Source organism: Arthrobacter sp. Bi83, from assembly GCF_918698095.1.
GTDB lineage: Bacteria > Actinomycetota > Actinomycetes > Actinomycetales > Micrococcaceae > Arthrobacter.
Window position 1 is genome coordinate 1 of sequence record NZ_CAKKLY010000016.1, and the last position, 57171, is coordinate 57171.

Consider the following 57171-nt stretch of genomic DNA (forward strand, 5'->3'; position numbering starts at 1 on the left):
TCCCAACCCGCTCCCCCATCCTTACCGTCAGGGCTGTCGAGGGATGACCGCCGAGAACGCACGGCCCGTTCGCCTCGCGGTCGTCCAACACGTCATGCCGGTCGGCGACCCCGAGCACAATCGCAAGCATCTCGCTGATATCGTCGCTGAGCACGGCAACGCCGACCTCATCGTCTTTCCCGAGATGTTTGTCCCTGGCTATGACCTGAACGTGGTCACCGCACGCAGCTCCGACCTGGCCGAGCACGCGAGGACCGGGCCGACCGCGAGGCTCGTCAAGGACCTGTCGAAGCGGCACGATGTGACCATCGTGGTCGGGTTCCTTGAGCGCGCCGAGGACGGCAAGTTGTGCAACTCGCTGCTCATCGCGGCTCCCGGTGGCAACCTTGCGACCTACCGCAAGTCCCACCTGTTCCCCGCCGAGCTACCGGTGTTCGAAGCCGGGCACGAGCTGCCGGTGATCGCGACTCCCGCGGGCATCCTTGGGCCGCAGATCTGCTTCGAGCACGCGTTCCCCGCCATTGCGACGACACAGGCCCTCGGGGGCGCCGAAATCCTCGTAATCCCCTCGGCTGTCGGCGCCGACCACGAGCACCTGATCGAGGTCCGGACACGGGCCCGGGCCCAGGACAATCAGATCTTCGCGATCGCAGCCAACTCCAACTCCCCGGGTTTCTGCGGGCACTCCTTGGTTGTGGACCCGCGGGGACGGGTCCTTGCGGCGGCCGGCCTCGAAGACGCCGTCCTCTGCACAACGCTCGATCTTTCGGAAATCCCCGCCGAACGCGGTCGCGAGCCCTCGCTCCGGATGGGACGCCCGAACCTTTATATCCTCGGACACAGGGAGGACCAAGCATGAGCAACCGCAAGCCGCGCGATGCCGGCAACGGCCTGCTCGCCGCGTCATTTACCGAGAACGCTATCCTGGCCGTCACGCGACCCCACCCCCAGGTCGGAATGATCGAAGTGACCGGTGCCCGGGAGTTCTCCGAGGACCATGACCGCGGTGTCGAGGCCCAGGTCAGGGCATACCGTGGTCATCTAGCCAGTGATGCCTCGGCCGCACTGCAGCTGTTCTCCGACACGCCCGTCACGCTCGAGGCAGATGCATATACGGCTGGCGCAGGGCTGGCCTGGACTGCCCGGTCCGCTGGAGTGCTCTCGGTCCGGTTTCGCGGTCGCCTACAACGACCGCCCTACGCCGAAATCACCGACATCGAGCCCCCGCAGCCGCTCCCGCAGGACACTGTCTTCGAAATCGACGGCCCCGTGCTGGCTCTGCATTCCGCCGCCCTCAGCGCGCGTGCGACCATCACGGCCTCTTCACCGGCCGGTTCGGTGGGCTGGGTGGAGGTAGCCGGCGGCTTCGAATGCCAAGCCCCTGGTGGGACCTCCACCGAGCTGTCACTGAGCCTTGAACTCCAGGTCGACGGGGGCCTTCGGGCACCCAGGGGAGGAACCCACGTAGTGCCCGTCACGACCGGAAATCTCGCTGACAGGGCCAGCCAGGCGGCGCGCGCCTACGCGCTCGGGTGCTGCGCGCTCGATATTACCGAAGACCAGACCTGCGTCGTCACCGACCACCGCCTCCTGCCGCTCTCCTGGACGCGCGACGCCTACTTCATCGTCCTGCCCCTTTTGCTCCACGGCAAACCAGGGTCGGTTGAGGAAGACGTCTTGCGGCGCCACTTGAACTGGCTCTTCGGGCCCGCCCGCTCCGGTGGATCCTGGATGCGCAGCCACTTAACCGGGGGGGAGGTCAAAGACCCTGGACTGCAGGCGGACCAACAGCTGTATCCAGTCCTCGAGCTCGTCGACTTCCGTCGTCGGTTCGGGCGCTGGCCTTCAACGGACCTCACGCATTGGCAGCGGGGCATCGGGGCTGCCTTCAACGACCTCGTCATCTCACCCGAAACAGGGCTCCTCGTGAGCCAGGAAACCCCGGCCGACGACCCAGCGGAGTACCCTCATAACTTCTCGACCCAGATCTTGTTCTCCGAGGTGCTCAGCCGGCTCGGCGAGGTCGCCGACGAATTAGGGCTCGACGGCGCCGACCTCACGCGCAAAGCGGGAGAGGTGCGCGAGCAGAGCAAGGCACTATTCCGGGTCGACACCGCCTCCGGTGAGGCGGCATACGCCTACGAAATCGACGGCAACGAAGGCTACCGCCTCTACGCCGATGCCAATGACCTCCCGACTGCCCTAGCAGCAGCATGGGGCTTCTGCTCGCCGGACGACCCTGCCTGGCGCACCACCATGGAAGCGTCCTTCGACCCCGCAGGGCCATACGCCTTGGCCGGCTCCTTCGGAGGACTCGGCTCAGTGCACACCGGAGGCGTGTGGGCGCTCGGCCTTGTCCAAGAGCTTATCTTCGCGCGAACCATAGTCGACGACGAACGCCAGACTCACGTCGCAAACGTTCTCGAGGATTTGCTGTCCGAGGATGGCATGTTGCCCGAAACTGCCGACCCGGAGACGGGAGAATGGCTGTCGCGTCACTGGTTCGGCTGGCCCGGCGCCGCGCTTGCATGCGTGCTCAGCTCCAACGATCTCCGCCCGCAGCTGCACTGACAAGTGCACAACGAAGAGGCTCCCTTGAACTCGAGACTTACAAACCCGCAGCGGAAAAGCGCCGGCGGGCATTTCCCTCGCGCCGGCCGTGGCCGCGGGACTGCCGTCTGCGGTCAGCCCACACTGGCCCGCACCCATGGCGCAGCATCGGAATCAGTACGGCCTACCCCCACACTGATATCGAATCCGACATCAACCAATGCACTTCCGACGTGGCAGCCCAGCTGGTGCAGCGGCAAGACTAATCTCTCAGGATCGGAGCAGCCATGAGGACCTCGTCAACCAGAGCCGGTGTCTGCACCGTGATCGGCCTGGACATCGGCGGATCCAAGACCCACGGCATTAAGCTGGTGAATGGAGCGGTCGTAGAAGACCGGATCGCTGGGAGCGCGAACACGCAGAACGTCAGCACAGCCACTGCTGCCCAGAACCTTGCAAACCTACTCAGGGCCCTCGGAGCGGATGAAGCCGAAGAGGTGTTCATCGGAGCCGGTGGCGTGGACACCGACGATGACAAGGATGCGCTTCAACGCCTCATCACCCCCCATGTGCAACGAGCAAGGGTGACCATCGTTCATGACACCCGACTGATCCTTGCGGCCGCGGGCGCCCCCACAGGCATTGCGGTAATCGCCGGCACCGGCTCCGCCGTCTGGGGCATCGCGCCCGACGGGGCAGAGGCACGAGCCGGAGGCTGGGGCTATCTCCTCGGCGACGAAGGAAGTGGCTACTGGCTGGCCGGTGAATCAGTACGCCACGCTCTCCACCGAGCCAACCTAGGGCTCCGCAGGGACGACCTCACTGCGGCGCTGCTGGACGAATGCGGTCTCGACTCCCCCGAGGAACTGATCAGACTCTTCCATGGCGAGTCTGACCGGACCTACTGGGCGGATAAGTCACGGCTTGTCTTTGACTGCGCCAGAACGGGCCACCCTGCCAGCGTTGCCCTCATCCAGCAGGCAGGAAAAAGCCTTGCCGATCAAACGGGCCAAGTCGCCGCACGGCTCAGAATCCCCGGCCCCGTGGTCCTTGGAGGAGGACTTGGCGTAAATCAAACCGCCCTCCAGGAATCTTTCACCACCCACCTGGCGGCGCGCGGACTTACAGAGGTGCGAGTGCTCACAACCGAGCCTGTGTTTGGCGTCTCCTTCCTTGCGGAAAGAAACACGGACCAAAGCTCCCTGAGCTGGGCTGAACGAACTGCCTGAATCAACCTGAACGTCAGCTCGAAAACACACATGATCGATCATGACGTCACCGAACCCGCTCAAGCCAACTTGACCACAATGGAGGACGTCGCAATCAGCCCCTCATTCGGAAGAATCACACCCACCCGACCACTGCACAGGCCGTCGATGGATGCTCAGACCGGCACGCCGTACTGGGAACATGCCGGGAACGGAGCCATCCGCCGCGGCGACTGGAAGCTCGTTCCTACTTTCCCCGTGCCTTGGGAGCCGTATAACCTGGCCAAAGATCCCAAGGAATTAAACGACATGGTCACTGAAAACCGTGATCTCGCGGAATCACTGCTCGGGGACTGGTCCCAGTGGGCAGACCGCGTCGGAGTCCTGCCCATTGTGCGGATCATTGAGCTCTATTCGCTCCGGGGCCGCCCGGCCATTGAAGCGTCCGGGTGATGCGATGAAACAGGTTGTTGCGCCCGTGATGGAAAGCCGGACCCGGCAGAGGATTGTGTCGCTCCTGTACTCGGCACCCCAGGGACCCTCCGAGATCGCAACCGCCCTCGGTCTATCCCAGCCCTACATCTCGAACCATCTGGCGGCCCTGAAAAGCCACCAACTGGTGACCTCGCGGCGCGTGGGGCGCAAGTCGGTGTATGAACTGGAAGGCACGCCACGGGCGGCGATAATGAATGCCCTTTCAAGCCTTGAACCCGCCCCTGTCCGGCGCTAAGGATAAGCCGTACACTGCAGCGGTAAGATCTGGGCCGATGGCTCGCCACGGAAGGCCGGTGCCAAGCCCGTTCCTCCTCCGCCGCGGGGGGATGGTTTGAAAAGTTCTCCAACCAGAGCAGAAACTCGGGAGGGCATCACGCGCCCGGTGGACTTCGATCCGCCGGGCCAGCCGTCCTCGACTCCGTCCTCGCGCCTTCGTCAGGTAAAGCACACCCCAACCTGGCATAGGGGGCCTTATTGGGCCCCAGAACTAAGGGACTTCAATCCGAGTCCACTGAGAGGCTGGGTTCCGCCCCCGCCCACACCCAGGGACAATTCTCATGGGTTACCCACCGCTACCGCTGCTCCGGGAGCTAATCCAGGGGCTCCCAAATATCCAGCCGTGGATAACCGGATTTGACCCCAACTGTGGACGGAACAGAGTCACTCAGCGCAGCTTGTCCGAGCCTTGCCAGGTTGACGGAGTATCCGTTATCGACTCTTCTATGGTTGTCAACGTAGCAATGGCTGGGGACTGTTGGCATTGAGTGTGCGGTAGATCCGTCGGGCGAGGTAGCGCTTCACGCACCGACGAATTTCTTTCTTGGTTCGCCCTTCTGCTTGCCGCTTCGCTACGTATTTGATGGTCGCTGGATCGAACGCCATCCTCGTAAGAGCAACCATGTGAAGGGCTTTGTTCAGGGTCCTGTCGCCGCCGCGGTTGAGCCTATGACGGACGGTATTTCCAGATGAAGCGGGAATGGGGTTGACCCCAGCCAGGGAGGCGAAAGCCGCCTCGGAACGTACCCGGCCCTGATGAGACCAAGCGGTAAGACAAATAGCTGCCGTGACTGGTCCGAAGCCGGATTCCTGCAGCAGCGGCGCCGCTTCGCTTACGTCAACCAGTTCGGTGATCCGGGAGCCGTTTGTTTTGATCTCAGCGTCAAGGTCGCCGATGCGCTTGGCCAGTCTGACCGCTTCAGAGCGGGCCACCGATACAGCAAGAGCTTCTTCACGGACCCGCCACCGGGACACCTCCAGTATCTGACTTCCGCTCAGCGACTTGCGCGCATCGAAACCCAAATCATTGATCCGGAGCAGCGCGGTCAACGCGTTCACGGTCCTGGTCCGGTCGGTTGTCATCGAATGACGCGCAGTGATTAAGACCCGCAACGCTGCGCGCACCCCTTCGTTCAACCGTGGCCGGCGCAACTTATCCTCTTCCAAGGAAAGGACGGCAGAAGCGATCCTGTGCGCGTCCAACGGATCCGACTTACCAACCCCACGACGCGGCAGGGCGTCCATGCGCGTGGCTTCAGCAACCTGGTAGCCGGCAGCTGCGACAGCACCGGCCAACACGGCACCATAAGAAGCCGCGCCCTCAATCACCCATAGAGTGGCCAGATCGGCCTCGGTGCGACGCGCAACCCAAGCAATGGCGCGGTTGATCCCCGCGCCCGTAGCTGGGAAATCCCGGTTTCCGATCCGTTCGCCGTTTGCCGCGGCAATGATGGCGAAAACGTGCTTCCGGGCGTGGGTGTCGACACCCACGACAAACGGGTGGGAATACGCAACGATAGTCATAGCGGTTCTGGCACCTTCCTCATTTCGCGGACATGGCCAGGCCCGTTACGAGCCGGTACCAGTCCGGGTAGAGGTCACTTCGGAACAGCACTGTGACGAGCCACGCCCCACGCGGGAGCGGACAATCTTCTGATCAAGTCACCGATGTGGGCCGGGCAGGTGCCGGCCGCCCACCCAACGGACGGACAAGTCGATAACAGGACACCCGGGCACGGGGCCAAGCGTTTAATGAGTCACGACCGAGGGGTGGAACGGCCTGCACCTACTCTGCCAGCCAATCCCAGACCAGCCACCCCAATCCTCACAGGCGTTTGAAAATAGGCGGGGGAGTTACTTAAGGGCGTTCCGTGAGCACGGCCATCTAATGAGAGAATCGTGCATCTGATCCGCGGTTCTGCGGCGCCCTTCACCGATGCGGTGGGGATTGGCGCAGTCAATGATGAGGCTACGGTGTGAAGTGACGCTCGCCGATTACCCAGTCTTCGAACGATCAGGCGACCCCTGCAGTTTAAACTCCACCGCGGCCACACTGTGATCAAGGGCGCGTCCCAGATGCCCGGCCTGGCAACGGAAAATCTAGTAGCTACTCCCCCTGCCGCTTGTCGTCTGGTTGGCGAAATCTTTACGGTTTGCTCAACCAGAGCGGCGGGCCAGGGAAGGTCTGGCCTTCCCTGGCCGGCTGGCTGACTAATCCTGACCGGAAATGGGTTAGCGGGTCAGTTTCTGAGCTTGAATGCCCTGGTTCTTAGGCCCTGCCGTGGGAGGTCCGGGACCGCCGTGCGACGGAGTCGAGCATGACGGCCAGGAGGAGCACGACGCCGGTGACCATGAAGCGGAAGGAGGAGTCCAGGTTCAGCAGCGTGAGTCCGCTGGAGATGGACTGGATGACGATGATGCCGAGGATGGCCGCGAACGCGCTTCCGCGTCCTCCGAAGAGGCTTGTTCCGCCGATGACGGCGGCTGCGATGGCGTTGAGGTTGACGTCGCCGGTTCCGCTTCCCTGGTTGGCTGCTGCGAGGCGGGCGGCTCCGAGGAGTCCGCCTACTGCTGCCAGGGTGGAGCAGGTGATGAACACGGAGGTGTAGATGGCTTTGACGTTGATGCCGGCGCGGCGGGCCGCTTCGGGGTTCCCGCCGACGGCGTAGACGGACCGGCCCCACCGGGTGCGCTTGAGGAGGTAGTTGAGGATGAGCGTCAGGGCGATGAATAGGACGAACATCCAGCCGACGCCGCGGCCCTGGTTGAGGTACAGGACGGTGACGCCGAGGGCGACCAGCAGGAGGACGGCCCGGAGCGTGATGTTCTGGAGCGACATCGCGGACAGTCCGGCGTTTTTGCGGGCGCGGGCGTGGACGTAGTCGGTGGCGAACAGGCTGGCGGCTGCGGCTGCCACGAGGAGGTATGACAGCCATGCCGGGACGAAGGCGAGCTGCGCGAAGTAGACCAGGGGTGAGTCGAAGGGCAGGTTGATGGAGCCTTTGGCGCCCAGGATGTAGAGCTGAAGTCCGAGGAAGCCGAGGAGGGCTGCGAGGGTGATCACGAAGCTGGGGACGCCGAAGCGGTTGAAGATTTGTCCGTAGATCCATCCGATGGCTGCGCCGAGTCCGATGGTGACCAGGACGACGAGCCAGGCGGGCCAGCCCATGTTCACGGACGTGACGGCGACGACGGCGGCGGAGAGTCCGCTGACGGAGCCGACGGAGAGGTCGATCTGGGCGACGAGGAGTACGGAGACGATGCCCAGGGCGATGATGCCGACCGCGGAGCTTTCCATGGCGAGGTTGACCAGGTTGGCGGGGGACAGAAAGATCGGGTTCAGGATCTGCAGGACGGCCCAGATGATGATCAGACCGCCGATGACGGGCAGGACGCCGAGGTCGCCGGAGCGGGTGCGGTCCAGGAAGGCTTTGTACTGTCCGCGCAGTCCGGTCCGGTCTTGGAGCCGTTCGTCCTGCAGGTCGAGCGCGAGGGCGCCGGGGGTGGGTTGGGTCTTGGTGTTCATGGTGTCGGGGTCTCCTGGCTGGTGCTGCTGGCGGCGGACCGGCGGGAGACGACGTTGTCGCTGGCTCCGGTGATCGCTGCGATGATCTCTTCGGTGGAGACCTCCCCTACCCGGAAGTCTCCGTTGTTGCGGCCAAGCCGCAGGACGACGATGCGGTCTGCGACGGCCTGGACGTCGGCCATGTTGTGGCTGATCATGATGACGCCGTGGCCGCGTTCGCGCAGCCGTTCGACGAGGTTGAGCACTTCGGCGGTCTGCGCTACGCCGAGGGCTGCGGTGGGTTCGTCGAGGATCACGATCTTCGGGTCCCCCAAGAGGGAGCGGGCGATCGCGACGGTCTGGCGCTGGCCTCCGGAGAGGGAGGCGATCTGGGTGCGGACGGAGGGGATCTTGGCCGAGAGTTGCTTGAGCAGTTCCCAGGAGCGGACCTCCATGTCCACTTCATTGAGCCGCAACGGTGAGAGTTCCTGTCCAAGGAACAGGTTGTCCACGACCGTGAGGTTGTCACAGAGCGCGAGATCCTGGAAGACGGTCGCGATTCCGAGGTGCTGGGCCGCGGCCGGGCTGGGGATGGAGACTTCCTGGCCTTCGAAGGTGATGGTGCCTGAGTCAGCGGAGTGGACTCCGGAGAGCACTTTGACGAGGGTGGATTTGCCGGCGCCGTTGTCGCCGACGATGGCGACGACTTCCCCTTCGGCGACGTCCAGTTCGATGTCCATGAGTGCGGCGACGGCACCGAAGGACTTATTGATGCCGCGCAGGCTCAGCAGCTGGGGCGTTCCTGCCGGGGTGGTGGGTTGTGGTGACATGTTTTTCCCTGTTGTTCCATGGGGCCTTGATGGGTGTGGGAGCCAGTCCCGGCGTCCTGAGAAAGGGGGCGCCGGGACTGGCCTTTGTGGTGCCGGGGGTTACTTGATGCCCGCCTTGGCGCAGGCTGCCGCATAGGTGGAGGTGCACAGCTCGGAGGCCTTCATGATTCCTGAATCGACCAGCGTCTCCTTGAGGTTCTTCGCCGTGACGACAGTGGGAACGAAGAGCTCGGAGGGGGTGTTGAACAGGGTGGTTTTGCCTGCCGGCTTCTCACCTTTCGCGAATGAGTAGGCGATCTGTGCCGCGGCTTCGGCGACCGTCTTGATGGGCTTGGAGATGGTGTTGTACTGGTCCCCGGCGATGATGCGCTGGGCTGCGGCGAGTTCGGCGTCGTTGCCCGTTACTGGCGGCACGGAGCCGCCGGCGGCTTTGAAGGCGGCGATCGCTCCGCCGGCGGTGCCGTCGTTGGCCGCGACAACGCCTGCGATTTTTCCGGGGAACTGGGTGATCTGTCCGCTGACCCAGTCCTGGGCCTTCGTGGGTTCCCAGCCGGGGGTGTCGAATTCGGCGAGGAGCTTAAGGCCGCTGGTGTCCACTGCCGAGTGGATGCCCTTCTTGATCAGGCCGGCGGCGGCGTCTGTCGGGGATCCGTTGACCTGCAGCAGCCCGCCCTGGGCGTTGGTCTCCTTGAGGTGATCCACCAGTGACTGGGCGATCATCGCGCCGATCTTTTCGTTGTCGAAGGAGACGTAGTGGTCGGCGGGCGCGTCCGGGACGGGCCGGTCGTAGGCGATGATCGGCACGTTCTGGGCCTTGGCTGAGTTGACGATCGTTGCCGCTGCTGCGGAGTCGACCGGGTCGATGACGATGGCCTTCACGCCCTGGGCCAGTGCGGAGTTCGCCTGCTCCTGCTGCTTTGCTGCACTGGCGGCGGCGTTGGAGTAGATGACGCTGCAGCCGCCGCACAACTCCTTGATCTTCGCCTCGAACAACGGCTTGTCGAACAGTTCGTAGCGGGTGGAGGCAATGTCGGGCATCAAAAACGCGATCTTTGCCGAGGATGCGTCACCGCCGGAGGCCCCGGGCGCGCTGCCCTGGGCGCAGCCGGTCAGGGCGGCGCCCGCAACGGCGGCCGCAGCAGCGACGGTCAGGATCCGCGTGTAGAAGTTCTTCATCGAATTCTCTTTCTGGAGTGGTCCTAGCAGTGCGGCCACCATTCGCCGCAACTTGTGTGATGAGAATAACAGGAAAAATGTGAAGTTGAACACCATTAGTGATAAATTGTTACAGAAGTAATGGGAGGCATATCCTAGGCGGAGGCGTGCAGCCGAGATTCCCGCAGGAGTGGATCAGGGCCCGGAGAGGAAAGCGAGCACCATGAACGACAGCGCAGGACTGAAGAAACCCCGGGTTAGCAGGCAACGCCGGATCATCGAGCATGTGGTCGAGGCGGGGTTTTCCAGCGCCGCGGACCTGGCGGCGCTCACCGGGGTGAGCCTGATGACGATCCACCGTGATATCGACGACCTGGCGACGCGGGGGATCCTGCGCAAGGTCCATGGCGGGGTCTCGGCGCTGCCCTCGACCGTGTTCGAGGCAAGCTCGGAAATCCGTATGCAGATTCAGCCCCAGGCCAAGGCGGCGCTGGCACGCAAGGCCCTGGAAATGGTGGAGCCGGGCATGTCGGTGATGCTGGACGATTCCACCACCGTCTTCGCCCTTGCCCGGTTGCTTAACGACGTCGGGCCGCTGACGGTCATCACGAATTATCGGCAGGCTATTGAGTTGTTCCGGGAGAACGACGACGTCCGCCTGATCGTGACCGGCGGCCAGTACTCCCGCACGCATGACTCGTTTATCGGGCTGCCCAACGACGGCTCGTTCAGCTCGTACGCGGTGGACGTCGTCTTCCAGTCCACCTCGACAATGGGCACGGAAATGACGTACCACCAGGAGCAGGACGTCGTGCACATGAAGCGTGCGATGCTGAAAGCCGGCACCCGGCGGGTACTCATGATGGACGGAGCCAAAGTGGGACGGACCTCCCTGCATCACTACGTCCCGGTCAGTGACTTCACGGATCTGATCCTCACCGACGACGTCTCCCAGGAGTTCCGGGATGCCGTATCCGAGCACACCCGGCTGCACATCGCACCGCTGCCCAAGGCGCAGAGCCAAACCGGCTAACAGCTTCATAACCCTCGGCCCTGAAACTCGTGGGCATCGCCTGCGGCTTCACGTATGGCTGCTGCGCCGGCCTCCCGCCACAGGGAAGGCCGGCACTTTCGCGATCCCGACCGTTGCTCAGGCTGCCGCGGCGAGGGCGGTTTCGACGTCGGCCAGCAGTTCCTTCCAGCTGGCAACGAACTTGTCGAGGCCTTCGGATTCCAGCAGGGCGACGACCTCGTTGTAGGAGACGCCGAGGGCCTCCAGCGCGTTGAGAGTGGCGTTTGCTTCCTCGTACGTGCCGGTCACCGTGTCGCCGGTGACTACGCCGTGGTCAAAGGTGGCGTCCAGGGTTTTCTCCGGCATGGTGTTCACAACGCCGGGGGCGACGAGCTCGGCGACGTAGAGGGTGTCCGGGTAGGCCGGATCCTTGACACCGGTGGAGGCCCACAGCGGGCGCTGCGGCAGGGCGCCGGCTTCAGCCAGCACGGCCCAGCGCTCGGTGGAGAACTGCTCCTCGTAGACTTGGTAGGCCAGGCGGGCGTTGGCCACGCCGGCCTTGCCCTTGAGGGCCTTCGCCTCGTCGGTGCCGATGGCGTTGAGGCGCTTGTCGATTTCGGTGTCCACGCGGGAGACGAAGAACGAGGCGACGGAGTGGATCTTGGAGAGGTCGTGGCCGTTGTCCTTGGCCTGCTCCAGTCCGGACTGGAAGGCGTTGATGACGGCGCGGTAGCGCTCCAGGGAGAAGATCAGGGTCACGTTGACGCTGATGCCCTCGGCCAGGGTTGCCGTGATGGCTTCCAGGCCCTCAAGCGTGGCGGGGATCTTGATGTGGACGTTGTCGCGGTTGACCTTCTTGTAGAGGTGCTTCGCTTCGGCGATGGTGCCTGCGGTGTTCCAGGCGAGGCGGGGGTCCACCTCGATGGAGACGCGGCCGTCGACGCCGTTGGTGGCGGCGGCGATCGGGGCGAAGAGGTCGCAGGCGTCGGCGACGTCCGTCGTCGTGATCTCGAAGATCGTCTCTTCGATGGACGCGCCGGCAGCGGCCTGGGCCGCGATGGTGGCGTCGTAGTCATGGCCGGTGGTGATGGCGGCGTGGAAGATGGACGGGTTCGTGGTGACACCCACAACGTTCTTCTCTTCGATCAGCTTCTGCAGCGTGCCGGTCGTCAGGCGGCCGCGGGAGAGGTCATCGAGCCAGATGGAAACGCCGGCGTCGGAAAGCTGCTGGGTGGGAGTGCTAGTCATTTCGTTCCTCCTGGTGTTTGGGTTAGACCGTTCCTGCGGACATGAGGGCCTCGGGGTTGGCGCAGTGGGCCAGAGGTTCCCCGTTCAGGTAGCGGCGCACATCGCCGGCGACGATTCGTGCGGCTTTAACCGCTGTTGCCTTGCTGGCGCCGGCCAGGTGGGGTGTCATGACGATGTTCGGGGTGGTCAGGAGCCGTGATGCTGCCGGGATGGGTTCCTGGGGGAAAACATCGAAGGCGGCGCCGAAGAGGTGGCCGGAGTCGAGCGCGTCGCACAGGGCGTCGTAGTCCAGAAGGGCGCCGCGTGCGCAGTTGACGATGATGGAGCCCGGCTGCAGGGCCGCGATCTGTTCGGCTCCGATCATGCCGGTTGTTTCGGGGGTCACGCGGGCGTGGAGGGACAGGACGTTGGAGCGGGCGAGGAGTTCGTCGAACTCCACCTTCTGTGCCTGGCCGGCCAGTGCTTCGTCGGTGACGTAGGGGTCGTGGACCAGGACAGTTGCGCCGAATCCCTGCACCATCCGGGCGACGCGGCTGCCGATGGCTCCGTAGCCGACCAGTCCGACGGTGCTGCCTTCCATCTCCGGTCCGACGTTGTCGTACATGTAGTAGTCGCCCCGCCAGGTGCCGGCGTTCAGATCCGCGTTGGTCTGGGGGATGCGGCGCATTGCCGCGAGCATCATGCCCAGGGTGTGTTCGGCGGTCGCCGCGGCGTTCCGTCCCGGGGCGGAGGTGACGGCGACGCCGTGCCGGGTTGCTGCTTCAATGTTGGCGTTGACCGGGCCGCCGCGGCTGATGCAGAACAGTTTGAGGTCCGGGCATGCCTTCAAGACTTTTTCCGTGAGCGGCGCCATTTGGGTGACGCAGATTTCCACGCCTTGGAGGGCTTCGATGAGTTCGTCTTCGGTGCCTGAGGCCTCATCGACTTCCCCGATGCGGCCGAAGGGCACCACCGGCCAGGGCAGGGTCATTTCGGTGAATGACAGGTCGCGGTCGGTGATTTCGGTGGTGACGGCGTCGGTGAGCAGGCCGTTGAGGACGAAGTGGTCGCCGGCGGCGAGGATGCGGGTAGTCATGATGGTGGTCTCCTTGCTGGATCAGTTCTGGGGCCGGCCGGCGGGCACGAGGCTGGCGGTAACGGGAGTGTTGAACTCGAGCACGGAGACGTAGTCGTCCTTGAAGCTGAGCTCGGTGAGCGAGCAGTTGCGGATGGCCGGGAACACGCGCCGGTATTCGCGTAAGGGGATGCCGATCATCTGGCAGAGGGCGAGCCGGATGGCGGTGGTGTGGGCAACGACCAGGACGCGCCCGTCAGGGTGCTGCCGGGCAATGTCGTGAAGGCAGGTGACGAAGCGGTCCGCGGCTTTGAAGGGGTCTTCGCCGCCGGGCAGGTGATGGGTCGCCGGGTCTGCGCGGAAGTGCGTGAGGGCTTTGGGGAACTGCTGTTCCATCTCGGCGGTGGTCAGGCCTTCGCCTTCGCCGAAGTCCAGCTCCCGGAGGCGTTCATCCACCCGGACGCTCAGTCCGGTGGTGGTGGCGCTGGCGGCGGCTGTGGTCTGCGCGCGGCTGAGCGTGGAGGCATAGATCGCGGAAAGGCCGGCTGTCCGGGCCCAGTCGGCGAGCTGTGCTGCCTGGTCGTGGCCGCGGTGGGTCAGGTCGATGTCGCTGATACCCGCGTACCGGTTTTCGGCGTGCCAGACCGTTTCGCCGTGGCGGCACAGGATGATGTTTGTCATGCGTTTGTCCTTTTGATGGCGTGTTCGGCGGCCGTTGGATCAAGCCAGCCGCGCTGTTCGAGTTCGGTGATGAGCCGGAGGTAGGAGTCATCAAACTTGCCGGTCGCCTGTGGGCGGGGCTCGATGACCTCGCGGACCTTGACCATTTCTGCTGCGACGTCGGCGGTGTCCCGGTCCGGGGAGGCGGCGAGTACCGCCATGCCCAGGGCCGGTTCCGCGTTCTGTGGCAGCGTCACGGCGCGCCCCAGGACGTCGGCCCGCAGCTGGTTCCAGTAAGAGCTCTTGGTGGCACCGCCGGTCAGGACAAGGTTCCCGTCGGTGGGTGCGCCCAGGAGGTCCAGGTAGTCGAAGCAGAGCCGCTCGATGAACGCCACGCCCTGCAGCGCCGCGGCGTACCTGTCCCCCTCATCCGCTGATGTTCCGAGGGTGAATCCGCGGGCTGCGGGTGCGGCGAACGGAAACCGTTCACCGGAGGAGACCAAGGGATAGGTCAGCAGTGGGGAGGGTTCCCGTGTCCTGGCCAGCCCTTCCAGGACGTTCAGGTCCTTGCCGGGGAAGTCCCGGGAAATGACGCCGGCCCCCGTGCTGGAAGCACCGCCGGGCAACCAGTCGCCGTCCGGGCTCTTGTGTGAGTAGACGACGCCGAGGGGGTCCTGGATGAGGTTCCGGGTGACGCCTTTGAGGATCAGGGTTGTCCCCAGGACGGAATTCCAGCTGCCCACGCTCAGCGCTCCGGCGCCCAGCTGTGCCGCGCACCCGTCCGTTGCCCCGGAGATGACCGGTGTGCCTTCGGGTATACCCGTGACCCGGGCGGCGGCGGCGGAGACAGCTCCGATGCGCGTGCCGGACCGGACGAGGGACGGAAGCATGGCCAGCGGGACGCCCAGCGATTCGAAGACGTCCTCGGGCCATTGCTCGGTGATCAGGTGGGCGCCTGTTTTCAGGGCACTGCTCAGGTCCGTGGGGACCATGTGACCGGTCAGGCGTTCATTGATGAAGTCTGACTGGTGCAGCAGCCGGGTTCCGGTGCTGGGCGTGGCCGGATCGTTGAGCAGCCAGAGCAGTTTCGGCAGGGCCCAGGGGGTCTGCATGCGTTTGTAGCCCAGTTCGTCCCAGACATGGGCGCCGGTGGCGTTGACCCTGTCGGTTTCGGCGCCGGCCCGGCCGTCGTCGTACATCAGACCGGGTGTGACCGGCGTGCCACGCTGGTCTGCCAGAAGAATCGTGCCGGAGGTCGCGTCGACGGCGACACCCCCGACGTTGCACCGTTCCAGGCCATGGAGTGCTTCGGAGGCTGCCTCGGACACGGCCGTCCACCACTGTTCCGGGTCCTGTTCGTGCCGGGGACCGTTCCGGTGGCTGGTGAGCTTGCGGGTGCCAGCCCCACGTACGTCCCCCGCGGCGTTGACGGCCAGGGCGCGGACGCTTTGCGTTCCGAGGTCCAGTCCGATCCAGAGGGGTTCGTTGATTGGCTGGTTCATGGCGTGGTTCCTTCCAGCCGGCGGATCTGGCCCGGCGTCGTTCCCGGTGCTGTCAGGTCCGCCGAGCGTTCGGGCACATGCCCGGGGATGATGATGGGCAGCGGGTTCGTGCCGGCCGTTTCCGGGGTGCGCTGGCGCATGGCGGCAAGCCGCGGCCAGGTTTCGCTCACCGTGGACCGCAGTGCCAAGAAGTCCTCGTACAGTTCGGCATAGACTCCGGCCCGTCCGGAATCCGGCGTGAACGTGTCCCGAATCCTTACGTACCACGACGAGACGTCCTCGATCCGGGCGGCTCCCCCGGTAGCGACGAGGCCCACGAGGAAGGCTCCCTTGGCGCCCACTTCCGTGTCGGTCGAGCGCAGCACCGGCACTCCTGTGACGTCGGCGATGAGTTGCAGCCAGATGGGGTTCGCAGCCCCGCCGCCGCAGACCCGCAGTTCGGTCGGGGTGACGCCCGAGGTGCTCAGGCAGTCCCGGATCACCAGCGTCAGTCCTTCCAGCACGGCCCGGGCGATATGTTCGCGTCCGTGGTCGAAGGACAGGCCGAGGAAGGCGCCGCGTGCCTGCGCGTCGAGGAACGGGGCCCTCTCCCCTGCCGGAGAGAGGTACGGGATGAAGGCCAGCCCGTTCGCTCCAGGCTGGGAGGCTTCGGCGAGCTCGGCCAGCTCGGTCGGGTTGCCCAGGTCCAGCAGTTGGCAGGCCCACTGGATGACTTCACCGCCGGCCAGCGTGGGGAAAGCGTTGAGGTACTTGCCGGGCAGCCCCAGGGCCACGGTCAGCCCGGCGGATTTGCCTTCAGTGGTCACCGTGTCGGCGACGATTTCGGTGCACAGGGTCGTGCCGAGGATGCTGCAGGCCTGGCCGGGGGTGACCGCTCCCACGCCGATGGCGGTGGAGGCGATGTCGTAGGAAGACATGACAATCGGCAGGCCCGCCGGCAGCCCCATCTCCAGTGCAGCGGCCCGGGTCAGGGCCGCTACCCGCCGGTCATCGCCGCGCAGCTCCGGCAAGAACGGGCGTGCCCACTCCATGTCGTAGAGCTTCAACAGCTCCGGTGAGTAGCGGCGGGTGCGGATATCCATGAACGGTGCGGCCCCGTCTGATTCATCGATGGCCAGTTCCCCGGTCATCCGGGCAAAGAGCCAGCCGCCGCAGGTAAGGGACGCGTGAGAGCTGTCAAGCCGTTCCGGGTCGTTGTGCTTCAGCCAGGTGAGGATGGCGTTGGGCAATCCGGGAAAGATTTGGGACCCGTTGATCTGGAAGGCTTGTTGGAGCACTCCTTGCCGGGACCAGTCCTCGACGATGGCGGCGGCGCGTCCGTCGTTCCAAAGGATCGCGGGCCCTGTGGGTTCGCCCGACTGGTCCACGAGCCAGCACCCGTCGCCTTGGGCGGTGATGGCGAGGAAATCGATGTCCGACCTCAGCTGGCGCTGGACGCTGCGGACGCTGAAGACCACGGCATCCCACACGGCGAGCATGTCCTGCTCTGCCCAGCCCGGGTGGGGGCGGTTGACGGACGTTGCCTGGCGGACGACGACCAGTTCGGTGCCTTCCTCGTCGTATCCGACGGCCTTGATCATTGTGGTGCCGGCATCAACAGCGATGACCGCCATGGCGTGGGCCTTTCTGTTCCTGGTGGCAACCTGTCGGTTGCCTCCGTATCGTGACGTAATGCGGGTACCCGGAGCGAAGCTGCTCCATTGGAACGGTTCTGCCTCTCAGGTCAGGTGTAGCTGATGATCAGTAGGTGCTGCCAGCGTCCGCGTGCCGGGGCGCTGCCGAGGGGAGCTTCAGCTGCCAGGTCAGTACGGCACTGAGCACGTAGAGCCCGGCGAAAATCCACATGACACCACCGACCCCGACGAGGGACAGAAACAGGGTCACGATCAGCGGGCCCAGGAAGACGGACATTCCGGCGCCGAAGTTCAGGGCTGACATCGCCGCGCCCTTGTGTTCCGGGGCGAGGGACGGCATCAGCGCGGACAGTGGCACGAAACCGGCCAGGGTGGCTCCATAGGCGGCACCGACGGCCATGGCAACCAGCAGGTTAGGGCCGGCGGCCAGGGGCACGTAGTAGAAGGCAAGGGTGGTAATGGCGCATCCGATACCGCCAAAGATAGCGATCGTGTTTCGCCAGCCGAACTTGTCCCCGACGATCCCAAAGATCAGGTTGAAGAAGATGTTGGTCAGGAACACCACGCTGAGGATCTGCAGCCACTCACTGAGTTGGAAGCCAATCTCCCGCGTGAAGAAGACCGGGAGGAACACCAGAAAGCCGAATTGGGACGCGGTGTTAATGGCGCGGACCGCTGCGCCCATGCCGACCTTCGGGTTGCGCCACAGGATGGTCAGGCTCGACGCCAGCGTCGCAACGGGCTTTTCGCCCTCCGGGGCAAGGCGGGAAAAGCCGGAGCGTTCCCGAACCGTTGTGAGAACGATAAGACCGCCGAGGATCACCAGGCCCAGGGCCATCCAGAGGGTATTGAAGGCGCCGACCGCAGGGATAGTGGCACTTGCCAGCAACGACCCGAGCGTGGGCAGGCCTCCTGTGAAAGCGAACCAGAACCAGCCAACGGCCGAGCCTAGCCGGTTTGACGGGGTGGACGCCGCGATCCAGACGAGGAAGCCATAGGCAAAGAGCGGGTAACCCAGACCGCGGAGACCGTAACAGACAAGGAGCAGGGTGTAGTCCATCGAGGGAAGCGCGACCGAGAGCAGAACAACCTGGAAACTGACCCACAGAACCAGTCCGAGGATCATCACCCTGCGCGGGTCCCAAAGATCCGACAAGGCCCCCGAGGCCCACGCGGCCACGCCCGCGGCGACCCCATACAGCGTGAACAAAAGGCCGATCTGGCCCTGGTCCAGGCCCCGGTCCAGCAGGAACGTGGACAAATATCCGGACTCGACCCCGTCACCGATCATGAAAACGAGCAACCCGAGAAAGCCCCACCGCAGCGCGTGCGGCATGCCAATACGGTCAGCCCAAGAACGCTTGGACTCTAGTGCTGTGGTCGAAACTGAAGTTGCGGAAGCGGACGATGCTGCCATTGCTATCTCCTAGATGGCGCGACACTGAACCGCCACTTTGCGGAAGGCTTCAGATGTCTGCGACGAGCGAAAGATTATGTGATCCATATAACGGCATCGACGCTAGTCCTGTCAAGAATTAAGTTATAAATAACAGTTTTTCTGTTACACCTGAAGAAATCGATGAAACGATCGTCAGCGCGTTGCCCTCATTCGTTTCCCAGAAAGGGCGGGGCTTCCGGCAAGGTGAGATGACCGAACGGCAGTACGGAGAAGGCTGAACCGTGGCGCTTACGACGGTCACCTTTCTGTTCGAACACCTCGCGCTCCATCTCGTCGGCTACTTCGCTGGTTCGCGCTGCGCCAGGGGATGGTTTGAGCATCATCCGCCGCCGGCGGCATCCGACGATGCCCGCCGACTGCACCCGATGCAATTACTTCCAAGACGGATGTGCACTGGGGTTCAGCAACGGGTCCGGCGGATGAACGTTCGCAGATTGCGCCTCAGATAGTTGGTGCCCTGAACGACGCCGAGGACTTCCCCCGCCGCCTGGTCGGAGCGATTTCCGAAGTGCGGCGTTGGTCGCCTCTCGGACGTCGCGCCGCCAGGCGAGCCACACCGACTTCAGGGCGCTCAGAACCTTCCTAGCCCCGGCAGCGAACGCGTTCCGTCGCGGAGGAAGGCGGCGCGCTGGGCAGCAAGGATGCCGTGGAAGCGCTCCGCGTCTGTGATCCGTGGTGTGGCTTGTACCGTGGGAGCCATTGTCCGCTCCTAGCGGATGCGATTGGGGCGCCGGTGAACGCGGGAGGCGTTGCTAGACATGCGCGGCCGGACGTGCCATCCGGCCCATGGTGCGCACGACCATCCGGCGCGGCAGGAACTTGGTAGCTATGGCCAGGGGCCGGCCGTTGGTCACCACCGACGGCGGCGCGGAGCGACGGTCGAGCGTCTCGAGCGCGACCCGCACAACATGTTGTGGTGTCGCCCTGGTGGTGCCGTAATCGGCGGACTGGCTGCCTGCGGCGTCGAAGAATTCTGTCTGCATTGCACCAGGGCACACGGCGAGCACGCTGAGTTCGGAGCCGTGCGCCTCCTCCCACAGGGACTCGGTGAAGCTCAGCACGAATGCCTTGGTAGCGCCGTACACACTGAGGTAGGGAGTCGGCTGGAGGCCGAGAAGGCTCGCGATATTGATGAGCACGCCCTTGCCGGCCTTCAGCGGCTCGAAGTACGCGTGGCTCAGGTCGACGAGGGAACTGACATTCAGGGCGATCATGCTCTGGAGACGCTCGGGGTCCTCGGCGTCGAACTCGTCATGGGTGCCGAAGCCGGCATTGTTGACCAGACTCGTCGCCCGGATACCCCGGCCTTCGAGCTCGGCACGAAGTGTTCGGCCGGCGTCGGGTCGACCGAGATCGCGTGCGATGACGGTCACCTTGACCTGATGAGCGAGGGTGAGTTCCTGGGCAAGCGCCTCGAGGCGGTCGGCGCGCCGAGCGACGAGGACGAGGTCGGAGCCCCGGCTGGCCAGCTGCCGGGCGAATTCTGCTCCGAGGCCAGAACTTGCTCCAGTGACGATGGTGGTCTGGGTTGTGTAGTCGATTCTATTCATGGGTACATGATATGCACGCCTGTGCACTCGGTGCAACAAAATACATCGAATGCATTCATGTACCATAAGTGCATGGTTTCTTCATCTCCTCCCCTTCGGGAGAAGACGCGTGCTGTCGTCCGTTCCCTCATTGCCCAGACCGCTATGGCTGCGTTCGCTGAAAAGGGGTACGACCAGACCACCGTCGAGGAGGTCGCTGCCGCCGCCGGCGTCTCCAGACGCACGCTGTTCAACTACTTCAAGAGCAAGGAGGACCTGGCGCTCAGTGGGCTGTCAGAACAGGGCGAGCGGATCGCTGAACGCTTCGCCGCCTCAGCTGCGGACGAGGACATCTGGGAGTCCCTGCGTGCGGCCTTCCACGTGCTTGAAGAGATCGAGACCACCACAGAACGACGACTAGAGATCGTCACCCTCCTCTTCGGCAGTGAATCGCTGCGCGCCGGGCACGCCGAGAAACAGTCGCGCTGGCAGGAACTACTCGCACCGCAGATCGAGCAGCGGCTGCCCCTTTCAGAGCACCGATTGCTCGAGGCGCGGGCGATCGCAGCGGCGGCGATCACATGCCTGCAAGCTGCCACGGAGGAATGGTCACGCCTGCGCGGGCGGGTCGACCTCTTTGACCTCTACGATGCGGCAGTCCAGGCGGTCCGCCGCGCACACTGAGTCCCCACCGATCCGCACGCCCAGCCCGCACCAGACCCATTTACTCAACGGATCCCGGCAGTACAGGACCGCCTCTGCAAGTAGGGCTGGGACGGTCGTGCCCAAGAAGTTCCTGCGAGTGTCCGGCCCGAAATCCGGCTTTGGCGGCACAGCATGATCCCTACACGGCCCCCTGATTTCCGGGAGGGATGCAAAAGGTAGAGACACCGCCCGATTGAGCTACACCCCAATCTGACGCTGGGTGCGCTGACAAGGGGAACTCGCCTGTCGGTGGGAGCCCGGCGTGGTTCTCAGACAGCTGCCCAGGCGCAGAGGTGATATCGCGACCTTTTCGTCTGGCGAGTTCCATGCCTCCGTTTCTTGGGTGCTATTTCGATGATTCCAGGGCTTCCGCACCTCCGTTTCCCGCGCCCCTGACCAGGAGTGAAGCCTGGAATCCAGTCGGGCGAAGTAGTGTTGCCGTATGTCCACTTTGCGGTTTCCGAATGTCTGTGTGCGACTCGGCGCACCCGCCGCTTCCCGGTGCGGCAAGTGCAGGGACGCCAGAAGTTGATGTTGAATCAGCTGGATCCTGCTTCGAGGAGCCCCCTCTATGTGCAACTGAAGGATTCCCTCGTCAAGGCCATTCTGGAGGGGCGTTTTGGTACTGACGGTCAGCTCCCTACCGAACACGAACTCTGTGGGCAGCTCGGAATCTCCCGCAACCCTGTTCACCGTGCAATGGCAGAGTTGTTCGATGAGGGAGTGATCATCCGACAGAGGCGCAAGGGAACCTTCGTTAACCCGGCCTGGATCACGCGGCAGTTGAGCGACACGCGCGTACGCCTGATCGTCCCGACAGAGGACTGGGCCGGTCTCGTACGAAGCGTCAGCCCGGCGGAGATCATTCTCGATGTGGAGGTTGTCCCCTTCCCGGACCTGCACCGCTACCTGCTGGCCGCGGTTGCGGGGGGCGACGCGCCTGATCTTGCGGTGCTCGACTCGGTCTGGGTCCCGCAGTTGGCCGCGGTTGACGCTCTTTGCCCGATCGATGACCTCGACGCGCAGTGGGTGGAGCAGACGTATCGCGCCGATGTGGGCCGTGCCTTTATCGAGGCCACGAGCTATCATGGTCGCGTCGTCGCGGTCCAGGCGGAAGTGGATGTTGCAGGTCTCTGGTTTGATCGCGAGAGCGTGGCTCGCGCCGGCTTTGTCCACGCGCCGACGACAGTGCGCGAGCTTCGGCAAGTCGCCCGGGGATGCCGTGAATTATACGGACGGCCGCCGATCGCGGTGCCCGCAGGACCGGACGCCGCCGAGACTGCCACCTATGTTCTGCACGGCTGGCTCAGTGCCCATGGCGCGTCCGTCATAGCTGAGGAGACGGTCGTTCTCGCCGAGCCGGCTGCCATTCGCGCGGCCCGGGCATTCTCGACGCTTGTCAAAGATGGTCTCGTCGATGAAAGGAGTGCCGGATGGGGCCGGAAGTCCGCCCTGCAGTCACTCGCGTCCGGGTACAGCCAGATTGCGCTGGGCGGCAGCTATGACCTCGCCGATCTGGCCGCACTGACCGGTCTCTCACCCATCCAGTCCCTGGACCGCTTCGGATTCGCTCCGCTTCCCGCAGCGCCCGAGCCTGGGGCGAAAGTACTCGCAGGCGGCCTCGCCTACGCCGTGTTCCGCCAATCGCGCCAACCGCATCTGGCGATGCGAATCATCCGCCGACTGATGGAAGCAACGGTTCAAATGACCGTGGCCGACACCACCGGGCAGCTGCCGTCCCGGGTCAGCGCCGCATCGGTGCTTGCGCGAGGCACGGGTTTCCTCCACGACGTGGCCCGAGTCCTCCCGGAGGCCACTACCCGACCTGCCATTCCGGAGTATGAGCGGGTAAGTGCCCAGCTCAGGCACCTCCTCGCGGCCATCGTCTCCGGCGCGTCGATTCCCCGGGAAGTGCGCCTCGCGGCCCAGGGCATCTCTGCGGTCACTGGCCTCCCCCTGGCCTGACCAGGCTTCGCTCCGTTCCCTTCCGCTGATAACCCTATCGGCCGCTTCAGCATGCCATCACCTTGACATCCGTACCCCCACCCCTCACCATTTGTAATGTCGAAGATGACAAATAAATCCTCGGAGGGCTCCATGACCATCACATTTTCGCGAGGCCGCCGCGTAGCGGCTCTCGCAACCGCACTTATCGGCGTAGCGCCGTTGGCCGCTTGCTCAGGAGGCAATCCAGGCGCCGACGCGTCCGGTAAGCCGAGCGGTGAGATCCGCGTCGTTGCGAACTGGACAGGCGTTGAAGGCCAGGCCTTCCAAGCCGTGGTCGACGGATTCCAGGCCAAGTACCCGGGCACGAAGGTGAAAGTTGATACTGTTCCCTTCGACCAAACCCAGACGCAGCTTGCACAGCAATTCGCCTCAGGCAACGCGCCCGACGCTGCCGTAGCACTTCCCAGCACAGTTCGTCAGTTCTCGAAACAGGGTCTGCTGATGAACCTGGACGATGAGTGGAAGTCCTGGCTTGACCAGGGAGCGTACAACGACTCCCTGAAATCGATCGTAATGGGCTCGGACGCCCACGCCGATGCGGTGTATTTCAAGGGCAACGTGAACGGACTCATCTGGTCCACAAAGAAGACCGACACCACCCTCGGGCTGACCAAGGCCCCCGCAACCTGGGACGAGTTCACCGCTGCCCTGGACAAGGCGAACACCTCATCCAAAGCATTTTCAGTCGGCGCCAAGGATGTCTGGGTGCCTACTCAGTGGGTTGATCCGGTCATGCTTAATGTTGCGGGTGTGGATAAATACCAGCAATTGCAGCAGGGCAAAATTGGGTGGGATGATCCCAAGATCGTTGAGGCCATGACGGTGCTCACCGGACTCATCGACAAGTATTGGTCCTCAGATGCGCTGGACACCGGTTTCAGCAACGAGGTCTGCGGCTGGGTCTCCGGCCAGCACGCCTTCGGCAACAACGGCGCCTTCGTCAACGCCGTCGTTCCGTCCTGCGATAAAAACCTCAAGCCCGGAGATGATTACTCCTTCTTCCCGCTGCCTGCGTACAAAGACCAGAAACCTGCCCAGGCAGTCAGCGGCGACCTGTTCATCGGGAGCAAGCAGACCAAGAACCCGGCTACAACCAAGGCATTCCTGGACTACGTCGGGTCTGTCGACGGCCAGTCGATCTGGGCCAAGAAGGGCGGCTACATTGCCCCGAACATGAAGGTCCCGGCGGATGTTTACCCGACCCCCAATGACAAAAAAGCTGCCGCTCTCTGGCCTAAAGACGCCTCCACCCAGGCCGGCTACGACCTCGATGACTGGATCGGAGGCGAGATCCAGGTGAAATACCGCCAGGCCCTTGATGACCTGATCCGCACCAAGGACGTCGCATCGTTCACGAAGACGATGACCAGCGTCGATACCCGCTCGAAGGGCTAAAGAAACATGATGACGAGCCGCGCCCGAACAGCGCCTCCCACCAACGCCGGGCAGAACACAAGTACGGTCCCCGTCCCGTCAGGACGCGCCAAGCGACGCGGGCGCGGCTCCGAAACCCGTCTTGCCTACATCTTCCTTGCCCCGCTGCTGGCAATCTTTGCCGGCTTCTATCTCTGGCCTGCCGTGGCGACGTTCCTTTCGAGCTTCTTCACGTGGGGAATGCTCAACCCCTGGCGGGCGGATCAGCCCGACACTTGGGTCCCTGCCGGAATTGACAACTACACCACTACGCTCACGAGTGCGGACTTTTGGAACGCTGCACTCAATTCAGTGGTATGGCTCATCGTTTTTCCGTTCCTGGTCGTGGTCATCTCCCTCGCGCTCTCCCTGCTTATCTGGGAAGCGAAAAAGGGCACCGGGTTCTTCCGCAGCGCTATCATCTTGCCGATGACGATCTCTCTGGCCGCGGTCGGTGTCATCTGGGGGTTCATCTACAACCCGGACCCCAACAAGGGGCTGCTCAACGCAGCCTTGAAGCTCATCGGCGTGGGCAATGCCGACCTGAATATCGGTCCGCTCGAGCTGCACCTTGGCCGCTGGCTGTCCAATCCCGGCGTGCTGCATCTGGGCGGGCTGGACGTCCGGCTCACCAATATCATGATCATCATCCCAGCTGTGTGGGCTTTCGTCGGCTTCGGCGTCATCACCTTCACAGCCGGCCTCACCTCGGTACCGGCTGAGTTGGTCGAGGCATCGAAGGTGGACGGGGCCTCGCGGTGGCAGACCATCCGGCACGTAACCCTTCCGAGCCTGCGGCCCTCGATTGTCGTCGTCGTCGTGATCTCGATCATCTTCGCCTTGCGGACCTTCGACATCGTGTTCGTCACGACCGGCGGCGGCCCCGCTCAAGACACCGAAGTCCTGGGATTGCTGCTGTGGCAACAGGCGTTCCAGTTCCTCGACTCCCCCAAAGCCGGGCAGGCCGCCGCGATCGCCATCATCATGTCGTTCGTACTTATTGCCGCCGCCATGCCCTTCCTCCGCAAGAACGGAAACCCCTCATGACGTCCCAGTGGCGCACGCTTACCCTCTACGCCATTCTTACCGTGGCAAGCATTGTCTGGATTGTTCCCGTTGTTGGTGCTGGTGCCATCGCCGTCCTGCCGCTTGATCAGAGCACCAAAGGATGGTGGACGGCCGACCCGGCCACGGTGACGTTCGCTAACTTCGGCCGGGTCTGGGACGGTGGCCTCTCCGGCTACGCTGTGAACAGTCTCATCATCGCCGTGCTGTCCGTGCTCATCACGCTCGCCGTCGGAACGGTCGCCGCGTACGCCTTCGCCCGGATGCGCTTTCGGTTCAAGGGCTTCGTCCACGTCATGCTGCTCACGACCATGATCGTGCCCGTCCAGATCATCCTGATCCCGCTCATCCCGTGGTTCCGGACACTGGGCCTTAACAACGGGTCATGGCAGTATCTCGGCATCGCCCTGGTCCATACAGCATTCGGCGCGGGATGGTCGATCTTCATGCTGAGCAGCTTCTTCGAAGGTATCCCGAACGAACTTCTTGAGAGCGCCAAGATCGATGGTGCGGGATCGTTCAAAGCGTTCAGCGCCATCGCCCTTCCGCTCGCCCTCCCGGGCATCGTGTCGTTCGTCATCATCGACTTCGTATTCGTATGGAATGACCTGCTTATGGGCCTCACACTGCTTGATGCCGATCACCGTCCGATCACTGTCGGACTGGCGAACCTGAACGCGCCTCAGCTCAACCAGGACGACCTCATCTCGGCCGGATCCATCCTCGCGATCCTGCCCCCGCTGCTCCTGTTTGCCCTGCTGAACCGTTACTACGTCAAGGGACTTTTCGCCGGGGCGGTCAAAGGATGATGACCGAAACGACGCGATGTGTTCGCCTGGCTGTTGTCCAGCACGTTATGCCTGTCGGCGACCCCGAGTACAGCCGCCGGCATCTCGCCGATGTGGTCAAAGAGCATGGCGACGCCGACCTCATCGTCTTTCCCGAAATGTTCATCCCCGGATACGACCTTGCCGTGGTCACTGCCCGAAGCGCCGACCTGGCTGAGCATGCCAGGACCGGGCCCACCGCGAGGCTCGTTCGGGACCTGTCGCAACGGCACAATGCGACCATCGTGGTCGGGTTTCTCGAACGCGCCGAGGACGGCAAGCTGTGCAACTCCTTGCTCATCGCCGCCCCCGACGGGGACCTCGCGACTTACCGTAAGTCCCACCTGTTCCCTGCCGAGCTGCCCGTATTTGAAGCCGGGCACCAGCTTCCGGTCATTGCAACTCCTGCCGGCGTCCTGGGACCGCAAATCTGCTTCGAGCACGCGTTTCCCGCCATCGCGACCACGCAGGCACTCGGGGGCGCCGAAATCCTTGTCATCCCCTCGGCGGTCGGAGCCGACCATGAGCACCTGATCGAGGTACGCACGCGCGCCCGCGCCCAGGACAACCAAATCTTCGCGATCGCAGCCAACTCCAACTCGCCGGGCTTCTGCGGACACTCCATGGTCGTCGATCCCCGGGGGCGCGTTCTCGCCGCGGCCGCACTCGACGACGTGGTCCTCCGCGCTACCCTCGACCTGTCGGAAATCCCTGCAGAACGGGGCCGTGAACCCTCGCTCTGGATGGGACGCCCGAACCTCTACCTCTTCGGCCACAGGGAGGACGAAGCATGAGCAAACGCAAGCCCCGAGACGTCGGCAACGGCCTGCTCGCCGCCTCGTTCACAGAGACCGCAATCCTTGCTGTCACCCGACCACACCCACTGCTCGGCATGGTCGAAATGACCGGGGCCCGGGAATTCTCGGAGGACCAGGACCGGGGAGTCGAAGCCCGGGTCCGGGCATACCGAGCCCACCTCGCGAGTGACGCCTCGGCTGCACTGCAGCTGCTCTCGAACAATCCCGTTACGCTCGAGGCAGACGTAACCACGCGCGGCTCAGGCCTGGCCTGGACCACTCGGTCCACCGGACCATTATCCATACGGTTCCGCGGCCGCCTGCAACGCCCACCCTACGCCGAAATCACCGACATCAAACCTCCGCAGCCGATCCCGCAGGACACTGTCATCGACGTCCACGGGCCTGTGCTGACCCTCCGGTCCGCCGCCCTCACCGCGGGCGCGACCATCACCGCCTCGTCACCAGCCGGTCAAGTGGGCTGGGTGCAGGTTGGAGGGGACTTCGAATGCCACGCCCCGGGCAGGACCTCCTCCGAGTTGTCATTGACCGTGGACCTCCAGGTCGACGGCGGTCTTCGCTTCCCCAGGGGAGGGACGCACGTCGTCGCTGCCACAGTCGGTGATCTTTGTGACCGAGCCATTCACGCTGCACGCGCCTACGCTCTTGGCTGCTGCGCGCTCGATGTCACCGAAGACCAAACCTGCGTCGTCACGGACCACCGCCTCCTGCCACTGTCCTGGACGCGCGACGCCTACTTCATCGTCCTGCCTCTCCTGCTCCATGGCGAAACCGGATCGGTTGAGGAAGACGTCGTACGCCGCCACCTGAACTGGCTCTTCGGGCCCGCCCGCTCCGAAGGGCCCTGGATGCGCAGCCACCTAACGGGCGGCCAGGTCAAAGACCCGGGGCTCCAGGCGGACCAGCAGCTGTATCCAGTCCTCGAGCTCGTCGACTTCCGGCGACGGTTCGGGCACTGGCCTTCAACGGACCTTCCCCATTGGCAGCGCGGCATCGAAGCTGCCTTTAGGGATCTCGTCATCTCCCCGGAAACAGACCTGCTCGTCAGCCAGGAAAACCCAGCCGACGATCCCGCCGAGTACCCGCACAACTTCTCAACCCAGATCCTGTTCTCCGAAGTGCTCAGCCGGCTCGGCCAGGTTGCAGACGAACTTGGGCTCGACGGCGCTGAGGTACGTCGAAGAGCCCACAGGGTACGCGAACAGACCAAAGCCCTGTTTCAAGTCGATAGCCCCTCCGGGCGCCCAGCCTACGCCTACGAGGTGGACGCCAGCGACGGGTACCGCCTGTACGCCGACGCCAATGACCTACCAACTGCCCTCGCGGCAGCGTGGGGTTTCTGCTCGCCGGAGGACCCGGCGTGGCGCACCACCATGGAAGCGGCCTTCGACAGCGCAGGACCCTATGCCTTGAGGGGTCCGTTCGGTGGACTCGGGTCCGTGCACACAGAAGGTGTGTGGGGGCTGGGTCTCATCCAGGAGCTCATCTTCGCGCGGGCCGTTGGCGACGATGAACGCCAGGCGCGCGTCCTTGGCACTCTAGAGGAGTTGATGTCCGAGGAGGGCATGCTGCCCGAAACTGCTGACCCCTTAACGGGCGAGTGGTTGTCCCGGCACTGGTTCGGATGGCCCGGCGCCGCGCTTGCATGCGTTCTGAGCTCCAACGATCTCCGCCCACAGCCGAACGGACCCAATCACTACGAAGAGATCGTCCCGCCACGGCTAACTCCTCAAGGAAGGAGCAGCGAATGAGGGCATCGTCAGCCATGACCGGTGTCCGTACGGTGATCGGTCTGGACATCGGCGGCTCCAAAACCCACGGCATTAAGCTGGTGGATGGGTCGGTCGTAGAAGACCGGATCGCAGGGAGCGCCAACACTCAGAACGTCAGCACAACCACGGCTTCCCGGAACCTCGCCGGCCTTCTCAAGGCCCTCGGAGCGGATGAAGCGGACGAGGTGTACGTCGGATCCGGTGGTGTGGACACCGACGCCGACAAGGCGGCACTGCGCAGCCTTATTACCCCCCATATTCCAGGTGTCGCGGTGACCATAGTTCATGACACCCGACTGATTCTTGCCGCCGCGGGCGCCCGGACAGGTATCGCCGTCATCGCTGGCACGGGCTCCGCCGTCTGGGGCATCGCCCCCGACGGTACAGAGGCAAGAGTCGGAGGCTGGGGCTATCTCCTCGGCGACGAAGGAAGTGGCTACTGGCTCGCTCGTGAATCAGTACGCCATGCACTTCACCGAGCCAACCTCGGGCTGCCCACCGATGACCTCAGCACGGCGCTGCTGGAAGAGTGCGGTCTCAACTCCCCCGAGGAACTGATCCGGCTCTTCCACGGCGGCGCCGACCGGACCTACTGGGCAAATAAGTCACGACTTGTTTTCGCCTGCGCCCAAATGGGCCACCCAGAGAGCCTCATCCTCATTCAGCAGGCAGGCAAAAGCCTCGCCGAGCAGGCGCTCCAAGTCGCCACTCGGCTCGGGATACCCGGTCCCGTGGTCCTTGGAGGAGGTCTCGGCGTCAATCAGGTCGCGCTCCAGGAATCATTCACCACCCACTTGGCCGCGCACGGACTAACGGAGGTTCACGTTCTCACGACCGAGCCGGTGTTCGGTGTCCCCTTCCTGGCTGGGAAAACATCAGCCAGCACTCCTGAAGTGGACTACATGATGATGCCCTCCACTCGAGCCCACCATTAGTACGGAGTACAAGCCCAAAATGAGCGCCACACAGTTCACGGTGAAAGACAACCCAAGCAAACTTTACTCAACCGAAGAAGTGACGGTCTCCTTTTGCAAGGACCCCAAAGTCGGACGAATTTGGGTCATGTCACGCTCAGAATTAGCCGACCTGCAGGCCGCGATTGAAGCGTACCTAGCAACAAAGCGCGGGCGGCACGACGGCAGGCCCGCAAAGGTCCGCCACGCACAAATCAACACGCGTGGGCGGTGAGGGTGCGTGCCCCCGGAATCCGTACGGACCGCCCGCTGCGGTTAATAATCGATGTCGGTGACCAATAGAGGTAGGTATATGAGACGCGCAAAAATTGTGGCTACGTTCGGCCCGGCAGTTGCCAGCTACGAAAACATCCTCGCGGTGCTGGAGGCCGGCAGTGACGTCGCCCGCATGAACATGAGCCACGGCGACTACACCGTGCCCGACGTTGCCGAACCTGACTCGACACTCCAGCACCAACCCGCGCGGGCCATCGCACAGGCAGCCGCCCAAACAGGGCTGACAGCAGCCGACTTCGATCTGATCGAAATCTATGAAGCCTTCGCCCGTGTCGCACTCGACAGCGCCGCCGCCCCTAACATCCCTGCAGAGAAAATCAACGCCAACGGGGGTGCGATCGCTCTCGGACAACCCATCGGCGCGTCCGGAGCCCGCCTGGTCCTGCATACCGGTTTGGAACTGGGCCGCCGCGGGACAGGACGCGGAGTCGATGCGCTGTGTGGCGGAGGCGGACAAGGCGATGCCATGGTCCTGTACGGACCGGACCAGACCGCATGATTCTCGTTGCGCCCGACAGCTTCAAAGGCACCTACACTGCAGCCGAAGTCGCAGCCCACATCGCCAACGGGATAAGGTCGGTCGGCGGAACAGCTCTGGAGATGCCCGTCGCCGACGGCGGCGAGGGGACTTTCGATGTCATCTTCCAAGGACTACAGGCCCAACCCCTCACCGTCAGCACCGTCGGTCCTTGGGGTGACGAAGCTAAAGCGGTCATCGGTCTTACACAAAACGGGACAGCCATTGTTGAACTGGCCTCGGCCAGTGGCCTGACCATGCCCACTGAGCAGACACGGGACCCCTTGACCGCCAACACATACGGCACAGGACTTTTGATCGCTGAAGCAGTCCGGCAGGGAGCCCAAAGGATTCTCGTCGCCGCCGGCGGGTCAGCAACCACAGATGGCGGTGCCGGAGCCATCACCGCCATCGAAGAGGCCGGCGGACTGCGCGGAGCCCAACTCGTCGTCCTGTCCGACGTCACCACCAAATTCTCCGACGCGGCTCGGGTCTTCGGTCCGCAGAAAGGAGCCGACCCGGCCACCGTCGACATCCTGACACAGCGACTAGAGCGACTCGCCGAAACCCTTAAACGCGACCCCAGAAAAGTCGACAGGGCCGGGGCGGCCGGCGGTTTCGCGGGCGGCGTGTGGGCACAGTACGAAGCGTCACTAGTCTCCGGCGCGGACTACATCCTCGACCTACTGCAGGCCGATGCGCACATCGCCGCCAGTGAAGCAGTCATCGTCGGCGAAGGCCGACTCGACTCCCAAACAGGCCAAGGCAAAATTATTTCCGGGATACTAGCCCGCAGCCGCGGCATACCCGTCTACGCAGTAGTCGGGTCAACACACGAAGACCTCGGGAGCTACGCCAGCAACTTCGCCGACATCATCACCGCCAGCGACGGACCCGGGATGATTGCCGCAGGCGCCCACATCGCAGCCAAAAGACGGTAACGCGGCAGGTTTGCGGTTTGGTTACACCCCAACCTGACGTCAGGTAAGAGGCCGATGGGCGTCAGCATAGGGTGTGATTCCCCTTTTCCGACACGGCTCAAGAGGCTCTTAGAGCTCAACCTGACAATACTGATCCCCCAGCCGTCCCCAAACCTCCGCCACCGGAGCCGCGAACTGCGCCGCATACAGCGCCGAGTACGCCTCGCCGGCAACCAACAAGGAAGCATGCGTGCTCGTCGCCTCATTTAGGATCAGCACCGATGGCCCGGCCAGGAACGCGCACGCAATCGTGACCAGCTGCTTCTCGCCGGCGGACACATTGGTGCCCTCGTCCTCGGGCACGGTGTCGTAGCCCTTCGGCAACGAGTGCACGAACCGCGCGGCCTCCAGAATCTCGGCTTCGGAAGCATCAGGTCGCCCGTACGCGATGTTGTCCCGGATCGATCCGCGAACACCTACGTATCTGCAGCTCCATGCCCATCCGCGAGCGCAGCTCGCGGATGGGCATGGAGGTGACGTCCCCGCCGTCGAGCATTATCCGGCGCGCATCAATCTCGAAGAACCGCATCATCAGGCTCACCAGAGTCGTCTTCCCGATCCCCGTGGGAGCCTATTCCACGCGAGCATCTGCTGTGCGCAGGGGCGGTGAGCGAGGTGCTCTACAGCGCCGACCAGCCGCCGTCGGACGCCAGGATGGCGCCGTTGACATTGGTGCCGTCGTCGCTGAGTAGGAAGGTGATGGACGCGGCGAGCTGCGCCGCGGTGGCGGGCGTGGGGACGGTGGCCTTCATCAGCGGGACGAGGCGTTCGGCCGCGAGCTGAGATCGCCAGTTGGCCACGATGTTGGTGATGGTGGGTCCGGGGGCCACGGCGTTGAAGCGCAGGCCCTTCGGCCCGTACATCACGGCCGAGTTCTTGGTCAGGCCGACGACGGCGTGCTTGGACGCGGTGTAGGCGGCGCCGGCGGCGGAACCGCGCAGGCCTGCCTCGGAGGCGACGTTGACCACGGAGCCGGTGCCGGCGTCGAGCATCATCGGCACCACGGCGCGGGTGAGGCGCATGAGGGCGGTGACGTTGATCCGGAAGACGCGGTCCCAGAGGTCGTCGTCCACCTCGTGGATGGGGGCGAAGTTGTCCATGATGCCGGCGACGTTCGCCAGCGCATCGACCCGTCCGCCGGCGGCAGCGACGACGGCGGCCACGGTCTCCTCGGTGGAGATGTCGCCGGCCACGGGGACCAGGTCCAGTCCGGCGTTCTCGGCTACCAGGTCATCCAGGCGTTCCTTGCTGATGTCGGCGGCGATGACGCGGCCGCCTTCCTTGGCGACGCGCAGGGCGGTGGCCTGGCCGATGCCGGAGACCGCCCCGGTGACGATGACGGTCTTGCCGGCGAAGCGGCCGCCGGTGGCAGCTTCCTGCCATGAAGCTTCGTTGCCCATGATGTCCTTCCAGACGTTGCTGATCGTGGTGCGGTCCACATTATGACACTCCGTGTCATAATGTAAGGGTGAATACTGGTGGGATGCCTTCGGATGCTTTGAAGACCGCCGTTCCGCGCGCCACCGGGCGCCCGGTGACGATTGATCCCGACGCCGTGGCCGCCATCGCGCTGCGACTCTTCGCCGAGCGCGGGTACGAGCAGACCTCCGTGGAGGACATCGCGCGCGAGGCGGGGATCGGGCGCAAGAGCCTGTACCGCTACTTCTCCAGCAAGGCCGAACTCATCTGGGGCGGAATGGACCCGGTGATCGAGGCATCTGGGCGGGTTTTGGATTCCTTTAGCGTTGCGGGCGCTTCCGACGGCGACATGCTGGTGGGGCTGCGAGATGCGGCTGTCGCTGGAGTTGCTGTTCTCCCTGACCTGGAGGTCACGCGCGGCCGGCTTCGCCTGATCGCTGAACACCCCGAACTGGCCAGCCGGAGTTACGAGTCGCTGGCGCCGCAGCGGGAGCGGACGCGTGCTTACCTGTTATCGGCTGGAGTCAGCGAGGATGTTGCTGGGTATCTGTGCGCCGCTTATCTCGGGGCGACGTTCGAGGCCTGGATGCAGTGGGCTGCGGGGTCGGACGCGGATCCGGTGCCTTATTTGGTGGCGGCGGTTGGGGTGCTGCGCGTGCCGGGCTCATGGATGCCTCGGCAGTCAATCGACGCAACGGCCTCGACCAAGGCAAAGTAGGGGAAGCCCATATCCGGTACTACGTAAAGCTGGGATGAGGCGCTGATGAAGGGAACTTTGTGAACAAGAATCGGCTGGAGGCATTCAGCGATGGCGTACTGGCCATCATCATCACCATCATGGTGCTCGAGCTGCGTGTGCCGCACGAACCGACCTGGCAGGGGTTGGCCGCTGTGCTGCCCACCTTCCTCAGCTACCTGCTCAGTTTCGTTTACGTGGGCATCTACTGGAACAACCACCACCATATGATCCACTTGGCCGACCGGGTAAACGGCGGGATCCTCTGGGCGAACCTGCACCTCTTGTTCTGGCTCTCGCTCTTCCCGTTCAGCACCCGTTGGATGGACGAGTCCGGGTTTTTACAGGTCCCGGTTCTTGTATATGGGATCAACCTCCTCTGCGCGGCCATCGCCTACTTCATCCTGCAGCAGACCCTCATCCGCCATCAGGGCAGGGAGGGTGCCCTCGCCCGGGCCGTCGGCAGGGACTGGAAAGGCAAGGCGTCCCCGCTGATCTATTTGACGGGCCTTGCGCTGAGCGCAGTACAGCCGTTACTGGGAGTTGCGGTCTATACCGTGGTGGCGCTGATCTGGCTTGTTCCGGATCGTCGGGTTGAGCACTTCGTAGCCCAGGCGCACCAAGACCAACGCCGGCGCTGACCCCAGACCCTTAAACCTCCGCCACTGGAGCCGCGAACAGCGCCGAGTACGCCCCGCCGGCCGCCAACAACTCCGCATGCATTCTCCTGCTCCACGATCTGCCCGGCCTCCAGCACCAGGATGAGGTCGGCGTCGAGGATCGTAGACGGCTGTCGCTGCGGGTGGAGCCGTCATCTGCCGGGGGCTCACTGTCTCAGCTCCCGTGCCGCGCGTTCCGCGAGGACGGCGATGGCCAGGGAGAAGCGTCCAGGTAACGGAGAAAGTGCCAGACGGAGCCAGATGGCGTCCGAGTACGCATCGAACCGGGCCGGGCTGACGTGCAGTTCCTCGGCGGCGGCCAGCACCTGCCTGTGAGCCGTCAGATATCTTTCGGGCGTCATGCGGTTATTTCGCAGATGAAGCTCCAGTCGGACGTCCAGGCCGGCCAGATCCCGGGCGGCCTCGTGTTGGGCCGTACTGTCGAAGTCCAGCAATCCGGGCGGCATTTCGTCGGCAGGAACGATGATTTGCCTGTCGTAAAGGTCTCCGTGGGCCCATACCAGAGGATCCGGTGTTGTCCGAAGCAGGTTCGTGGCCACTTGCTCTGCAGCGGCACGCAAGGCATCGCGCTGAGACGACAACTCGGGGACGTTTTCATTGTGCCGCAACCAGTCGTCCACCCGTCGCCACGCCTTCGTGGCTTCCCACTCTGCTGAACGGAGCGGAAGGCTGTAGAGAACGCTCTGTGCCGCGGGATCATAGGAGCCGTTCAGTTCCGTGACCCAGGCGCGCGACCATTTCTCCCACGCCCTGGCGAACTCTTGATCGCAGACGGCGGCCTCCACCTGGCCCAGCTCGTTCAGAGTCTGTCCCTCGATGGCGCTGAAAACGATGACGTCCTTCTGGGAACTCTGACGGAGAATTCTGGGTGTTGTGAAGTTGCCGGCGTCCAGCAGGACGTCCATTTGTGCACAGCGCTCGGCCGGTACGACGGCGCCGCCTGGCTCGAAGATCTTTATGTAGCGGCCCTCCGCCCGGACGACCGCCTGGTGGTGGGGCCAGTACGAAATCAATTCCCCCCGCTCCGCTTCCCCCCGCAAGGCGGGCAGCCCCGGATCGTCCAACGGGATAAGTTCGAACTGCCCGTGACGCAGATGAGCTCCCCTGACGCCGGGCCGTCCCGGAGTCAAAACCTCCAGTACAAATTCTCCTGGTGTCTTGTCCGGCCATGCCCGCTGAATCAGCCAAAATGTACCGGTATCGTCGTCGGCAGACGCTGGAACGGGGGAGGGCCAGTCCCTGGAATCAATTCCTTGGACTGGCGGAGGCGCCAGCCAATGGTTTGCGCCATGAACTGCGGGCGGCCGAGACTCACCAGCCGCTCTTCCAACCCTCGGCTTTCGAGACGACGCCAACCCTTAAACCTCCGCCACAGGAGCCGCGAACTGCGCCTCATACAGCGCCGAGTACGCCCCGCCGGCCGCCAGCAAGGAAGCATGCGTCCCCTGCTCCACGATCTGCCCGGCCTCCATCACCAGGATGAGGTCGGCGTCGCGGATCGTGGAGAGGCGGTGGGCGATCACGAAGCTCGTCCGGTCGGACCGCAACGCACTCATCGCCTTCTGCACCAGCACCTCGGTGCGGGTGTCCACCGAGCTCGTCGCCTCGTCCAAGATCAACACAGAAGGCCGGGCAAGGAACGCGCGCGCAATCGTCAGCAGCTGCTTCTCGCCGGCGGACACATTGGAACCCTCGTCGTCGAGCACCGTGTCGTAGCCCTCCGGCAGCGAGCGCACGAACCGGTCCACGTACGTCGCCTGCGCGGCCTCCAGAATCTCGGCTTCCGAAGCACCAGGCCGGCCGTACGCGATGTTGTCCCGGACCGTCCCGCCGAACAGCCACGTGTCCTGCAGCACCATGCCCATCCGCGAGCGCAGCTCGTTGCGCGTCATCAGGGTGACGTCCACGCCGTCGAGCGTTATCCGCCCCGCATCCAGCTCGTAGAACCGCATCATCAGGTTCACCAGCGTGGTCTTGCCGGCCCCGGTGGGCCCCACTATCGCCACGGTCTGCCCGGGCTCGGCCACCAGGCTCAGGTCCGAAATCAGCGGCTTGTCAACAGAATAGGAGAAGGACACGTTATCGAACACCAGCCGGCCCCGCACCGACTCCGGCGCCACGGCAACAGCCGGATCGGGGCTCTGCTCCTCCGTATCCAACAGCTCGAACACCCGTTCCGCCGACGCCACCCCTGACTGCAGCAGATTGGCCATCGACCCCAGCTGGGCCAGCGGCTGCGTGAACTGCCGCGAGTACTGGATGAACGCCTGCACGTCGCCCAGCTGCATCGCCCCGGACGCCACCTGCAGCCCGCCCACCACGGCGATCCCCACGTACACCAGGTTCCCGATGAACGTCAGCGCCGGCATGATCAGGCCGCTGATGAACTGCGCGCCGAAGCTCGCCTCGAACAGCTCCACATTCTTCTGCCGGAACCGCTCCTCCACCTCCCGCTGCCGGCCGAACACCTTCACCAGCGCGTGCCCCGTGTACGTCTCCTCGATCTGGCCGTTCAGCTCCCCCGTGTGCTTCCACTGCGCCACGAACAGCTTCTGCGAGCGCTTGGCGATCAGCGCCGTGGTCACCAGCGTCAGCGGCACCGTCACCAGCGCAATCAACGCCAGCACCGGCGAAAGCAGGAACATCATCACCAGCACGCCCACCACCGTGAGCAGCGACGTCACCGCCTGGGAGATCGACTGCTGCAGGCTCTGCGAGATGTTGTCCACGTCGTTCGTCACCCGGCTGAGCAGCTCACCTCGTTGGACTGAATCGAAATACCGCAGCGGCAGCCTGTTGATCTTCGCCTCGATCCGCTCGCGCAGCCGGTACACCGTCCGCTGCACCACACCGTTGAGCACATACGCCTGGATCCAGCCGAACGCCGACGCCAGCACATACAGCGCCAGCGCCCACTCCAGCACGCTGGCCAGCGCTGCGAAGTCGATCCCCGTCCCCGGTGTCAGCGTCATCGCGCCGATCATGTCCGCCTGCGAATTCTGGCCGGCCGCCCGCAGTCGCGCGATCACCTCGTCCTTGCTCACCCCGGCCGGCAGGTTTTTCGACACGACGCCGGCGAAGATCAGGTTGCTGCCCTCCCCCAGCAGCCGCGGCCCGATCACCGAGAACGCCACACTCGCCACGGCCAGCGCCAGGACCAGCGCCAGCCACAGCCGCTCCGGGCGCAGCGTGCCCAGCAGCCGCCTGGCCGACGGCCAGAAGTTCATCGCCTTCTCCGCCGGGACATTCATCCCGGCAAAGGGCCCGCCCCTGCCCGGGCCCATCGGCGGCCGGGGCGGCCCCGCGGGCCTCTCTCCTGTCCCGCCCGCGGGAATACGTCCGACGGCGGGTGCTCCCGTTCCGCTGCCGGTTCCGGTCCGGCTTGAGGTACTCATGCCGCCTCCTCCGCCGCCAGCTGGGAGGAGACGATCTCCCGGTACGTCTCGGACGTCTCCAGCAGCTCGCCGTGCGTTCCGCGCCCGACGATCCGGCCGTCGTCGAGCACCAGGATCTGGTCTGCATCCACGATGCTGGACACCCGCTGGGCGATGATCACCAGCGTGGCTCCGGAGGTGTCGTGCTTGAGTGCCTGCCGCAGGCGGGCGTCCGTCGCGGTGTCCAGCGAGGAGAACGAGTCGTCAAAGATGTACAGCTCGGGCCGCTTCACCAGGGCCCGGGCGATGGCGAGCCGCTGCCGCTGGCCTCCGGAGACGTTGGTGCCGCCCTGCGAGATGGGCGCATCCAGGCCGCCCTCCATCTCCCGGACGAAACTGTGTGCCTGGGCCGTGGCCAGGGCGCGCCACAGCTCGTCCTCGGTGGCATCGGGCTTGCCGTAGAGCAGGTTGCTGCGCACGGTGCCGGAGAACAGGTAGGGCCGCTGCGGGACCAGGCCGATGTGCCCCCACAGCAGGTCCGGGTGCAGCTCCCGCACGTCCACGCCGCCGAACCGCACCGAACCGGCGGTGGCATCGAAGAGCCGCGGCATCAGGTTCACCAGCGTGGTCTTTCCCGACCCGGTGCTGCCGATGATCGCCGTCGTCTGCCCCGAGCGGGCCGTAAAGCCGATCCCGCTGAGGACAGGCTGCTCGGCACCAGGGTAGGCAAATCCGACGTCGTGCATTTCCAGCTCGCCCCTTCGCGGGCGACGCCGGGCAACGCCGTCTTCACCAAAATCCCGATCGGCGCCAAAACCCACGGGGTGCGCCGGCGGGCGCACGCTTGACTCTGTGTTCAGCACCTCCCCGATCCGGTCCGCGGAGACCGCAGCGCGGGGGATCATCACCGCCATGAATGTGGCCATCATGACGGACATCAGGATCTGCAGCAGATAACTGAGGAAGGCAATCAGGGTGCCCACCTGCATGGACCCGTCCTCAATCCGGAACGAGCCGAACCAGATCACGGCCACGCTGGAGACGTTGAGCACCAGCATCACCACCGGGAACGCGAGCGCCATCAGCCGCCCGGCGCGCAGGGCCGTGTCGGTCACGTCCGCGTTGGCCCGCGCGAACCGGGCGGTCTCGATGTCCTCGCGCACGAACGCCCGCACCACACGGATGCCGGTGAGCTGTTCGCGGAGCACCCGGTTCACGGTGTCGATCCGGACCTGCATCTTCCGGAACAGCGGCACCATCCGCGTAATGATCAGTCCGACGCCGATCAGCAGTGCCGGGACGCTGACGGCGATCAACCAGGACAGCTGGGCATCCTGCCGGACGGCCATGATCACACCGCCGATGCTGAGCATTGGTGCCGCGACCATGAGCGTGGCGGACATCAGGACGAGCTGCTGGACCTGCTGGACGTCGTTGGTGGAGCGCGTGATGAGGCTCGGGGCACCGAACCGGGTGACCTCCTGCTCGGAGAACTCACCCACCCGGCCGAAGATGGCCCCGCGCAGGTCACGCCCCAGGCCCATCGCCGCCTTCGCCCCGAAGTACACGGCCGTCACCGCGCACGCGATCTGCAGCAGCGTGATGAACAGCATCAGGCTGCCCACCCGCAGGATGTAGCCGGTGTCGCCCTTCGCCACACCTTCATCGATGATGTCCGCATTCAGCGTGGGCAGGTACAAGGAAGCGATGGACTGCGCCAGCTGGAAAACGACGACGGCGATCAGCAGCCGCCGCTGCGGCCGCAGGTACTCAACGAGCAGCTTCCAGAGCATCCGGGCTCCACCTCACGCAGGCACATCACGCACACTGATTTGGACAGTGTACGTCGCGAGGCTGGGGACGTGTTGGCGCCCTCCTTCCACACTTGACAGGGCCGCGGATTCCGTCACCTGTAGGCTGTGAAACACCGCCGGACATCCGCGGTACATCGCATGTTGAAGATTGGGGACTTCATTGGGGGAACAGCGTTTGGATTCCGGCGTGCCCGGTGACATACCGGCAGTCATTAGGTCGTCGGCGGCGTTCTGGCTCGCCAGCGCCGTGGCTGCAGGCTTCCTGCCGGCTGTTTTGGAGGTGGCACGCATCGACTTCGGCCAGTCCACGCCCGATTGGGCGGTGCCGTACATGGTGGCGTTCGCGGTGCCGCTGACCGCCCTGCAGGTGTGGGCCGCGATCGAGCTGCTGAGGGGCGCGGGCTGGGCCCGCATCCTCCTGACCGTGGTCGCCGGTCTTTCCGCGCTGGGAGCGCCGCTAGACCTCTCGGGCCTCATCCTGGCCGGGCTGGCCCTGACGCTGGCCGGTGCCGCGCTGATGTGGACTCCTGCCGCCAACCGGTTTTTCCGGCGGTGCCGGCACGAGTCTCCAGTCCCCGGTCTGGAGCCCGACGCTCCGAGGCGGTCCGCGGTCGGACCCTGACGGGGACGGGGCCGAACGAGGACCCGGCCTGAGTGGGACCGGGTCGCATCAGCCGCCCAGCACCACGTTGACCGGCGGTTCCCCGGCCAGCATGAGGTCGATCTGCCGCTGCAGCAGCCGCCCCATCCGCGGGCGCATCGCGGAGCTCGCCCCTCCCACGTGCGGGGTGATGATGACGCCGGGAGTGCCCCAGAGCGGGTGGTCCCGGGGCAGAGGCTCGGGATCCGTGACGTCTAGGGCGGCACGGATCCGTCCGGACGCCGTGTGGCGGACCAGGGCTTCGGTGTCCGCCACCGGGCCCCGGGCCACGTTCACCAGCAGCGCGCCGTCGGGCATTGCCGACAGGAAAGCGTCGTCAATGAGGTGCTTGGTGGCGTCGCCGAGCGGCACCCCCACAATTACAATGTCGTGTTCCGGCAGCAGCGCGGGCAGTTCCGCGATGCCATGGACGACGCCCGTCTCATCCGTCCGCTGCCGGCTGGCCACCCTCGTGATGCTCGTTTCAAACGGGATGAGCCGCTGTTCGATCGCCTTGCCCACGCCGCCGTAGCCGACAATGAGGACGCGGCGGTCTGCCAGGCTTGCGGTGGGCCTGGTGTCCCACTCGCCCTCCTGCTGGTTCCGCATGATGCGCGGGAACTCCCGCTGGCTGGCCAGGACCATGGCCAGGGCCAGTTCCGCGGTGGACGTTTCGTGCACTCCGGCGGCATTGGCAAAGACCCGTCCGGCCGGAAGCGCCTCCGCCACACCGTCGAACCCGATCGACTGGCTCTGCACCAGCGCCGTCTCCACGCCGTCTAGATTCCGCAGGACCTGCGGGCCGCCCATGTACGGCGGCACCACGATGTCGATCTGGCGCTGCGGCGGCTCGCCCGCGAAGTCCCACTCAAACACCGTGACGGCCGCGTTCGGCGTCAGGTACTCGCGAAGTGCCGCATCCGGCAGGCTCACAGTTATCTTCCGGGTCATGGGTCTCCAACAGCTCCGTCGGCTCGGGGCAGGTCGGTCACATGGGAGGGCGGCCTGCCGGGTGTTCTCTGTCGCCAGCCTAACGGAGCGGCCGGAGGCAACAGCTTTGCGGAGCCCCTGGGCGGGTGTACGTTGGCCGCATGCTGAGCATCGGCTCCATCGTGATCCGCGTTGATGACCTCCCGCGCCAGATGGCCTTCTGGCAGGCAGCCTTGGGCTACGAACCGCGAAGGGCGGCGGATGAGGATTTTGTGATCCTCCAGCCGCCGGACGGCGTGGGCACGTGCATCTCGCTGGACCGGGTCCCGTCGTCGGCCCGCATCCCGCCGCGGATCCACCTGGACCTGTACGCCGAGGACCAGGGCGGCGAAGTGCAGCGCCTCCTCGGTCTCGGAGCCACCCGTGTTGAGTGGAGCAAGCGGCCGGCGGACGCGGACTACGTGATCCTTGCCGATCCGGAAGGCAACCGGTTCTGCGTGGTGGACACCGCGGGCAGCGAGGATTAGCGGATGCCCGCCGGCTGCGCGCCGTCGCCTTCCTCTCTTCGCGCGGGGCATAGATGTGATTCGGCTCAAGGTTTAGTCAAGATGTCCTAAATATGCCCTGATAAGCCTCCACCCGGCTGTACATTGATTCCAAGCTCTCCGTCTTTCCCCCCAGACCGGAGCGCCAGGGAGCCTCCGCGCTTGAGTCCACAGGATTCGCGCAGGGGCTCCCTTTCACTTACGGCCGGAGGACGGCTCTGGCCAGCTAACGGTTCAGGCCGATATGGTAAGCATGCTGACGAATTGTGTTCTTGTTCGTCGGTGCCTGTTCAAGTCGACAAAAGGAGACACTGTGAGCACGAGGGTTGAAAAACGAATTCTGGTCAATGTGCCGGTCAGCACGGCCTACAACCAGTGGACCCAGTTCGAGGACTTTCCCCAGTTCATGGGCGGCGTGAAGAGCGTGACCCAGCTGAGTGACGACCGCCTTGAGTGGGTGGCCGAGATCGCCGGCGTCAAGCGGAAATGGGAAGCGGAAATCCTCGAGCAGATCCCGGACCGCAAGGTCGCCTGGGCCGCCACCGAGGGTGCCACAAACGCCGGATCGGTCGAGTTCGAGGATGTGGGCGGCGGGCAGACGTCCGTCCGGCTCTTCATTGACTACGAGCCCGAGGGCTTGGTGGAAAAGATCGGTGACAAGCTCAACGTGGTGGATCGCCAGGCCGAGTCCGATCTCCAGAAGTTCAAGGAGTTCATCGAAGACGAAGGGTATGCCAGCGGCGCCTGGCGGGGTTCCGTCAACGAAGGCGCCTCCGTCGGCACACCCGGCGTCGAACATGCTGCTATGTCGCGCGGCGACAGCGGCAAGGCCGGAGTATCCGGCAAGCTCGCCGCGGGGGTCGGCGTTGCCGCGGCGGCAGCGGCAGGAGCCGTCGCAGCCACCCGCAGCAGCGATTCGGACGCCACAGTGCGAGTCCCCGACCACACGGCTACCCCGGCGGTGACGCCGGTGTACACCGAGACAGTAGGCACCGCCGGGACGCCTGAAGTGACCGGCACGGCTCCGGTAACCGGTGCGGACAGCTCGGCGCTGGCCGACGAGACGATCGCCCATCCCTTCGACCAGACCAACGGCCTCATTGACGACGACGGCGATTCGGACGAAACAGCCGCCAGTGACACCCAGAGCGCTGCGGATCGCGACGAGACCGCTGACCGCGGCCCGGGCACCGTCCCGCCCATGGGTGGAAATCTCGGCCAGCATTAGGGGCAGCACGGCCGGCTGAATTCCACAGCCTGTTCCCCAAACGAACGCACTGGAGCGACGGCGGGACCTCCCGCCGTCGTTCTTTTTGCTTTCGACGTCAGGTGGCCGAGAAAGAAAAGTTGAACGATAAATTTTTAGGATTGACCTACACGACAAGCGGTGGCAACGTGGGACACATCTCGCACCCTCCTCTCGTCGGGGGTATTTATGCACACCCTCTTCAGACAGTTGGCGTCCGCCGCGGGCGGACACCAGCGAAAACGTCTGCAGCCCGCCACGGTGATGGCAGTCCTCGCACTCGTTGTGTTCCTGGGGGCGTCCACTCAGGGCCTGGCCCGAAACTCTGCATTCAATAACCACCACGGCGCCGCCACCATCTCGGGACTGGCGCCGAGCCCGGCAGTTCATGGTTACCCGCCGGTCGCGTATTTCTTTGACGCGTCCAGTGAGCCGCTGCAAGCGCGCAGCACTGACGGCATGCAAGGCGACGACGCCTGGCTGCGGGACTCTGCCCTGCAGATCGCGGCAACTCCCGCTGCCACTGTCATCAGCTGCTCGCCGTCGCCTTTGCCACAACGGAAAGAGACCCGGCAGGACCGCAGCCGGCCCCCTCCGGAGCTCCACGCCTGACTGGTTGGTTTCCCAAGGGTGCGTCGTACTTTCTTGTGGCTGCTCTGTATTACTTTCTTGGGGCAGCTCTAACGACGTTGACCGGCAGCCTACGCGGGCATCAGTACATTTAGGGCAAATTATGAGAGTTGTCTAATAATTTTTATCGCTGGTCGCGCCTTTCTTAAGGGCTGGCTAGACCAAAGTAATCGTCACCGAGAATTCGGTTGGCTGTGGGGGGCGAATTCAGTAGGCCGTGGGGGCCCATTGAAAAAGTTAAGAGTTGCGCTCTATTCCCATGATTCGCTTGGCTTGGGACACGTCCGCCGCAATCTGGCGCTGGCGCACGCCCTAAGCAATCAGCTTCCCGGCCTCACCGGCCGGCCAGTAACCGGCGTCCTCATTTCCGGGACGGCCCTTGCACCAGGCTTCCAGGTTCCGGCGGGCTGGGACTGGGTTATTCTGCCGGGCGTCGAGAAGGGTCCTGACGGCTACCATCCGCGAAACCTGGCGGTCCCCATGCAGGACCTTGTATCCCTGCGGGCCGCCCTGCTGGAAGCAGTACTGGGAGGTTTCCGCCCCGACCTGATCGTGGTTGACCGCCATCCCACTGGCATTCACCGCGAACTGGAGGCTGCGCTGCGCCGTGCCCGTGCCCTGACTCCGGCGCAGGTTGTGCTGGGACTTCGCGAGGTGCTGGATTCCCCGGAGACTGCCCTCGCAGAATGGGACAGTGCCGGCGGCGCACAGCTCGTCAAAGACCTTTTTGACGCAGTCTGGATTTACGGCGACCCCGCAGTCCATGACCCACTTGCCGCCGGCGAGATTCCCGAGTCCCTCCGGAGCATGATCCGATACACGGGCTACCTGGCGACCGGCAGGCCGCCCGGATCCGGGAAAATCTGCATGTCTGGCCCCTATTTCCTGACAACGGTCGGAGGCGGTGCCGATGGTCACGCCTTGGCGAGCATCGCCGCCGCCGCCGCGCTCCCAGCCGGAATCGGACACCTCATCGTTGCGGGTCCGCAGATGCCGGGGCCTGAGCTGGCCGACCTGCGGCGGCACGCCACGCCCGGCGTCCGGGTGGTCGAAGCCCTGGACGACATGGTCCTGCACATGCGGAATGCTCAGGCGGTTGTTTCCATGGGCGGATACAACACGGTGTGCGAGCTCCTGAGCACCAGCGTGCCTGCGCTGATCGTCCCCCGGAACCACTCCCGCTCCGAGCAGCAGATCAGGGCCGCCTCCCTGGCCCGGGCCGGCTATCTGGACCGCCACGACATGGGCACGCTGACGCCTGCAATCCTGGCGGCCTGGCTGGCACAAAGCCTCGGCACCAAGGTGGACCGGCGGCTGGCGCACCTCAACGGGCTCGCCCGTGTGCCTCAGCTGGCAGCCGCCCTCCTGCAGCCGGTCCTCCAGCCGGCCGGCTCGCGGGCGGAGACCATCAGGGAAGGGGCGGCACGTGCTGCAGTCTGAACCGGCCATCGCCTACGTGCTGAAAATGTATCCGCGATTCTCCGAGACCTTCATCGTTTCCGAAATCCTCGCCCGGGAGGCAGCCGGGGACCGGATCGAAATCTTCTCACTTCTCCAGCCCAACGACCCCCGCTTCCATCCCGAGCTTGCCCGGGTCAAGGCTCCGGTCACCTACATTGACCGGCCGCTCAAGGCGTCCGAGCTATGGGAGAACTTCAGGGCCGCGGATACAGCCGGCCTGTCCGCAGCCCTTTCGCGCAACCTGGGCCAACTGACCGCGGCCGAATGCACCGAAGCTGCGCAGGCGATCAACCTCGCAACTGCCCTTTCGCAGCGGAACATCAGGCATCTTCACGTCCATTTTGCCAACGCGGCCACCAGCGTTGCGCGACTCGCCGCGGCCCTCGTCGGTCTTCCGTTCTCGTTCACGGCCCACGCAGTCGACATCTTCCATGAGTCAGTCCAGGCCGACGAACTGCGGGTGAAGCTGGAAGAGGCCCATCACGCCGTGACCATCAGCCAGTACAACTTCCGTTACCTCCGCCGCCTGTTTCCCGCTGCCACCTCCCGCCTCCATCTGGTGCGCAACGGCCTGGAACTGAATCGTTTCCCCTACCGGGAGCCACGCCCCATCGGTACTACCTTGCGCGTGGCCGCCGTCGGCCGGTTGGTGGAAAAGAAAGGTTTCCAGCACCTGTTGCCTGCCGCCGCAGAGCTCGTGGGCCAGGGCTTTCACCTCGACGTGCAGATCGCGGGCGCCGGCGAGCTTACCGAGGAACTGCAGAACACCATTGAACGACTCAGGCTCGGCAACCACGTCAGGCTGATCGGACCGCAGACCCAGGACGAGGTCCTCGAACTGCTTGACTCCTCCGACGTTTTCGTGGCCCCGTGCGTCATCGGCGCGGACGGCAACGCCGACGGCATGCCTACTGTCTTGCTGGAGGCGATGGCAACTGGCGTGCCCTGCATCAGCACCTCGGTCACAGGCATCCCCGAAGCGATCCATGATGGCCAAACCGGGATTCTGGCAATTCCCGGAAGCCCGCACGCCCTGGCCCGGGCAATCCGCCGGATCAGCGCGCCCGGAACGGACCGGCTTGCCCTGTCCCGAAACGCCCGCGCCCTGATCGAACAGGATTACGACGTCCGCCGGCAGGTGGAGCTGCTCCGGTCCCTGGCCCTTTCGGAAAGGAAGGTGGCATGATGCACGTGGCCTACCTCTGCGCCGACCGCGGAGTCCCCGTCTTTGGCACCAAAGGCTCCTCCGTTCACGTGCAGGAGATCATCAGGGCCTGGCGCAATGCAGGGGACGACGTCACCCTCTACTGCACCCGCCGCGGAGAGGACCGCCCGGCGGACCTTGCCGATCTCGACGTCGTCGAAAACCAGCCGCTCCGGGGGCCCGGCATACACCCGGAGCGTGCTCTCCAGGATGCGGCGCTGGATCTCGCAGACACAGTCCTGAGTGACGGCTGCGACTTGTTCTACGAGAGATACTCGCTGTTCAGCCCGGCCCTGTCCCTTGTTTCCCAGGCCCTTGGCATTCCGGCCGTCCTCGAAGTCAATGCACCCCTCATTGAAGAGCAGCGGCGGTACCGCCAGCTGCTGGACGCGGAAACGGCCGAAGCAATCCTGCGCCACAATGCGGGTGCGGCGCAGGTGGTTTCCTGCGTCTCAGAACCTGTGGTCCGCTGGGTCCGCGGCCGGGTGCCCGCGGCGAGGACCGTGCTGGCTCCGAACGGCGTCAACGTTGAACGCATCACTCCCCGGCGCCCCGGACGGCGGCATTCCGGTCATCTCACCGTGGCCTTCGTGGGGACGCTGAAGCCCTGGCACGGCGTCCCGGACCTGCTCCACGCCGTCGCAATCGCCAACACCCGCTCCGCCGACCCGGACCGCTGGACCGTGCGGATGATCGGAGACGGGCCGGAGCGGGACAACCTTGAACGCCTTGCAGCCACGCTCGGGGTGGAGACGGAATTTACCGGGGCAGTTCCCCCGGGGACCGTGCCCCGCCTGCTTCATGAATGCGACGCCGCCATGGCCCCGTACCCTCCCGAGGACGCCGGCCGGGAAGACTACTTCTCACCGCTGAAGATCTACGAGTACATGGCGGCGGCTATGCCGATCATCGCAACGTCCGTCGGCCAGATCCCGTCCATCCTGGAGCACGGCCGCACCGGGTTGCTGGTTCCGGGCGCCGATACCTCCGGGCTCGCCTCCGCGCTGACGCGGCTGGCGGCTGAGCCGGTGCTGCGCGCAAGCCTGGGGCGCCAGGCCCGGACCGACGCCGAGCGCCGCTTCAGCTGGAACCACGTGCTTTCGACCATCACCGAAGCCTTGACGGCCGAACCAAAGGCGGCATTGCGATGAGCACAACTGCCCGACATGCGGGCGGCCGCGGGGCGCCGGGCCGCGAGCCCAAGCCGGAGTCCGGACTCCGGCGGACGCTCCGCTGCGTGCGCCCGCATCTCAAGGGACACCGGCTCCTGATGGCCGGCGGTTTCGTGGCCCTTGCGGCCGATGTCCTCTTCCGGCTGCTGGAGCCCTGGCCCGTAAAACTCGTGGTTGACGCCGTGTCGCGGTCACTCGGCGCCACGCTGCGCAAACCCGGACCCTCAATGGACGCAAGCCTGGAAACCCTCCTATTGTGCGGCGGAGCAATTGTGGTCATCAGCGTGGTGCGGGCCATCGCCAACTACTGGTCCGCGATCGCCTTCGCCCTGATTGGATCCAGGATCGCTGCCGACCTTCGCGCGCGGACCTTCCGCCATGTGCAGAGCCTCTCCATGAGGCACCACACCCGCGCCTCCTCCGGAGACACAGTCCAGCGCCTGGTGGGCGACGTCTCCCGGCTGCAGGAAGTGGCCGTTACCGCAGGGCTGCCGCTGCTGGGCAACATGGTCACTCTGGTGGCCATGACGGGCATCATGGTGTGGCTTGATCCGCTGCTCGCACTCGTCGTGTTCTTTGCCGGCGGCGCGTTCGTGCTGCTGTCACACAGAAGTTCGCCATCAATAACGGTGGCCGCCCGCAGGTCCCGCAAAGGTGAGGGCGCCCTGGCAACCACCGCTGCCCAGACCCTGAATGCCATGCGTGAAGTCCAGGCCTACGGCCTTGAGGACACCATCAGCGACGACTTCCGGTCCAGCAACAAGCAGACCCTGGGAACGGGAGTGGTGGCCCTGCGGCTGGCCGCGGCACTTGAACGCCGCACGGACGTACTGATTGGCGTGGCCACGGCGATCGTCCTGGCCGGGGGCGGCATGCGCGTGCTGGACCACTCGATCACACCAGGAGACCTGGTGGTCTTCCTGACCTATCTGAAGACCGGGATGAAACCCCTCAAGGACCTGGCCAAGCAAACCAGCCGGATCGCCCGCGCCACGGCGTCTGGGGAACGGGTGGCAGATCTCCTGGAGGCGCAGACCGATCTCCCCGAGGCCGCCGACGCCTGCGTGCTTTCGAGCGCCCATCCCGACATTGTGTTCGACGACGTGACCGCCGGCCACGGCGAGGGAACCACCGTGCTGCACGGAATAAACCTCAGCGTCCCGGCCGGCGAACACCTGGCCATCCTCGGCCCCTCCGGCGCCGGCAAATCAACCCTGGCCAGCCTCATCCTGCGAATGATCGACCCAACGTCGGGGGCAGTGCTGGTCGGCGGCAGCGACCTCAGGGAGTTGAAGATCGCGTCCGTGCGCTCGCACGTTTCAATCCTGCTCCAGGATTCCGTTCTCTTTGGCACCACGGTCCGGGACAACATCAGGTTTGGCCGCCTGGATGCCACGGACGAGGAAATCGAGAACGCCGCCGCCCTGGCCCAGGCAGACGCCTTCATCCGTTCCCTGCCTGAGGGCTACGACACCGTCTTGGGTGAAGCGGCAAAGGATCTCTCGGGAGGCCAGCGCCAACGAATCGCCATCGCCCGGGCCATCCTCCGGCAGGCACCCATTGTGATACTCGACGAAGCGACTGCAGGCCTGGATCCTGCCTCACGCGAGTCGGTTCTGGAGGCCCTGGCTGCCCTCACCCGGGACCGCACCTCGATTACGATCACCCACGATGAGCATTCCGCCCGCTCCTGCGACCGCGTCATCTGGCTCGAGGACGGCCGCATCGTCGAGGAGGGACGGCCGGATGAACTTCTGCAGGATCCGGAGACGCGTTTCGCACGCTGGATGGGCGATCAGGACCCGGGGCGGCCGCTTGAAAGGCTGGAAGTGCCATGACCGCAGCTGCGTCTGCCCTCCGGGATCCGGACCGGGCCCTGGCCAGCCGGGACAGTGGCCTGGCAGGTTTGCCCTACCTGCTGGACAACGGCAATCTGTCCGCGCTCCTCGGCGAAACTGTCCGGGTGACGAGGGTCCGCTACAAACCATGTACTTCCTTGCTGGTTGCTTTCCGCCGGACCCGGAACGGCAGCTTCGATTACGGCTGGGCCCTGACCAAGACCGAGGAGGGAAGCGGTCAGCTCCTCCATCGCGAACAGGCCTCCAAGTCGCGCGACGGGAACATCAGGGTGCTCCGGCCCGACCCCCGTCAGCCGGGTGCCCTCGTCGCCACCGGCGATATAGCCGACGACTGGAAGCTGCGCCGCAACCTTGCCTGGCTCCGCAAGCACGGCGTGGAGCGTCTGGGCGTCGACTGGCTTCCGCCCGACGGCCATCTGGCCGGTGCGGCCAGCGTGCTGCGCTACAAGCCCGAACGGCGACTCGTACTGATGATCCCGGATCCCGCGGCCCCCGTCGTGATCAAGATAGCGGCCAATGCGGCCGACGCCGAACGGCAGCTGGATTTTCAGCAGCGCCTCTACGAGCACGGCGTCCCGCTCCTGCCGCAACTCGGTGACCCGGAGTGCGCACGTCACGGAGTTGGCGCCAGCCCAGTATGGGGCGGAGGTGACCTGGCCGGACTCGACGACGCGCACGCGGCCGGCGGTGCCCATCGCGCCGGGGAGGCTCTCGCCCGGCTGCACGGCCTGCACGTCCGTCCCGATGCCGCTCCCGGTGACTGGTTTGATGATCTGATCAGACAGTTGGCCGCGACCCGCGCCATGGTGACTGCGCTCGTCCCCGAACTGGAGGGGCACGCGCGGAAACTGGAGAGCGGCCTACCCGGCCTGCTGGGCCACCGCGAAGAGCGCACCAGCGTCCCCGTCCACGGCGACTTCTCGGCCGATCAGGTGCTCGTGGGCGGATCGGACGTCCGCATCATCGACTTCGACCGGGCCCACCCTGGCTCCGCCGAAGCCGATCTGGGATCGTTCGCTGCCGTGGAGGAAGCTACTCTGGCGGCGCCCGGTGCTGCAGCCGCGAGCACCCACGGCGCGGGCGGTGCGAAGACCGCCTGTCTGACCGAAGGCTATGTTCAAGCAGGCGGACGGTTCCGGCAAAAGGACCTCGATGCCTGGGCCGCCGTCCGGTTGTTCAAAGGCAGCGTGGATCCGTTCCGGGACCGGTCCCCCGAATGGGCCGCCGACATAGCCTGGCACCTCCGCCGGGCCCTGGAGTTGATCGCATGAGCTGGCACCCTGCTATACCGTCCCGCGTCACCGATGCCGGGGGCAGGGATTGGCTGGTCCGCCGTGCCTGGCCCGGACCCGAAGGCGACGTCTACGTCCTGGAAATCCGGTCCCCTGGGATTCCGGGTGTCCGCGCGGCCCATCTGCGGCACGGAATCTTTGAGCCGGTACCGGAGAAGGACCCACGGCTTCCCGCGCTCGCAAAGGAGGCCCCCAAGGGAGAAGTCGTGGCCCATCGCGCCCACAAACGCGCCGTAGTCCACGCCGGCAGCCGGTACATAAAAGTCTTCCGACCCGGCCCGGCAGAGACGGCAGCCAGGAACCATACCCTGGCCACCGCGCCCCTGACCTCAGGCTGCATCACAGCCCCTTTGCTACTGGAGAGCCGGCGCTCGGTGGTCGTCTTCAGCAGTATTCCGGGGCGCTCATATTATGAGCTCGGGCAGGACCATGCGACCGTTACGGACGCCTCCTTTGCACGGATGTGGCGCGAATGGTCACTGGCCTGGCTGCAAACAGTTGACGTCGCCAACAGTGCCGATTTCCGCAGCAGCGTAGCGGGACTGCCACTGCACCCACCCGCGGCCGAAGTGGCCAATCTCCGGCGCTGGATCGATCTCTGGCTCCTGCAAAGCGAAGGCGTCCCGGAAGCTGCAGCAGCCCGCACCGGCCTCGTTGCACAGGCCGAGAATGCCATCACCGGGCTCATGGCCACGCGCCCCGATCCGTTCCGCTGGGCGCATGGGGACCTGCATGACAAGCAACTGCTGGGGCGGGGAGGAAGCGGCACGCCCGGGTTGCTGGACTTTGACGAAGCCTGCCAGGCCGAGCCTGCACTGGACCTCGCCAATCTCGCCGTGAACCTTGAGCTGCGGTTGTGCCAGAAGCTTCTGACAACGCGGCGCTATGCCATTGCCCACGGCGAGATCATGGCCGTAGCCGAAGAACTGCACGTCGCGCCCGAACGGTTCGCCGCGTATTGTGCCTGCGCGCGCCTCCGCATGGCCTGCCTTTACTCCTTCCGCCCACCCTGGGGGGCACGTGCGACGCGCTACCTGGTGAAGCCCTTCCCCAGCCCGTCCCCGGATCGCGAACCCGTCCCGGTATTGAGCACAGATTGGAGCCTGACATGAGCAGTTCCTCTCGGCGGGCGCGCGGCGCCGCGGATGTTCCGCCGTCGTCCGGCTTTTCCCTCTCCACCGGCGCCCCGGTGTTTACCAGCCTTTCCCTTACCGTCATCGGGACGGGATACCTCGGCGCAACCCACGCCGTGTGCATGGCACTGCTGGGCCACCGCGTGACGGGGATCGACGTCGACGAAGCCAAGGTACGAGCCCTGTCCGAGGGGCAGCTGCCGTTTTTCGAGCCGGGCCTCAAGAAGCTCCTGCGGAAGATGCTGGAAAGCGGCAGGCTGAGGTTCACCAGCGACTTCTCCGCGGCCAGGGATGCTGATGTCCATTTCCTGTGCGTCGGCACACCGCAGGAACCCGATTCCCCTGCCGCTGACCTCCGCTATGTGGACGCGGCACTCGAGCGCCTCGCCCCGGAGCTGGGACGGCATTGCCTCATCGCGGGAAAATCCACCGTTCCGATCGGCACGGCGGAGCGGCTCACGGCCAACATCCAGGCCAGCGCGCCGGCCGGCACGCTGGCGGAGCTGGCCTGGAACCCGGAATTCCTGCGCGAAGGCCACGCGGTGGAGGACACCCTGCACCCGGACCGGCTGGTCTTCGGAGTGCCCTCCGCATGGGCACGGGACCGGCTCGCCGAATGCTATGCCCCGATCATCACCGAGGGCACTCCGGTGGTGATTACAGACCTTGCCACCGCCGAACTGGTCAAGGCGGCAGCGAACTCCTTCCTTGCCACCAAGATCTCGTACATCAATGCGATGGCGGAAATCTGCGAGGCCACGGGCGCGGACGTCAGTCTCCTGGCGAAGGCGTTGTCCTACGACAACCGCATCGGCGGCCGCTTCCTCAAGCCGGGCCTGGGGTTCGGCGGGGGCTGCCTGCCGAAGGATATCCGGGCCTTCACGCACCGGGCCAGGGAACTCGGCGTAGGGCAGGCGGTCGGCTTCCTGCAGGAAGTGGACGCCATCAACCAACGGCGCCGCCAGCGGACCGTGGACCTCATCACCGAAATGGCGTGCGGCGACCTGGCGGGCGTGCGCGTGACCGTTTTGGGCGCCGCCTTCAAACCCGACTCTGACGATATCCGCGACGCCCCGGCCCTTGACGTTGCCCGCATGCTCCACCAGAGCGGCGCCAAGGTCACGGTCTTCGACCCCAAGGCGATGGAGAACGCCCGCCGGAGCTATCCGGACCTCGCTTACGCGAATTCGCTGGAGGAGGCCGTGACCGGGGCCGAAATCGTGGCAGTCCTGACCGAATGGGACATCTTCCGGCGCGCTGACCCGGCTGCGCTGGGCGAGCTAGTGCAGCTGCGCAACATCGTTGACGGCCGGCACGCGCTTGACGCCGTGGCATACCGCGCCGCTGGCTGGGACTATCGGGCACTCGGAGCACCCAACAGGCTACCCGCGCCGGGCCCGGGGTCCACGACGTTCGAAGGGGCGCATCTGCGTGTCTAGTACGGTCAAGGTCCCAGCGACTGGACCCGGTGTGCAAACGGAACAGCGGCCACCCAAACGCCTCAATGCGCCTGGGTGGCCGCTGTTGCCCTGCCTGGATTCACCGGCCCCTTCAGAGTGCCGGGTCGGGTGAGCCTGCGATCCTGTTGTGGTTTTGCATCAGGTGGAGCTGCAGCTTCGCTTCAGCTTCCCGCCGCCGCCGAGCCTGCTCGCGCATCTTCCGCGTCGCCTCGGAGCCTTCGGGATGGAATAGTCCGGCCGTTCTATTACGGGGAGCGCCACCGCCGGAGGGTGCCGCCGCCATAAGTTCTTCGCTCATGCCCGTATCGTCACACGCCCGCGCCCGGCCCGGAAGAGCCGTGACCGTAGTGTGACCGGATCGGAATCAATAAGGGCCGGCGGCGCTTGGGAAGGCACCCCGGCTCACCGGGGCTCTGCCGTCGGCCCCACAACAATTCTAGAAGCGAATCGGCTGTTCAAACAGGGGTTCCGCAGTGCCGTCTCCGGCATCAGCCTGCCGGACGGTCCGCAACGGTTGACGCCGGCACCCGCCCCGTCCTACACTTTTCATACAGCAGAATATAACTTCCACAATACGAAATAGCCGAGGAAGCCAGCACTGCTCAGCAAAGACGCCACCACCGGACCCGCAAGGAACAAAGACAATGACGTACACCGTGAACTGCTCCATCCTGCTGACGGAACTGCCGCTCTTGGAGCGCCCCGCCGCGGCGAAGGCTGCCGGCTTCGACGCCGTCGAATTCTGGTGGCCCTTTGACACCTCTGTCCCCGCCGACGCCCAGGTCACCGAGTTCGAGAACGCCATCAACGACGCCGGCGTGCAGCTCACGGGCCTGAACTTCAACGCCGGCAACATGCCCGGCGGCGACCGCGGCCTCACCTCCTGGCCAGCACGATCCCGCGAGTTCCAGGACAACATCGACGTTGTAGCCGGCATCGGCGAGCGCCTCGGCTGCAAGGCCTTCAACGCCCTCTACGGCAACCGCATCGACGGCGAATCGCCCGAAAAGCAGGACGCCATCGGCGCCGAAAACCTCGCAACGGCGGCTGCCGGCGTCGCCCGCATCGGCGGCACCGTCCTCCTCGAACCGGTCAGCGGCGCCCCCAAGTACCCGCTCCTCGCCGCCGCAGACGCCCTTCGGGTGATCAGCCGGGTCCGGGAAGAATCCGGCGCCGAGAACATTAAGCTCCTCGCCGACTTCTACCACCTGGCCGTCAACGGGGACGACGTCGACGCCGTCATCGAAAAGCACGCCAAGGACTTCGGCCACATCCAGATCGCCGACAACCCCGGCCGCGGGGCTCCCGGAACCGGGCAGCTCCCCCTCGGCGAATGGATCGCCCGCAGCCGCGAACTCGGCTACGAGGGCTACATCGGTCTCGAATATAAGGAACCGGCGGAAACAGCCTTTAGCTGGGCCATCCGCCAGCACGCTTCCAACTAGGTCCCGACAGGCTCGGCCACCAGAACCACCACAGACTTCAGAAAGAGAACCATCATGAGCAACGTTGCAGTCATCGGACTCGGAATCATGGGCCTCCCCATGGCCATCAACCTCGTCAAGGCCGGCCACGCGGTCACCGGTTTCAACCGCAGCCAGGACAAGATCGACAAGCTCGTCTCCGAGGGCGGCAAGGGTGCCACGAGCATCGCGGACGCCGTCAAGGACGCCGATGTCGTCATCACCATGGTCCCGGACTCCCCCGATGTTGAGGGTGTCGTCAGCGGCAAGGACGGCATCTTCGCCAACGCGAAGAAGGGCACCCTGTGGATCGACGCTTCCAGCATCCGCCCGGACGTTGCCAAGCGCCTCTCCGAGGACGCGGTCGCAGCAGGCATCCGCCCGCTCGACGCCCCGGTCTCCGGCGGCGAGCAGGGTGCCATCGACGCCGCCCTGTCCATCATGGTGGGCGGCGACGCGGCCGACTTCGACGCAGCACAGGACGTCCTCAACGCCGTCGGCAAGACCATCGTCCACGTCGGCCCCGCCGGCTCCGGCCAGACCGTCAAGGCAGCCAACCAGCTGATCGTGGCCGTCAACATCGAAGTCCTCGGCGAGGCCATCGCCTTCCTTGAGGCCTACGGCGTGGACACCGATGCAGCACTCAAGGTCCTTGGCGGCGGTCTGGCCGGCTCCAAGGTCCTGGACCAGAAGGGCCAGAAGATGCTGGACCGCAACTTCGACCCCGGCTTCCGCCTTGCCCTCCACCACAAGGACCTCGGCATCGTCACCTCCGCCGCCCGCGAAGCCAACGTCGCCGTTCCCCTTGGCGCCGTCGTCGCACAGCTCGTTGCCGCCACCGTCAACCAGGGCGACGGCGGACTCGATCACTCAGGCCTCTTCAAGCAGGTCCTGCAGCTCAGCGGCCGGAAGTAACCCAGGCCGCCAGTAGGCCAGCCGCCCACAGGGCGGACTTAGCAAGCAAAACCGGGCAACCGCCGTCGTGCATCAACGACGGCGGCTCCCTAAACACACCCAAAAATTCAGCCCACAGCGGGCAAACCCACAGACTTTCAAGGAGCACACCATGACGAAGATGCGCACCGTAGACGCAGCCGTCGCCATCCTGGAAAAGGAGGGCGCCACCGAGGCGTTCGGCCTGCCAGGCGCGGCAATCAACCCGTTCTACTCGGCCATGAGGGCCCACGGGGGCATCCGCCACACCCTGGCCCGCCACGTTGAAGGCGCCAGCCACATGGCTGACGGCTACAGCCGGGCAAAGGATGGCAACATCGGCATCTGCATCGGCACCTCCGGCCCCGCCGGCACCGACATGATCACCGGCCTGTACGCGGCCTGGGCCGACTCCATTCCGATGCTCTGCATCACCGGCCAGGCCCCCGTGGCCAAGCTGCACAAGGAAGACTTCCAGGCCGTGGACATCGAGTCGATCGCCAAGCCGGTCACGAAGATGGCCATGACCATCCTGGAGCCGGGCCAGGTTCCGGGCGCCTTCCAGAAGGCCTTCCAGCTGATGCGCTCCGGCCGACCCGGCCCCGTGCTGCTGGACTTGCCGATCGACGTGCAGATGACCGAGATCGAATTCGACATCGACACCTACGAGCCGCTGCCCGTCGAGAAGCCCAAGGCCAGCCGCAAGCAGCTGGAAAAGGCCCTGGACATGCTCACCGCGGCCCAGCACCCGCTGATCGTGGCCGGCGGCGGCATCATCAACGCCGGCGCCTCCGCCCAGCTGGTGGAACTGGCCGAACTGCTGAACGTTCCGGTCATCCCCACCCTGATGGGCTGGGGCACCATCCCGGACAACCACCCGCTGATGGCCGGCATGGTGGGCCTGCAGACCTCGCACCGCTATGGCAATGAAACCTACCTGCAGAGCGACTTCGTGATCGGGATCGGCAACCGCTGGGCCAACCGCCACACCGGCGGTCTGGACACCTACACCGAGGGCCGCAAGTTCGTGCACATCGACATCGAGCCCACCCAGATCGGCCGCGTGTTCTCACCGGACTTCGGCATCGCGTCGGACGCCGGCGCGGCTCTGGACGGGCTGCTGGAACTGGCCCGCGAACGCCAGGCCGCCAAGACCCTGCCGGACTACTCCGGCTGGGTTGCCGAATGTGCCGAGCGCAAGGCCACCCTGCACCGCAAGACGCACTTCGAGAACATCCCCATCAAGCCGCAGCGCGTGTACGAGGAGATGAACCGCTCCTTCGGCCAGGACACCACCTACGTGTCCACCATCGGCCTGTCCCAGATCGCCGGCGCCCAAATGCTGCACGTCTTCGGCCCGCGCAAGTGGATCAACGCCGGCCAGGCCGGCCCGCTGGGCTGGACCGCACCGGCGGCCCTGGGCGTGGTGCGCGGCAAGCCGGACGAGACCGTTGTTGCGCTGTCCGGCGACTACGACTTCCAGTTCATGATCGAGGAACTGGCCGTGGGCGCGCAGTTCAACCTGCCGTACATCCACGTGGTGGTGAACAACTCCTACCTGGGCCTGATCCGGCAGTCGCAGCGCGGCTTCAAGATGGAACAGAACGTGTCCCTGGCCTTCGAGAACATCAACTCCACTGATTCCTCCGCTACCGCAGCGGGCTACGGCGTGGACCACATCAAGGTGGCCGAGGGCCTGGGCTGCAAGG

The 57171-nt window shown here is 65.0% G+C and carries 51 protein-coding genes and 1 pseudogene (1 of these 52 only partly in view); 33 read left to right on the forward strand and 19 right to left on the reverse strand.

What is annotated here, in order from left to right:
* From LQ144_RS09530 to LQ144_RS09550, 5 genes are all read left to right on the forward strand, one after another.
* Positions 1-859, forward strand: an 859-nt coding sequence (locus LQ144_RS09530) for a carbon-nitrogen hydrolase family protein (RefSeq protein ID WP_230118369.1), incomplete at its 5' end; no start/stop codon positions are given.
* Entirely contained in the window at positions 856-2571 is a 1716-nt protein-coding gene (locus LQ144_RS09535) for a glycoside hydrolase family 125 protein (protein ID WP_230118373.1), read from the forward strand. The genes LQ144_RS09530 and LQ144_RS09535, both read left to right, overlap by 4 nt.
* A gap of 266 nt (positions 2572-2837) precedes the next feature.
* Positions 2838-3779, forward strand: a complete 942-nt coding sequence (locus LQ144_RS09540) for a BadF/BadG/BcrA/BcrD ATPase family protein (protein ID WP_230118375.1) — start codon at positions 2838-2840, stop codon at positions 3777-3779.
* A 147-nt stretch (positions 3780-3926) separates the two neighbouring features.
* Entirely contained in the window at positions 3927-4211 is a 285-nt protein-coding gene (locus tag LQ144_RS09545; RefSeq protein ID WP_230118376.1) for a hypothetical protein, read from the forward strand.
* A 4-nt stretch (positions 4212-4215) separates the two neighbouring features.
* A complete protein-coding gene (locus tag LQ144_RS09550; RefSeq protein ID WP_230118378.1) occupies positions 4216-4488 on the forward strand; it encodes a metalloregulator ArsR/SmtB family transcription factor in 273 nt (90 codons plus the stop codon).
* A 494-nt stretch (positions 4489-4982) separates the two neighbouring features.
* On the opposite strand, the gene LQ144_RS09555 is transcribed toward LQ144_RS09550, so the two are convergent.
* The 4 genes from LQ144_RS09555 to LQ144_RS09570 form a co-directional block, all read right to left on the reverse strand.
* The gene (locus LQ144_RS09555; protein ID WP_230118379.1) at positions 4983-6053 is read right to left on the reverse strand and encodes an IS110 family transposase; all 1071 of its coding nucleotides are present in this window, start codon (positions 6051-6053) and stop codon (positions 4983-4985) included.
* A 745-nt stretch (positions 6054-6798) separates the two neighbouring features.
* On the reverse strand, positions 6799-8055 hold the full coding sequence (locus LQ144_RS09560) for a sugar ABC transporter permease (RefSeq protein WP_230118380.1): 1257 nt from the start codon (positions 8053-8055) through the stop codon (positions 6799-6801).
* Positions 8052-8864, reverse strand: coding sequence for an ATP-binding cassette domain-containing protein (locus tag LQ144_RS09565; RefSeq protein WP_230118382.1), 813 nt, complete (start codon positions 8862-8864; stop codon positions 8052-8054). The genes LQ144_RS09560 and LQ144_RS09565 overlap by 4 nt, the downstream gene beginning before the upstream one ends.
* A 99-nt stretch (positions 8865-8963) precedes the next feature.
* Positions 8964-10040: a sugar ABC transporter substrate-binding protein gene (locus LQ144_RS09570; protein ID WP_230118384.1), complete on the reverse strand. Its 1077-nt coding sequence runs from the start codon at positions 10038-10040 to the stop codon at positions 8964-8966.
* Between the two features lie 202 nt (positions 10041-10242).
* On the opposite strand from LQ144_RS09570, the gene LQ144_RS09575 reads away from it, so the two are divergent.
* Positions 10243-11052, forward strand: coding sequence for a DeoR/GlpR family DNA-binding transcription regulator (locus LQ144_RS09575; RefSeq protein ID WP_230118386.1), 810 nt, complete (start codon positions 10243-10245; stop codon positions 11050-11052).
* Positions 11053-11169: 117 nt separating this feature from the next.
* Here the strand turns inward: LQ144_RS09575 and tal are convergent, their stop codons facing one another.
* From tal to LQ144_RS09610, 8 genes are all read right to left on the reverse strand, one after another.
* Complete coding sequence (tal, locus tag LQ144_RS09580; RefSeq protein WP_230118389.1) at positions 11170-12279, reverse strand: transaldolase; 1110 nt, start codon at positions 12277-12279, stop codon at positions 11170-11172.
* 22 nt (positions 12280-12301) lie between these two features.
* On the reverse strand, positions 12302-13354 hold the full coding sequence (locus LQ144_RS09585; protein WP_230118391.1) for a 2-hydroxyacid dehydrogenase: 1053 nt from the start codon (positions 13352-13354) through the stop codon (positions 12302-12304).
* A 21-nt stretch (positions 13355-13375) separates the two neighbouring features.
* Complete coding sequence (locus LQ144_RS09590; RefSeq protein ID WP_230118392.1) at positions 13376-14014, reverse strand: histidine phosphatase family protein; 639 nt, start codon at positions 14012-14014, stop codon at positions 13376-13378.
* Positions 14011-15495 (reverse strand): FGGY family carbohydrate kinase, encoded by a 1485-nt coding sequence (locus LQ144_RS09595; RefSeq protein WP_230118394.1) that lies wholly within the window; start codon positions 15493-15495, stop codon positions 14011-14013. The genes LQ144_RS09590 and LQ144_RS09595 overlap by 4 nt, the downstream gene beginning before the upstream one ends.
* Positions 15492-17108, reverse strand: coding sequence for an FGGY-family carbohydrate kinase (locus tag LQ144_RS09600; RefSeq protein WP_230118395.1), 1617 nt, complete (start codon positions 17106-17108; stop codon positions 15492-15494). The genes LQ144_RS09595 and LQ144_RS09600 overlap by 4 nt, the downstream gene beginning before the upstream one ends.
* Before the next feature lie 127 nt (positions 17109-17235).
* A complete protein-coding gene (locus LQ144_RS09605; protein WP_230118396.1) occupies positions 17236-18546 on the reverse strand; it encodes an MFS transporter in 1311 nt (436 codons plus the stop codon).
* Between the two features lie 613 nt (positions 18547-19159).
* Positions 19160-19288, reverse strand: a complete 129-nt coding sequence (locus LQ144_RS22970; RefSeq protein ID WP_290369743.1) for a hypothetical protein — start codon at positions 19286-19288, stop codon at positions 19160-19162.
* A gap of 52 nt (positions 19289-19340) precedes the next feature.
* Positions 19341-20138, reverse strand: a complete 798-nt coding sequence (locus LQ144_RS09610; protein ID WP_230118398.1) for an SDR family oxidoreductase — start codon at positions 20136-20138, stop codon at positions 19341-19343.
* A 72-nt stretch (positions 20139-20210) separates the two neighbouring features.
* Here LQ144_RS09610 and LQ144_RS09615 point away from each other — a divergent pair, with 72 nt between their 5' ends.
* The 11 genes from LQ144_RS09615 (at position 20211) to LQ144_RS09670 (ending at position 31432) form a co-directional block, all read left to right on the forward strand.
* Positions 20211-20801 carry a TetR/AcrR family transcriptional regulator gene (locus LQ144_RS09615; protein WP_230118401.1) on the forward strand — a complete coding sequence of 197 codons (591 nt, stop codon included), beginning with the start codon at positions 20211-20213 and terminating at the stop codon, positions 20799-20801.
* A gap of 594 nt (positions 20802-21395) precedes the next feature.
* Entirely contained in the window at positions 21396-22787 is a 1392-nt protein-coding gene (locus LQ144_RS09620) for an extracellular solute-binding protein (RefSeq protein ID WP_230118404.1), read from the forward strand.
* 132 nt (positions 22788-22919) lie between these two features.
* Positions 22920-24224 carry an extracellular solute-binding protein gene (locus LQ144_RS09625; RefSeq protein ID WP_230118405.1) on the forward strand — a complete coding sequence of 435 codons (1305 nt, stop codon included), beginning with the start codon at positions 22920-22922 and terminating at the stop codon, positions 24222-24224.
* 9 nt (positions 24225-24233) lie between these two features.
* Positions 24234-25289, forward strand: coding sequence for a sugar ABC transporter permease (locus tag LQ144_RS09630; protein ID WP_230118406.1), 1056 nt, complete (start codon positions 24234-24236; stop codon positions 25287-25289).
* The gene (locus LQ144_RS09635) at positions 25286-26116 is read left to right on the forward strand and encodes a carbohydrate ABC transporter permease (protein ID WP_230118407.1); all 831 of its coding nucleotides are present in this window, start codon (positions 25286-25288) and stop codon (positions 26114-26116) included. The genes LQ144_RS09630 and LQ144_RS09635 overlap by 4 nt, the downstream gene beginning before the upstream one ends.
* The gene (locus LQ144_RS09640) at positions 26116-26928 is read left to right on the forward strand and encodes a carbon-nitrogen hydrolase family protein (protein WP_230118409.1); all 813 of its coding nucleotides are present in this window, start codon (positions 26116-26118) and stop codon (positions 26926-26928) included. Before LQ144_RS09635 ends, LQ144_RS09640 begins: the two co-directional genes overlap by 1 nt.
* Positions 26925-28703, forward strand: coding sequence for a glycoside hydrolase family 125 protein (locus LQ144_RS09645; RefSeq protein WP_230118410.1), 1779 nt, complete (start codon positions 26925-26927; stop codon positions 28701-28703). Before LQ144_RS09640 ends, LQ144_RS09645 begins: the two co-directional genes overlap by 4 nt.
* Positions 28700-29659, forward strand: coding sequence for a BadF/BadG/BcrA/BcrD ATPase family protein (locus LQ144_RS09650; protein ID WP_230118411.1), 960 nt, complete (start codon positions 28700-28702; stop codon positions 29657-29659). Before LQ144_RS09645 ends, LQ144_RS09650 begins: the two co-directional genes overlap by 4 nt.
* A 19-nt stretch (positions 29660-29678) precedes the next feature.
* Positions 29679-29912 carry a hypothetical protein gene (locus LQ144_RS09655; protein ID WP_230118412.1) on the forward strand — a complete coding sequence of 78 codons (234 nt, stop codon included), beginning with the start codon at positions 29679-29681 and terminating at the stop codon, positions 29910-29912.
* A 78-nt stretch (positions 29913-29990) separates the two neighbouring features.
* Positions 29991-30473 (forward strand): pyruvate kinase, encoded by a 483-nt coding sequence (locus LQ144_RS09665; RefSeq protein WP_290369744.1) that lies wholly within the window; start codon positions 29991-29993, stop codon positions 30471-30473.
* A complete protein-coding gene (locus tag LQ144_RS09670) occupies positions 30470-31432 on the forward strand; it encodes a glycerate kinase (protein WP_230118413.1) in 963 nt (320 codons plus the stop codon). Before LQ144_RS09665 ends, LQ144_RS09670 begins: the two co-directional genes overlap by 4 nt.
* Positions 31433-31540: 108 nt before the next feature.
* On the opposite strand, the pseudogene LQ144_RS09675 reads toward LQ144_RS09670, so the two are convergent.
* Both LQ144_RS09675 and LQ144_RS09680 read right to left on the reverse strand, forming a co-directional pair.
* Positions 31541-32039, reverse strand: a pseudogene (locus LQ144_RS09675) (ATP-binding cassette domain-containing protein); the annotation flags it as partial.
* A gap of 52 nt (positions 32040-32091) precedes the next feature.
* Entirely contained in the window at positions 32092-32871 is a 780-nt protein-coding gene (locus LQ144_RS09680; protein ID WP_230118488.1) for an SDR family NAD(P)-dependent oxidoreductase, read from the reverse strand.
* A gap of 83 nt (positions 32872-32954) precedes the next feature.
* Between LQ144_RS09680 and LQ144_RS09685 the strand changes: the two genes are divergently transcribed.
* Both LQ144_RS09685 and LQ144_RS09690 read left to right on the forward strand, forming a co-directional pair.
* Positions 32955-33608: a TetR/AcrR family transcriptional regulator gene (locus tag LQ144_RS09685; protein ID WP_230118414.1), complete on the forward strand. Its 654-nt coding sequence runs from the start codon at positions 32955-32957 to the stop codon at positions 33606-33608.
* Between the two features lie 59 nt (positions 33609-33667).
* Positions 33668-34267 (forward strand): TMEM175 family protein, encoded by a 600-nt coding sequence (locus tag LQ144_RS09690; RefSeq protein WP_230118417.1) that lies wholly within the window; start codon positions 33668-33670, stop codon positions 34265-34267.
* Between the two features lie 185 nt (positions 34268-34452).
* On the opposite strand, the gene LQ144_RS09695 is transcribed toward LQ144_RS09690, so the two are convergent.
* The 3 genes from LQ144_RS09695 to LQ144_RS09705 form a co-directional block, all read right to left on the reverse strand.
* Positions 34453-35319, reverse strand: coding sequence for a phosphotransferase (locus LQ144_RS09695; protein WP_230118420.1), 867 nt, complete (start codon positions 35317-35319; stop codon positions 34453-34455).
* Positions 35320-35664: 345 nt separating this feature from the next.
* The gene (locus LQ144_RS09700) at positions 35665-37590 is read right to left on the reverse strand and encodes an ABC transporter ATP-binding protein (RefSeq protein WP_230118489.1); all 1926 of its coding nucleotides are present in this window, start codon (positions 37588-37590) and stop codon (positions 35665-35667) included.
* 107 nt (positions 37591-37697) lie between these two features.
* Positions 37698-39473 carry an ABC transporter ATP-binding protein gene (locus LQ144_RS09705; RefSeq protein ID WP_230118421.1) on the reverse strand — a complete coding sequence of 592 codons (1776 nt, stop codon included), beginning with the start codon at positions 39471-39473 and terminating at the stop codon, positions 37698-37700.
* A gap of 208 nt (positions 39474-39681) precedes the next feature.
* Here LQ144_RS09705 and LQ144_RS09710 point away from each other — a divergent pair, with 208 nt between their 5' ends.
* Positions 39682-40116 (forward strand): hypothetical protein, encoded by a 435-nt coding sequence (locus tag LQ144_RS09710; RefSeq protein ID WP_230118422.1) that lies wholly within the window; start codon positions 39682-39684, stop codon positions 40114-40116.
* 48 nt (positions 40117-40164) lie between these two features.
* Here LQ144_RS09710 and LQ144_RS09715 read toward each other — a convergent pair whose 3' ends face one another.
* Positions 40165-41085: a 2-hydroxyacid dehydrogenase gene (locus tag LQ144_RS09715; RefSeq protein ID WP_230118424.1), complete on the reverse strand. Its 921-nt coding sequence runs from the start codon at positions 41083-41085 to the stop codon at positions 40165-40167.
* 140 nt (positions 41086-41225) lie between these two features.
* Between LQ144_RS09715 and LQ144_RS09720 the strand changes: the two genes are divergently transcribed.
* The 10 genes from LQ144_RS09720 (at position 41226) to LQ144_RS09765 (ending at position 53045) form a co-directional block, all read left to right on the forward strand.
* Positions 41226-41591, forward strand: coding sequence for a VOC family protein (locus tag LQ144_RS09720; protein ID WP_230118427.1), 366 nt, complete (start codon positions 41226-41228; stop codon positions 41589-41591).
* 331 nt (positions 41592-41922) lie between these two features.
* The gene (locus LQ144_RS09725; protein WP_230118428.1) at positions 41923-42837 is read left to right on the forward strand and encodes an SRPBCC family protein; all 915 of its coding nucleotides are present in this window, start codon (positions 41923-41925) and stop codon (positions 42835-42837) included.
* Between the two features lie 207 nt (positions 42838-43044).
* Positions 43045-43467 (forward strand): hypothetical protein, encoded by a 423-nt coding sequence (locus LQ144_RS09730; protein ID WP_230118430.1) that lies wholly within the window; start codon positions 43045-43047, stop codon positions 43465-43467.
* A 246-nt stretch (positions 43468-43713) separates the two neighbouring features.
* Positions 43714-44925 (forward strand): glycosyltransferase, encoded by a 1212-nt coding sequence (locus tag LQ144_RS09735; protein WP_230118432.1) that lies wholly within the window; start codon positions 43714-43716, stop codon positions 44923-44925.
* Positions 44912-46132: a glycosyltransferase family 4 protein gene (locus tag LQ144_RS09740; RefSeq protein ID WP_230118434.1), complete on the forward strand. Its 1221-nt coding sequence runs from the start codon at positions 44912-44914 to the stop codon at positions 46130-46132. Before LQ144_RS09735 ends, LQ144_RS09740 begins: the two co-directional genes overlap by 14 nt.
* On the forward strand, positions 46129-47301 hold the full coding sequence (locus tag LQ144_RS09745) for a glycosyltransferase family 4 protein (RefSeq protein WP_230118435.1): 1173 nt from the start codon (positions 46129-46131) through the stop codon (positions 47299-47301). The genes LQ144_RS09740 and LQ144_RS09745 overlap by 4 nt, the downstream gene beginning before the upstream one ends.
* The gene (locus tag LQ144_RS09750) at positions 47298-49160 is read left to right on the forward strand and encodes an ABC transporter ATP-binding protein (protein ID WP_230118436.1); all 1863 of its coding nucleotides are present in this window, start codon (positions 47298-47300) and stop codon (positions 49158-49160) included. The genes LQ144_RS09745 and LQ144_RS09750 overlap by 4 nt, the downstream gene beginning before the upstream one ends.
* Positions 49157-50452 carry a phosphotransferase gene (locus LQ144_RS09755; RefSeq protein ID WP_230118437.1) on the forward strand — a complete coding sequence of 432 codons (1296 nt, stop codon included), beginning with the start codon at positions 49157-49159 and terminating at the stop codon, positions 50450-50452. Before LQ144_RS09750 ends, LQ144_RS09755 begins: the two co-directional genes overlap by 4 nt.
* Positions 50449-51585, forward strand: coding sequence for a phosphotransferase (locus LQ144_RS09760; RefSeq protein ID WP_230118438.1), 1137 nt, complete (start codon positions 50449-50451; stop codon positions 51583-51585). The genes LQ144_RS09755 and LQ144_RS09760 overlap by 4 nt, the downstream gene beginning before the upstream one ends.
* Positions 51582-53045 (forward strand): UDP-glucose/GDP-mannose dehydrogenase family protein, encoded by a 1464-nt coding sequence (locus LQ144_RS09765; RefSeq protein ID WP_290369745.1) that lies wholly within the window; start codon positions 51582-51584, stop codon positions 53043-53045. Before LQ144_RS09760 ends, LQ144_RS09765 begins: the two co-directional genes overlap by 4 nt.
* A gap of 112 nt (positions 53046-53157) precedes the next feature.
* Here the strand turns inward: LQ144_RS09765 and LQ144_RS09770 are convergent, their stop codons facing one another.
* Positions 53158-53364: a hypothetical protein gene (locus tag LQ144_RS09770; protein ID WP_230118439.1), complete on the reverse strand. Its 207-nt coding sequence runs from the start codon at positions 53362-53364 to the stop codon at positions 53158-53160.
* A 346-nt stretch (positions 53365-53710) separates the two neighbouring features.
* Between LQ144_RS09770 and LQ144_RS09775 the strand changes: the two genes are divergently transcribed.
* The 3 genes from LQ144_RS09775 to gcl all read left to right on the forward strand — a co-directional run.
* The gene (locus tag LQ144_RS09775; protein ID WP_230118441.1) at positions 53711-54511 is read left to right on the forward strand and encodes a TIM barrel protein; all 801 of its coding nucleotides are present in this window, start codon (positions 53711-53713) and stop codon (positions 54509-54511) included.
* A 54-nt stretch (positions 54512-54565) separates the two neighbouring features.
* The gene (locus LQ144_RS09780; RefSeq protein WP_230118444.1) at positions 54566-55444 is read left to right on the forward strand and encodes a 2-hydroxy-3-oxopropionate reductase; all 879 of its coding nucleotides are present in this window, start codon (positions 54566-54568) and stop codon (positions 55442-55444) included.
* Between the two features lie 151 nt (positions 55445-55595).
* Positions 55596-57171: the 5' portion of a glyoxylate carboligase gene (gcl, locus tag LQ144_RS09785; protein ID WP_230118445.1), read on the forward strand. 215 nt of this gene lie beyond the right edge of the window; 1576 of the gene's 1791 nt are visible here — the first part of the coding sequence; the start codon lies at positions 55596-55598; its stop codon lies beyond the right edge, outside the window.

Excerpts from the sequence above, each read along its gene's own strand:
- LQ144_RS09535 (WP_230118373.1), top strand. The coding sequence starts at position 856 with ATGAGCAACCGCAAGCCGCGCGATGCCGGCAACGGCCTGCTCGCCGCG.
- LQ144_RS09540 (WP_230118375.1), top strand. The coding sequence starts at position 2,838 with ATGAGGACCTCGTCAACCAGAGCCGGTGTCTGCACCGTGATCGGCCTG.
- LQ144_RS09545 (WP_230118376.1), top strand. The coding sequence starts at position 3,927 with ATGGATGCTCAGACCGGCACGCCGTACTGGGAACATGCCGGGAACGGA.
- LQ144_RS09550 (WP_230118378.1), top strand. The coding sequence starts at position 4,216 with ATGAAACAGGTTGTTGCGCCCGTGATGGAAAGCCGGACCCGGCAGAGG.
- LQ144_RS09555 (WP_230118379.1), bottom strand. The coding sequence starts at position 6,053 with ATGACTATCGTTGCGTATTCCCACCCGTTTGTCGTGGGTGTCGACACC.
- LQ144_RS09560 (WP_230118380.1), bottom strand. The coding sequence starts at position 8,055 with ATGAACACCAAGACCCAACCCACCCCCGGCGCCCTCGCGCTCGACCTG.
- LQ144_RS09565 (WP_230118382.1), bottom strand. The coding sequence starts at position 8,864 with ATGTCACCACAACCCACCACCCCGGCAGGAACGCCCCAGCTGCTGAGC.
- LQ144_RS09570 (WP_230118384.1), bottom strand. The coding sequence starts at position 10,040 with ATGAAGAACTTCTACACGCGGATCCTGACCGTCGCTGCTGCGGCCGCC.
- LQ144_RS09575 (WP_230118386.1), top strand. The coding sequence starts at position 10,243 with ATGAACGACAGCGCAGGACTGAAGAAACCCCGGGTTAGCAGGCAACGC.
- tal (WP_230118389.1), bottom strand. The coding sequence starts at position 12,279 with ATGACTAGCACTCCCACCCAGCAGCTTTCCGACGCCGGCGTTTCCATC.
- LQ144_RS09585 (WP_230118391.1), bottom strand. The coding sequence starts at position 13,354 with ATGACTACCCGCATCCTCGCCGCCGGCGACCACTTCGTCCTCAACGGC.
- LQ144_RS09590 (WP_230118392.1), bottom strand. The coding sequence starts at position 14,014 with ATGACAAACATCATCCTGTGCCGCCACGGCGAAACGGTCTGGCACGCC.
- LQ144_RS09595 (WP_230118394.1), bottom strand. The coding sequence starts at position 15,495 with ATGAACCAGCCAATCAACGAACCCCTCTGGATCGGACTGGACCTCGGA.
- LQ144_RS09600 (WP_230118395.1), bottom strand. The coding sequence starts at position 17,108 with ATGGCGGTCATCGCTGTTGATGCCGGCACCACAATGATCAAGGCCGTC.
- LQ144_RS09605 (WP_230118396.1), bottom strand. The coding sequence starts at position 18,546 with ATGGCAGCATCGTCCGCTTCCGCAACTTCAGTTTCGACCACAGCACTA.
- LQ144_RS22970 (WP_290369743.1), bottom strand. The coding sequence starts at position 19,288 with ATGGCTCCCACGGTACAAGCCACACCACGGATCACAGACGCGGAGCGC.
- LQ144_RS09610 (WP_230118398.1), bottom strand. The coding sequence starts at position 20,138 with ATGAATAGAATCGACTACACAACCCAGACCACCATCGTCACTGGAGCA.
- LQ144_RS09615 (WP_230118401.1), top strand. The coding sequence starts at position 20,211 with ATGGTTTCTTCATCTCCTCCCCTTCGGGAGAAGACGCGTGCTGTCGTC.
- LQ144_RS09625 (WP_230118405.1), top strand. The coding sequence starts at position 22,920 with ATGACCATCACATTTTCGCGAGGCCGCCGCGTAGCGGCTCTCGCAACC.
- LQ144_RS09630 (WP_230118406.1), top strand. The coding sequence starts at position 24,234 with ATGACGAGCCGCGCCCGAACAGCGCCTCCCACCAACGCCGGGCAGAAC.
- LQ144_RS09635 (WP_230118407.1), top strand. The coding sequence starts at position 25,286 with ATGACGTCCCAGTGGCGCACGCTTACCCTCTACGCCATTCTTACCGTG.
- LQ144_RS09640 (WP_230118409.1), top strand. The coding sequence starts at position 26,116 with ATGACCGAAACGACGCGATGTGTTCGCCTGGCTGTTGTCCAGCACGTT.
- LQ144_RS09645 (WP_230118410.1), top strand. The coding sequence starts at position 26,925 with ATGAGCAAACGCAAGCCCCGAGACGTCGGCAACGGCCTGCTCGCCGCC.
- LQ144_RS09650 (WP_230118411.1), top strand. The coding sequence starts at position 28,700 with ATGAGGGCATCGTCAGCCATGACCGGTGTCCGTACGGTGATCGGTCTG.
- LQ144_RS09655 (WP_230118412.1), top strand. The coding sequence starts at position 29,679 with ATGAGCGCCACACAGTTCACGGTGAAAGACAACCCAAGCAAACTTTAC.
- LQ144_RS09665 (WP_290369744.1), top strand. The coding sequence starts at position 29,991 with ATGAGACGCGCAAAAATTGTGGCTACGTTCGGCCCGGCAGTTGCCAGC.
- LQ144_RS09670 (WP_230118413.1), top strand. The coding sequence starts at position 30,470 with ATGATTCTCGTTGCGCCCGACAGCTTCAAAGGCACCTACACTGCAGCC.
- LQ144_RS09680 (WP_230118488.1), bottom strand. The coding sequence starts at position 32,871 with ATGGGCAACGAAGCTTCATGGCAGGAAGCTGCCACCGGCGGCCGCTTC.
- LQ144_RS09685 (WP_230118414.1), top strand. The coding sequence starts at position 32,955 with ATGCCTTCGGATGCTTTGAAGACCGCCGTTCCGCGCGCCACCGGGCGC.
- LQ144_RS09700 (WP_230118489.1), bottom strand. The coding sequence starts at position 37,590 with ATGGGCCCGGGCAGGGGCGGGCCCTTTGCCGGGATGAATGTCCCGGCG.
- LQ144_RS09705 (WP_230118421.1), bottom strand. The coding sequence starts at position 39,473 with ATGCTCTGGAAGCTGCTCGTTGAGTACCTGCGGCCGCAGCGGCGGCTG.
- LQ144_RS09715 (WP_230118424.1), bottom strand. The coding sequence starts at position 41,085 with ATGACCCGGAAGATAACTGTGAGCCTGCCGGATGCGGCACTTCGCGAG.
- LQ144_RS09720 (WP_230118427.1), top strand. The coding sequence starts at position 41,226 with ATGCTGAGCATCGGCTCCATCGTGATCCGCGTTGATGACCTCCCGCGC.
- LQ144_RS09730 (WP_230118430.1), top strand. The coding sequence starts at position 43,045 with ATGCACACCCTCTTCAGACAGTTGGCGTCCGCCGCGGGCGGACACCAG.
- LQ144_RS09745 (WP_230118435.1), top strand. The coding sequence starts at position 46,129 with ATGATGCACGTGGCCTACCTCTGCGCCGACCGCGGAGTCCCCGTCTTT.
- LQ144_RS09750 (WP_230118436.1), top strand. The coding sequence starts at position 47,298 with ATGAGCACAACTGCCCGACATGCGGGCGGCCGCGGGGCGCCGGGCCGC.
- LQ144_RS09755 (WP_230118437.1), top strand. The coding sequence starts at position 49,157 with ATGACCGCAGCTGCGTCTGCCCTCCGGGATCCGGACCGGGCCCTGGCC.
- LQ144_RS09760 (WP_230118438.1), top strand. The coding sequence starts at position 50,449 with ATGAGCTGGCACCCTGCTATACCGTCCCGCGTCACCGATGCCGGGGGC.
- LQ144_RS09765 (WP_290369745.1), top strand. The coding sequence starts at position 51,582 with ATGAGCAGTTCCTCTCGGCGGGCGCGCGGCGCCGCGGATGTTCCGCCG.
- LQ144_RS09770 (WP_230118439.1), bottom strand. The coding sequence starts at position 53,364 with ATGAGCGAAGAACTTATGGCGGCGGCACCCTCCGGCGGTGGCGCTCCC.
- LQ144_RS09775 (WP_230118441.1), top strand. The coding sequence starts at position 53,711 with ATGACGTACACCGTGAACTGCTCCATCCTGCTGACGGAACTGCCGCTC.
- LQ144_RS09780 (WP_230118444.1), top strand. The coding sequence starts at position 54,566 with ATGAGCAACGTTGCAGTCATCGGACTCGGAATCATGGGCCTCCCCATG.